This window comes from Allobosea spartocytisi (assembly GCF_014764685.1).
Lineage (GTDB): Bacteria > Pseudomonadota > Alphaproteobacteria > Rhizobiales > Beijerinckiaceae > Allobosea > Allobosea spartocytisi.
In genome coordinates this window covers 1-56,515 of sequence record NZ_JACXWY010000008.1, presented here as the reverse complement: position 1 = coordinate 56,515, position 56,515 = coordinate 1, and the positions used below count along the sequence as shown (strand labels likewise).

Here is a 56,515-nt window from a genome sequence, read left to right as displayed (position 1 = left end):
GCTGGCGTTGTCGGCCTGCGCCTCAACATCCTCTATGGCGGCGGCATCGGCTTCGACCGGCTGGACGACTATGCCGCGCTGGCCAGGGAGTTGGGCTGGCATCTGCAGTTCCTGATCGATGCCAGGGACCTGCCACCGCTGGGGCCGAAGCTCGCCCGGCTGCCCGTCCCCTTCGTCGTCGATCACTGGGGACATTTTCCGGTCTCGCGCGGTATCGCCGATCACGGCTTCCGGACGCTTCTCTCGCTCGTGCGCGACGGGGCCTGGGTCAAGCTTTCGGGTGCTTACCGCAACACGGTTGAGGGGCCGCCCTACGCCGACACGATCCCTTTCGCCCGCATGCTTCACGAGGCTGCACCCGAACGCTGCGTCTGGGGTTCCGACTGGCCGCACGTCGCGCACTGGCAGCATATGATGAATGTCGGCGACCTGCTCGACCTCCTCGCCGACTGGGTGCCCGATCCGGCCGGCCGTGACCGCGTCCTCACCGAAAACGCGCACCGCCTCTATGGCTTCGGGCAGCAAGGCTCATGACAGATTCCACCAGCACATACGACGCGCTCCTGGCGGCGCTGCACTCTGTCCTGGGTGACGCCGGTCTCGTCCTGACCGGTGAAGCCATGTCGCCTTACTGCGTGGACTGGCGTGGCGAGTTCGGTGCGCCTGCCCTCGCCGTGGCCCGGCCAAAGACCGTCGATCAAGTCTCTGCCGTGGTGCGGGTCTGCGCCGAACGGAACATCGCGATCGTGCCGCAAGGCGGCAATACCAGCCTCGCTGGCGGCGCGGTTCCGATTGCCGGACGCGCCCAGATCGTGCTCAGCCTGTCGCGGATGAAGGCGATCCGCGCCATCGACCCTGTCGGCATGACCATGACGGCCGAGGCCGGGGTCGTGCTCGAAACCGTGCAGGAGGCGGCGCGGGAGCATGAGCTGCTCTTCCCCATCAGCTTCGCGGCGCAGGGCTCCAGCCAGATCGGCGGCATCATCTCGACGAATGCCGGCGGCATCAATGTGCTGCGCTATGGGATGACGCGCCAGCGCGTGCTTGGGCTGGAAGCGGTCCTTGCCGATGGCTCGATCGTCGAGGGCCTGCGCCATTTGCACAAGGATAATGCCGGATACGACTGGAAGCAGCTCCTGATCGGAGCCGAGGGCACACTCGGGATCGTCACCGCGGCGAGCCTGCGCCTGGCACCTCGGCCGAAACATAAGATCACCGCGTTTCTCGCCGTGCCCGATCCAGAATCTGCGCTGGCCTTGCTCAGACATGCCACCGCCCAGCTCGGCGACGCGATCGCTGCTTTCGAACTGATCTCGCCGTCCGCGCTGGCTCTGGTGAAACAGCATTTCGGGTTGAAGCCGCCGATGGAGATGCAATCCTGGGCGGTGTTGATTGAGGCAGCGGCGAGCCTGTCAGGTTTGCGCGACGCGATGGAAGCGGCTTTGACGATGGCGCTGGAGGCTGGGGACGCCAGCGACGGCGTGATTGCCGAGACGGAGGCGCAGGCCGCGGCCCTGTGGGCCCTGCGAGAGCATGTAACCGAGGCCGAGCTGAAATCCGGACGCAGCGTGAAGCATGACGTATCCGTGCCGATCAACCGCATCCCCGATTTCATTCGCGATGCCACGAGCGCCCTGCACAATGCCTTCGACGGGCTACAGCTCGTCGTGTTCGGCCATGTCGGGGACGGGAACGTCCATTTCAACGTGCTTGGCGCTGCAGTCGAAGCCAAGGCGGCCATCAACCGTGTCGTCCATGACGTCGTGGCCGGACATCAGGGCAGCATTTCCGCCGAACACGGAATTGGCAGCTACCGGGTTTCCGAACTGGCGCATTACAAGCAACCGAGCCAGCTCACATTGATGCGGACGTTGAAGCGCGCGCTAGATCCCAGCAACATCTTCAATCCCGGAAAAGTCCTCAATGACGGAAGGTCGTTTTCCGAGAAGTGATGCTTGCCGTCGACCTCGATGACGATGCGCCGACGGCTGGGAAGGAGATTACCGGGCCGTGAGGCGAGCTGGCCTCACCGCAACTTCGCAATCTCCTCATCCGTCACGATCGGCTGCCGCCCGCCCCAGCGAGCCCGCATCCAGTTCGTCAGGTCGGCGAGCGCCTTGTCATCGAGCAGCTCGGTGAAGGCCGGCATCGCCTCCATGCGCTCCAGCCCAGGAAAGCGCTGGGCGGGAATGCCATGGAGCACGGCGCTGACGAAGTTCCGCGGGCTCGCGAGCCGCAGCGAGGCGTTGGTCGACAGCGGGACTGCGACATGCGGGATGCCCTGGCCGTCGGCGCCGTGGCAACCAGCGCAAAGGTTGAGATAGGTGCCGCGCCCCGCCGCAGCGACGGGTGCCGGAACCTCCACGGGCGCGGGAGCCGGCGGCGGAACCGGCGTTGCGGGCAAAGCGTCGAGGTCGAAGAGATAGGCGGCCATCGCCTGGAGATCGCCCTCGCTCATGTACTGCGTGGAGAAATGGACGACCTCGAACATCTGGTGCGTCATCGAGCCCTGTGCCGACAGGCCCGACTTCATGAAACGGGCGAGCGTCAACGGGTCGAACCCCATCCGCGCGAGGCCTTCCTTCGTGATGTCAGGCGCCTCGACCCCTTCGATCACGGCGCCCTTCAGATAGGCGCCGGATTCCATCCCCTGGAGCAGGTTGCGCGGCGTGTGGCATTCACCGCAATGACCCAGCGCATCGACGACGTAGCGGCCGCGGTTCCAGGCTTCGGATCGCGCGGCGTTCGCGGCGAAGCCCTCTCGCCGCAGGTTGAAGAGGTTCCAGAAGGTGAGGGACTGGCGGATGTTGAACGGGAAGGAGAGCTCATTCTCCCGGCTCGGCACCCGCATCGGCTCGCGGGTCATCAGATAGGCGTAGACGGCGTCGACGTCCTCCTCGCTCATCTCGCGATAGGAGGCATAGGGCATGGCCGGGTAGAGGTGCCGCCCGCCCTTGCCGACGCCGTCCCTGACCGAGCGATGGAACTCCGCCCGGGTCCAGGCGCCGATGCCGAATTCCTTGTCCGGCGAGATGTTGGTGGCGTAGAGCGTGCCGAAAGGCGTCTCGAAGGGCAGCCCGCCCGCCCAGGCGGCGCCGTCCTTGGCGGTATGGCAGGCATAGCAGTCGGCGGCGACCGCGACATAGGCGCCGCGCTCGGCGAGCCGCTTCATCTCGTCGGCGCCGAGAGGGCGCTCGACGGCCTTGGAGACCACGCTGGTCTCGAGCGCGCCGAAGAACACGCTGCCGGCGACGGCAGCCCCGGCGAGGATCACGGCTGCGGCGGCGAGCAGGAGAGTCCGTTTCTTCATCGCCGGCCCCGTCACCCGCTGACCAGGCCGGGCGTGGCGAGGATGAGGTCGCGTACGGCCGTATGGTAGCGCACATAGCCGGTACACCGGCAGATGTGCTTGTCGAGCGCTTCGGTCACGACCTGTTCCAGTTCCGCACGGGCGACCGGCTTGCGCTTCAGCCGGTCGATCAGGACGGTCGCGCCCGTGACGAAGCCCGGCGTGCAATAGCCGCACTGGAAGGCGAAGTGCTCGATGAAGGCCTGCTGGACCGGCGACAGGACGATCTCGCCCTTCGCGTCATGCCTGGCGTGCCCCTCGACGGTCACGACCGTCCTGCCGGCGAACCAGTGCGCGCCGGTGATACAGGTGCGCATCTCCCTGAGCGCGCCGCCCTCGCCTTCGACGATGACGGTGCAGGCGTGGCAGATACCTTGGCCGCAGCCCATGCGGGAGCCGGTGAGGTTCAGGTACTCGTGCAGGAAGTCCTGCATCATCAGCCCTTCCGGCACGTCGACGGGGCCGACCGGCCTGCCGTTGACGGTGAGGGCGAGCGGTTTCGTCTCGGTCGTCATGACAGGGCCTCCCGGATCTTCTCGGGCGTGATCGGCAGGTCGTGGAAGCGCTTGCCGATCGCATGCGTGACGGCATTGGCGATGGCCGGCACCACGGCGATCATCACCACCTCGGCGATGCCCTTCGGCGGGTCGCTGTCGGAAAGCGGGGGCAGCACCTCCGCCGTCTGCGACCAGAGGGCGACGTCCTTCGCGCGTGGCAGCTCGTAGCGGTTCCAGTTCCAGGTACCGTCGCCGGGACCGTCCTCGTAGAGCGGCAGATACTCCTTGAGGGCGTGCCCGATGCCCATGGCGATGCCGCCCTGGATCTGGCCGGAGACCAGCTCGGGCACGACCTGCCGGCCGCATTCGAGGATGGAGTGGTGGGAAAGCAGGGTGACGGTGCCGCTGCCGATATCGACCGAGACTTCGGCGAGGGTCGCCATCGGCGCGTAATAGGTGACGCCGGCATTGTTGCGTTGGGCAGGCGGATAGGACACTGCGGCCCGCTCGATGAAATGCCAGCCACCCGTCGTCATCGACCGCTTGTGCTCCTCCGGCGCCCCTTCGCCGTAGCGCAGGGCGAGCGCATCGATCGACAGCCGCAGGCGGCCGCGCTCGGGCACGTCGAACTCGGCTTCCGTCCATTGCCAGCGGTTGAAGGTATGAACCGTCACGCCGGTCGGCAGGCCGAGGCGATGCGCTTCCGCCGCCACCGCCTCGAAGGCGAGCGGGGGCATACCGCCTGCGTTGATCATGCCGCCCCCGAGCCGCAGATCCTCGCGGCGCACGTCGTAGGGCGCGAGCGCGCCGCCGCCGGTCCCGCGTGACCAGAGCGACCTGGCCGCCGGCCAGAGCGCGAGGTCGACCAGGATTCGGGCCGCCTCGCGCGTCGCATGGCCGAGATAGTAAACGCTGTTGGTCGCGCTCATCGGCGAGGTGATGCGGGGTGTCCAGCGCGGGTTCTGCTTGCGCCGGTCTTCCTCGTCCTGGCTCAGCGTATAGGGCTCGTCCGTCGTCTCGAGCGGCATCTGCGGCCAGCGCACGACGCCGTACTCGGTCTCGTCCGGCACGCGTCCCAGAATCTCGCCGACCATGATCGCCTGCGAGGTCGTGACGCCGGGCCCCATCTCGTGGGCGACGTGGCGGAAGCTGATCCGGCCGCGCGGGTCGAATTCGAGCGAGGCGAGCGCGGCTTCCGCGCCGGTGCCGTAGTCCTTCTGCACATGGCCATAGCCGACACCGTATTTCTTGCCCGGATTGGCCGCCTCGAACGTCTTCTTCTTCTGCGCGCGCTCGCTCCAGAGCGGATGCGCCCTGGCCTTGAGCAGGATCTCCTCATTACGCAGCGCGCCCGCCGGAATGGCGCCCTGGGTGTTCTTCATGCCGGAGCGGAAGACGTTCCTCAGCCGGAGCTCGATCGGATCGATCCCGAGCAGCTCCGCCGCCTCGTCGACCATCATTTCGGTCGCCGACATCGACTGGAGCGTGCCGTAGCCGCGCGTGGAACCGGCCTCGACCGCCCGCGACGCGAAGGCGGCGGCCGAGAAGTCGCTCTGCGGCAGATAGTAGATCGACTGTGCTGCCGTGGCGCCGACGAAGGCGACGGAGAAGGAGTAGTTCGCCCGCCCGCCGCCATCGGTCCTGAAATGCCCGGTCATGATGCGGAATTTGCCGGTGCCGCGGTCGACGACCAGCGTGTTGTCCATCCAGAAGGCATGCCGCTTGAGGCCCGTCTGGAACTGCTCGAAGCGGTCGTTGGCGAGCCGCACCGGCCGTCCCTCGCCATAGAGGCCGGCGAGCACGCAGAAGAGCGGGAAGATGTAGTGGTCCTTCGTCCCGTAGCCGACGGTGTAGCCGACCTTGAGGTCGACCTCCTTCAGCGGGAATTTCGACGTCGACACCAGCTCGGCCGAGACCTCCGCCACCTCATAGGGCGACTGCGAGGCGGCCATGACGTGGAGCACGCCGGTCGCGGCGTCGTACCAGACATTGCCGTTGTCGGCCTCCATGGCGGAGGCGTCGATCGACTGCGAGAAATAGCTCCGCTTCAGGACGAGCGCGTCGCTGCCGGCTGCGGCGATGTCCTGCTCGATCTGCGCCGCGGCGGCCATGCCGCGCGCCATGGCATCGCCCTCGCCGGGGCTCGGCCAGACGGCCTTGTCGCCGGAGAACTTGCCGAAGATGACGCTGTCCTTGAACGGCGAATAGCGGTCCTCGGCCTCGGGCGAGCCGCCGTCGATGCGCACATAGCGCGAGGCGCCGTAATGCGGCGGCTGGTTGTAGGGGGTCGCCGCGCCGTAGCGCACGACGCTGTCGTCGAAGCGGACCTTGCGCTTGGCGGCGTCGTAGCGGGCGAAATCGCGATAGATCAGCAGCGCGACCGGCTGGCCGAGCAGGCGCGGCGTCTCGCCCTTCGGCACCAGGAAGACGTCGCCGAAGAAGTCGGGGTGGGGCACTGTGATACCGTCCGCGACGAGATCCTCGTGCAGCACGATCCGGTCGGGCTTGAGCGCCTCGCCGAGAACCGTCAGGTCGATGCCCTCGAAGCTCCTGTCGGCCTGGGTCGCGTGGAGGAGGAAGGCGTGCGACTGCTCGCGCGGCCAGCCGGGAAGGTCCGCGGCGCGATAGTCGCGCGCGAAGGTCTTGGCTCCGGTGACCTTGGCGATGGCATCGAGGCGATAGCGCGGCCGGCCGGCGGGCGTGAGCCAGTCCGGGCCGGGCCGCGGCAGCGTCTCGATCAGCCGGGCCCCGGCCGGCGGCGCGAGGAAGGAGACGTTGAGCGCGACGCCCGCCGCCGCTCCAGCCCGCAGGAACCCTCTGCGTGAAATGCCGGCTCCCATTCTTCTCCTCCCGCCCTGCGTATCCGCGCTAACGCCGCCGCCCGCCGATCTGCGCCTGTCATTGGGCCGAGGGCGCAAACGCGCCCGTCACTTCCAGTCGATCTGGCTCGGGCCCTGCGCGTACTCGGTGCTCGTCTGCCACGGCCAGGCATTGCTCAGGAACGGCGCGAGAGGCGGCAGCATCACCTGTTCGCCGGCTTGGGCCGCCAGATCGGCCATCGCCTTGCGCGTGCCGTCGGTGAGCAGCTCGGAATCCATCAGGTAGTAGTCGTTGAAGAACACCTTGCCGAGCGCGCGATCCGCCACGATGCGGGCGAGCAGCTCCAGCATCTGCTGCGGCTTCGTCGTGAAGGCGGAGGTCTCCAGCAGCAGCAGGCGGGTGTTGATCGCCTCCCGTCCCATCTGCTGGGCGAGCAGCGTGAACAGGATGTTGTTGCGCCGGGTGACGTAGAGAGTGTTGGTGGCGGCATAGGTCCGCTCCCAATCGGCCCCCAGCATGCGCCGCCAGTCCTTCAGAACCGTGGTCCAGTGCTGGACCTGGGCAAGGCCGGCGATCTCGGTGGTCTTGCCGATCAGCGGGCGCAGCCCCTGCGCGAAGGCTTCCAGCTCCGGATAGGTGAAGCTGCCCTTGGAGAGGCAGGCGTCGAGGAAGGCGATGTTGCGCGTGATGAGCTCGCGCAGCACCGTGCGCTGCTCCGGCGTGAGCTCGATGGCATCGAGGCTGCCGAGCGCCTCGTTCAGGCTGGCCCGATAGGCCGTCGCCGGAGCGCGCCAGGACGTGTCCCCGGCCGGATCGCGCACGGCGGTCGCGACGAGCTGGAAGATCGCCATGGAGCTGTGCGAGACCGACTTGACCAGCCGGTAGACCGGCGCCACCGGCGGCGCGACGATCGGCGCCTTCCCCGGCGGGTACAGGATCATCGAGCCGCCATCGCCGTTGAAGAGACCGATGATGATCGGGCTCTGCTCACGCAGGTTGCGGATGAACTTCCTGAGATTGTTGTCGTAGATGCCGAACATGACGTTGTTCAGCTCTATGACCTTCCTTTCGGCGGCCGTCGCCTCCCGGCGCACCATGCCGTCACCCAGAGCCTCGTCCAGCCGGCCGACATCGCCGGCCTGTGGCTGGCTGGGAGCGCCGGCCACGACGTCCATGAATCCCGGGACCTCCTGCGCGACCGCCGCGCCGGGGGCCGTCGCGGAGAGCAGTGCCGCAAGCAGCATGGCCGGATAATGGCGCGCACGGAGCGCTTTCGCAGCGCATGTCATCTCGGTCATCCCCTCTTCGACTTGGTATCATGAAGGTTATTAAGATTCGAAATCAGCGGGCGAGCTGTTCTTCCTCCCACCAGCTGAAGAGGATGTCGCGCAACGCTGCGCCATCGTCGTCATAGAGATCGCTGCGCTTGAGCTGGTCGAGCAGGGCCTGCTCGTCTTCGTCGAGCGGCACTTCGACGGTGGTGGTCCGGATCGGAGCGTTCACGAACTCGGCGACATAGGTGGAATCGCGCCGCAATTCCCTATCGGCCTTGATCCTCTGCTGCCTGAAGTCCGCGACGGTCCGTTGCGTGCGCCAGACGGGCAGGACGGGGACCGCGTCGAGATCGGCCTCCGTCGCCTGAAGGATGCTGATCCTGGCCGGCTTCAGCGAGAAATTGCTGGTGCGCATCACGTCGGCCCCGCAAATATTGGGCACGGCCAGCACGTCCATCAGGGCGAGGAAGTCGACATGGTCACCCGGCTTCGACGTCTGCCGGGTGATGTAGGGCCGCCCAGCGTCGTCAACGCCCGTCTCCATGAAGAGGTTGAAGGAATCGTGGACGTCGTCTGGGGTCAAGCCGTATTCGCGCTGCGACTCCGCCTGGATATCCTGACAGTTGGTGTGCGTGCAGTACCCGTAGACGGACTCGTAGAGATTGGCGCTGCAGCGCGGGAAGAGCACGTCGTTGGCCCCGGCCGTGTCCGCGGCGATGAACATCATCGCCCGTTCGCGCGGCGGCGCGGACCACAGGAAGTCGCCCTTCGTCGGATGCAGCCCGTGCAGCGTGCGGGTCCGACCGGCGTGGAAATATTCCTTGTAGTCGTGCAGATTGAAGCAGTTGAAATCGAGGCATTGGCCGCCGTCGATCTGCTCCAGGCGCAGGATCTGGCCCTTGCGGACCTCGAGCGCCTTGCCCGTGCCCGGCTCAAGGACGAAGTCGAGAAGAATCTCTCGCGTCATCGGCTGCCCTCTGCTCAACCGACGGCCAGGCTCGGGCGAGTTGCCGCGCCCTGCTCCGGCAGGTGACGGGCCGCATAGCGCCTCAGCGCATGCCGGATGAGGGCGGCACGATCCTCCGCGAGGCCTTTGGCCAGGGTCCGATCGACGAGTTCGAGCTGCTGCTGGTTCAGCGCGATTGTGACAATGCGTGTTACCATCCGGGATGCTCCTGCCTGCCTCGCGTTGAGGGCCTATTCATGTATACGTGATTAAGGATCATATTGGCAATCGTGAATTCATTGCACGCGCGCTGACGGCGATGCTGCGCATACTTGCGCCTCGAGCGACTCTTGCGATATCCCCGTGACCCATGGAAATCTCGTCGCGGTCCGACATTGCCTATCAGGCGCTCAGGCGCGCCATCATCGAGCAGGCGCTCGCGCCGGGAACCAAGCTGCGCGAGGACGAGATCGGCGCGCATTTCGGGATCAGCCGGACGCTGGTCAGGGCGGCCCTGATGCGGCTCAGCCAGGAGGGGCTGGTTGAGATCAAGCGCAAGCGGACGGCAACCGTCGCCATCCCGAGCCTCGACGAAGCGCGGGAAATCTTCGAGGTCCGGCATTGCCTGGAGCAGCAGATCGTCCAGCGCCTGACCGCCCATTGGCGGCCCGAGATGGGCGAGACGCTCGAGGCCCATGTGAACGAGGAGGAGGCCGCGGCCCAGCGCGGCGACACCGCCTCGGCAAGCCGGCTCGCGGGCGAGTTCCATATCGTCCTCGCGCGCCTCGCCGGCAATGCGCTGCTTGCGCGCTATCTTTCCGAGGTGGTCTCGCGCTGCTCCCTGATCCTCGCCGTCTATGGGCGACCGCATGTCGCCGAATGCGCGACCGCCGAGCACAGGAACGTGATCGCGGCGCTGCGCGCGCGCGATGCTGCGGCGTCCATCAGCATCATGAACGAGCATCTTCACGCCGTTGAGGCGCGGGCGCTGCCCAGGCCTCAGGAGGCCGAGGACGTCAGGATCTCCGATATTCTGGCGCGCTACAGCACGGCCGGGTGAGGCGCCCTTCCCTGGCTCGACGCCGGCGAGATGACGCGTCGCCGGGCTTCTCGCCGCCTTTCAAGCCTCTCTCCTGATCTCACCGAAGCCCGGGCGGCGCATGGCGCCTCTCCGCATCCGGTCGACGATGCTCCCGGTCGCACTCCCGGCGTGTTTCGTGCATCGACGCGAAATCGGCGCCGATGCTTTTATGTGCATTTTCGGCAACGCGATGCACATATTGTATTCTTGAATATCAGAATCATGCATACGAGAATGTTCGTCATTCAACGGAAGATGTGCGCGACATCGCGGGCACCTTCCCGTCCGATCGAGGGGCAATGACCAGCTCGCACACCCTCTTCGATTTCGCGGCGCTTACCGCCCGCCAACGCTACAAGCTGCTGATCGGCACCGTCGTGCCGCGCCCGATCGCGCTCGTCACCACGGTCGACGAGGAGGGGCGGGTGAACGCCGCGCCCTACAGCTTCTTCAATTGCCTCTCGGCCGATCCCGCGATCGTCGCGCTCGGGGTCGAGAACAAGCCGGACATGGCGTTCAAGGACACGGCGCGAAATATCCGGATGACCGAGGAATTCACGGTCAACATCGTGTCTGATGCCCTGGTCGAGCGCATGAACGTCTGCGCGGTCCCATTTCCCGCGACGGTGGACGAGCTCGCGCAGGCGGGCCTCACCGCCGTTCCCGGCTCACAGATCAAATGTCCGCGGATCGGCGAGGCGCCGGCAAGCCTGGAATGCCGCCGCTACGTCACGCTCGAACTCGGCCGCTCCCGCGAGATCATTCTCGGTCAGGTGGTCGCGGCCCATATCCGCGAGGACGCCGTCGATCCCGAGAACCATTACGTGGATCAGGCGGCGATCGACGCGATCGGCCGCATGGGTGGGCACGGCTATGTACGGACCCGCGACTATTTCGACCTCCGCACGATGACGGCGGAGGATTGGGACAAGGCGCCGCCGCCGGTGCGGACGCCCGGCCCCGTCGAGGCCTGATGGATACGGCTCGCGCGGCGCATGGCCGCTTCCGGGGAGGGCCCGGCGATGCCGAAACGCAAGAATGACTCGCAAGGCGAAGAGCCAGCGAGGGCGGCGGTTTCCGGTCAGAGGGGAGTGACGAACATGACAGCAGCAGGGATCTCGCGGCGGAGCCTCGTCTTGGGGGCCACGACGGGCGCTGCGGCGCTCGCCTCGGCCGGATGGCCCGGCGCGGCCGGCGCGGCAGACAAGCTCGTCGTCGGCGTCATCTATGTCGGCACGCGCGGCGATTTCGGCTGGAACCAGTCGCACGCCACGGCGGTCGAGGCCCTGAAGACGGTTCCGGGCGTTTCCGTCGTCGAAGAGGAGAACGTGCCCGAGACGCTCGCCGTGGCGAACACCATGAAGTCGATGATCGAGCTCGACGGCGCGAAGCTGATCTTCGGCACCTCATTCGGCTATTTCAATCCGTTCATGGTCGATATCGCCAGGCAGTACCCGGATGTGCAGCTCCGCCATCCCACGACGCTCTGGTCGGCCGACAAGCATCCCGCCAATCTCGGCGGCTATTTCGCCTATATGGACCAGGCGCATTACGTGAACGGCGTCGCCGCCGGGCTGTCCTCCAAGACCGGCAAGATCGGCTACGTGGCGGCGAAGCCCATCAGTCTCGTCCTGCGGACCATCAACAGCTTCATGCTGGGCGTGCGCAAGGGAAACCCTGGCGCAACCGTCAAGCTCATCTTCACCGGCGACTGGTCCCTGCCGGTGCGGGAGGCCGAGGCCGCGAACGCGCTCGCGAGCGCGGGCTGCGACGTCGTCGCCTGCCATGTCGACAGCCCCAAGGTCATCGTCGAGACGCTGGAGCGGCGCGGCGTGAAGAGCTGCGGCCACAACACCTCGCAGGCTGCCCTCGCACCCAAGGGCTTCATCACCGGCGCCGAAACCAAGTACGAGACGATCTACAAGGGCTTCGCGGAGCTGCTCGCCAGAGGCGAACCGCTGCCGAACGTCGCGATCGGCGGGTACGACAAGGACATGGTGACCAGCACGCCCTTCGGCGCGGGCGCGAGCGAGGAGGCACGCCGGGCCGCCACGGAAGCGATCGCGGCCCTGAGGGCGGGGCAGCCGATGTTTGCCGGCCCGATCAGGGACAACAAGGGCAACGTGATCGTCGCCCCGGGCAGCGCGCTGGGCAATTACGCGCCCGAACTCGAGACCGCGAATTATCTCGTCGAGGGCATCGAGGGATCGGTCACCTGAGGTCAGCCGGACCGGAAGGCGGCCCGCTCTGCCTCCGCCCGGCTCCGCAAGGCAACGTCTGGAGCTATGGCGGCGAGATGGAAAGACCTGCGGTTTCCGGAGATCAAGCGACGCATGGCTCGGCGGGCTTCGCGATGCGGGGAGCGGACGAGCTCCGCCGGGCTGCCGAGTTCGTCGTCGTTCCCGCGCTCGCGCTCGCCATCTCGGCCGCGATCTTCTCGGCGATCCTGCTCGCCATGGGACAGTCGCCCGCCGCCTTCTTCCAGCTGCTCTGGCGGGGCGCATTCGGCACGGCCTTTTCCTGGCAGAACACGCTTCAGCGCGCAGCGCCACTGATCCTGACCGCGCTCTGCGTTGCGCTTCCCGCCCGCGCCGGTCTCATGATCATCGGTGGGGAGGGAGCTTTCGTCATGGGCGGGCTCGCCGCCGCAACCGCCGCCCTGCCGCTCCTCGGCTGGGCGCCCGCCCCTCTCGTCCTCCTGCTGATGGCGATCGCCGGAACGGCGGCCGGTGCGCTCTGGATCGGGCTGGTGGGCGTGCTCCGCCATCGGCGCGGCGTCAACGAGACCATCGCGAGCCTGCTCCTCGCCTATATCGCGGTCGCCGTGCTCTCCTTCCTGGTCGAAGGTCCGCTGCGCGATCCGGCCTCGCCCAACAAGCCGTCGACCCATCCGATTGGGGCAGAAACCATGCTCGGTCCGATCCCGGGCACCTCGGTGCACTGGGGTCTGGTGGCCGGCCTCATCGCGTGCCTGGCGGCCCATGTGCTGATCAGCCGGACGACAACCGGCTTCGCCATCCGGATCGCGGGCGGCAATCCGCACGCCGCGCTCGGCCAGGGTCTGCCGGTCGGGCGCCTGCTCGTGCTCTGCTGCCTGCTCGCGGGGGCGGCCGCCGGCCTTGCCGGCTTCTTCGACGTGGCGACGGTCCACGGTGCCGCCAATGTCTCTCTGGTGGCGGGCTACGGCTTCACCGGCATCCTCGTCTCGTTCCTCGCCCGCCACAACGCGCTCGCAATCCCGCCGGTCGCGATCCTCTTCGGCGGGCTCAGCGCCGCAGGAGGCCTGATCCAGCGGCGGCTCGGCCTCCCCGACGCGACGGTCGCGCTCCTCGAAGGCGTGATCTTCGTGACCCTCCTGACCAGCGAGACGCTCTATGGGCGCTTTGCGATCTTCCAGCCTCGCGGCGCGAGGCAGCGCCCATGACCGACGCCGGCCTTTTCGCGGTCCTCGTGGCCATGGTCGCCGGCGCGATCCGCGTGTCGACGCCCTTTCTCTTCGTCTCGCTCGGCGAATGCCTCACCGAGAAGTCGGGACGTGTGAATCTCGGGCTCGAGGGAACCCTCGTGCTCGGCGCGATGGCCGCCTTCGCCGTCTCCTACCATAGCGGCAATCCCTGGCTGGGCGTGGCTGCCGCTGCGGCGGCCGGCTTCGCCCTTGGTGCGCTCCACGGCGCGATCTGCCGCCTGCCGCGCGTCAACGATGTCGCAATCGGCATCGCGATGATGTCGTTCGGCACCGGTCTCGCCGTCTTCCTGGGCAAGCCCTACATCCAGCCGACTGCGCCCCGGCTTCCCTCACTCCCGCTTGGCGATTGGCTGGGCATCCCGTCGCTCGCTCTCGCGCTCGACGTCAGCCCGCTCTTTCTCCTGGGCATCGCGCTGGCCTTTCTGCTCGACTGGGCGTTTCGCAACACCCGCGCCGGCCTCGTCGTCAGGGTCACGGGGGACGACGCGGCCGCGGCGCGCGCGCTCGGCATCGCCGTCGACCGCGTGCGCCTCGTCGCGACTGCGCTGGGCGGGGTGAGTGCCGGCATCGGCGGGGCCTTCCTGTCGCTCTTCTATCCCGGAAGCTGGAACGAGGGGCTGTCGTCGGGACAGGGGCTGATGGCGGTCGCGCTCGTGATCTTCGCCCGCTGGCAGCCGCGACGCTGCCTCGCCGCCTCGCTTCTCTTCGGCGCGGCCGGCGCGCTCGGACCGGCGCTCCAGTCGATCGGCGTCACCGCGGGCTATTATTTCTTCAACGCGGCTCCCTACATCCTGACCCTCCTCGTCATGGCCGGCACGGGCAGTGCCCGTCGCACCGCCCGGCACGCGCCGGGCGAGCTCTCGATCACCCGGTGAGGGAGGCATGATGCCCGAGGCGTTCACCATTCCAGCCGCCGGGGGCGCAGCCCTCGAAGCCATCGGCCTTTCGAAGCGGTTCGGCGCGTTCCAAGCGCTCGACCGCGTCTCGCTCAAGGTCCCGGCCGGCGAGTTCCATGCGCTTTTGGGCGAGAACGGCGCCGGCAAGTCGACGCTCGTCAAATGCCTGATGGGCTTCCACCGCGCCGATGAAGGGGAGGTGCTGCTCGACGGCCGCGAGGCCCGGATCCGCAATCCGCGCGAGGCGCAGGCGCTCGGCCTCGGCATGGTCTACCAGCACTTCACGCTGGTGCCCTCGCTGACGGGTGCCGAGAATCTCGTCATCGCGCGGCGCAACGCGCCCGCCGTCATCGACTGGGCAGCGGAGAGGCGACGGCTCGATGCTTTTCTCGACCGCACGCCGTTCAGCGTGCCGCTCGATCGGAACGTGGGCGCACTCTCGGCCGGGGAACGGCAGAAGCTCGAAATCCTGAAGCTGCTCTACCTCGACCAGCGCTTCATGATCCTGGACGAACCGACATCGGTGCTGACCCCGGCCGAGGCCGACGAGATGCTCGGGCATCTCAAGGCGATGGCCGAGCGCGGCGAGATCACCGTGCTGATGATCACCCACAAGTTTCGCGAGGTGAAGGCGTTCGCCGACGCCGTCACGATATTGCGGCATGGGCGGATCGCCGGCTCGGGGCGCGGGCTGACGACCCGGGAAATGGCCGCGATGATGGTCGGCGAAGCGCCCGGGCCGGACAAGGGCAAGGCGGTGCAGCCGCTCAGGCGCGAGATGCCGCGGTCGCACGAGCCTGCGCTGGAGCTCGCCGGGCTCTTCGCCGAGGACGGGGACGGCAGACCAGCCTTGCGCGGCGTGAGCCTTAAAGTCGCTGCGGGCGAGATCGTGGGCTTGGCCGGGGTCTCCGGGAACGGACAGAACGCGTTGGTCGAGGCCTGCTGCGGACAGAGGCCGCTGACGGATGGGCAGATCTTCGTGAACGGGCGCGATTTCGTGCCGATGCGGCGCGCCTTCGACGAAGCCGGCATGTTCGTCGTGCCGGAGGAGCCGCTGCGGAACGCTGCCGTCTTCGGAATGTCGATCGCCGACAACATCGCCTTTCGGCGTTTCGAGAAGCCGCCCCTGAGCCGGCGCGGCTGGTGGCTCGATCGTCGCGCGATCAGCGCGGCCGGCCGCGAGCTGATGGCGCGCTTCCGTGTCGCCGGCCCCTCGCCCGACGCTCCGATCGGAGCGCTGTCGGGCGGCAATGTGCAGAGAGCGGTGCTCGCGCGCGAACTCTCCTCCGAGCGGATCTCCGTGCTCGTCGTCGCCAATCCCTGCTTCGGCCTCGACTTCGCCTCGGCCGCGGACATCCGTGCGCGCATCGTCGAGGCACGGAACAACGGTGCGGCGGTCCTCCTCGTCTCCGAGGATCTCGACGAGGTGCTCGAGCTTGCCGACACGGTCGCAGTGATCTCGAACGGCCGGATCACCTACAAGGCGCCGATCGCCCATGTCGATCGCGGCAGCCTGGGAGTGTATTTGGCCGGTGGATCCGACGGCTAGGCTCGCTCTCGGGATCGCCGGAAAATCACCGGCGTGTCGGGGTCGCGCCAGAAGCGGTCATTGAGCCACGGTCGGAAAGCGGACGCTCAAACCGATTCGTTCGAAAGAATTTTGCGGTCCAGATCAAGAATTGCGGCGGATGGGCTTTCTCATGCCGTTTCGCGCTCGAGCGTCTCGGTCGAAGACAATTCAGTTACGTAATGCTGTTGTGACCGCGGCGAAAAACGCGTCGCCCCGGCCATTCTTCACGCGCGCGGGAGTGCCGGTTTCCAAAGCTGCGGATGGCCGCCGCAATGTCACTCAGCCCTGGGAATACACCGATGTCGACGACCACAGCGGCTTGCTCCGCATGGAATACGACGTCGCTGACGGCCTCACCGTCTTCGGCAGCGCGGGCGCCTCGCACAGCAATGTTGAGCGATACTTCGCTTCTGCGACGACGATAACCAGCGTCCTGGAGACGACCAGCACCTCGCCGCAATTCTACCATCTACAATCCCGCGCGCGTGCCGGAAATCACGCCTCTGCGCATAGGGCGGCAAGTGCCGCTTTCAACGACGTCGTGCAGATGCCCGAGGAGAGGCCGAACTCGGTGTCGTTGGCCACAGTCAGCGCCTCTTCGTAATCCTTGACGCGAACGATGTTGGCGACCGGGCCGAAGACCTCCTCGCGCGAGATGCGCATGGCGTTGGTGGTCTCGGTGAACAGCGCCGGCTGAAGGTAGAAGCCGGGTGTCGCGCTTCAGGAACTCGCCGCCGTCGAGCACGACGAGCGGGTTCTTGTGGAGTCCAGACAAGCGGCACACCTTGCTACTCGACCTGGCCGTCGGGCGACCCTGGGTTCGAAAAGCCTTGACGCCGGCTTGATTGATGCGTGGAGCCGACTGGCGCCCCCTTCGGCGGAGTGGACGCGAAGAACGTACACTCTCAATGCGCGCGGCGAGCAAAATCCGGTACTATTCGGAAAAGCGCACGGAAATCCGGCCGAGCTGCGAAATACGAGCGTCCAACAGCCCAGCGACACGGACCGGCAGGACGCCGCAAAGGCTCCCCGTGGTCACGAGCTGTCCCGCCTTCAATCCTCCGAGATTGTCGCTTTGCGCATTTGCATAAGCCAGCAATGGCAATAACGGATCTCCCGCGGGATGGGATGCAGGGGCCTCATAGAGAGGCTGTCCGTTCAGCGTCACGTCGCATGCGAGGCCATTGACCTCGCTGAGGGCGGAGAGCGGGACGCTTTCGCCAACGACATACCCCCTATTTCCGAGATTATCCGCGAGAAAGGATAGGAATGGCACGCTGGCCGCACTGTCGAACCGCCCGCCGATGACCTCGATTCCAAGCACGACGTTTTCGATCGCGTCGAGAATATCGCAGCGCTGATAAGCCCCGGGCTCACGCCTTGGAAGATCTTGACGGAGGTGAACCGCGAGCTCGACCTCTATGGTGCAGTCGGGGAATAGGGAAATCTCCGCCGCGTCGGGATATAGATACAAGAGCGGGGCGGCGACCGGCAGTTGCTGCGGCCCTATCGCCACTTTCCAGCCACCGACGGGTCGAGCAAGTCGCTCCTGCACCAAGGCCTGTACCTGCATGGCACTCGCTGGACTGTGCGGCACCGGCATCGAGGGGGAAGCAACCCTCTTTCCAGTCAGATGGGCGCGGACCAGCTCATCTGCGAAGGATTGGCTTTCGGAAGGGCGCGAATGCTCAAGAGCCATTCTGACCTCTTTGCCTATGGCCTATCCAGGCCGATGACGACACGGAGAATTGACGGCTCGCGCGGTGCTCCGATCGGTGAGCGATCGCACTGACACTGCAGCAGGAGGGATCGCTCACCGCGGAGATGCGATCAGGCTGAGTCAGCGATGACGGTCTGCCTCTGTTCGCCCAGTCCCTCGATGCCGAGCGTGATGACTTGCCCGGGGCGCAGATAGGCGGGAGGCTTCATTCCCTGCGCGACGCCAGCCGGCGTTCCCGTGATGATCACGTCGCCGGGGTGAAGCGTCATGAGCCCGCTGAGATAGCTCACGATTTGAGCGACGCTGAAGATCATGTTCGCGGTCGTGCCGTCCTGGCGCCGGACGCCATCGACATCGAGCCAAAGCCGCAGCGCCTGAGGGTTCGGGACCTCGTCAGCGGTGACGAACCAAGGCCCGATCGGCCCGAAGGTGTCGCAGCTCTTGCCCTTGGTCCACTGACCAGTGCCCTCGCTCTGCAGCGCCCGTTCAGACACGTCATTGGCGAGGAAGTAGCCCGCGACATGTTCGAGGGCACGCGCCTCCGACACGTATTTTGCCTTCGTTCCGATCACGACCCCCAACTCGACCTCCCAGTCGAGCTTGGTGGACCCGCGGGGCTGGACGATGTTGTCGTTGGGGCCGACGATCGCGCTCGTCGCCTTCATGAACACGACCGGCTCGACGGGCGCCTGGTTGCCCGTCTCTCGCGCGTGATCGATGTAATTGAGCCCGATGCAGATGAACTTGCCCACGCCGCTGAGGCAGGGGCCGATCCGATCGACCTGCTCAATGACAGGCAGCGTTTTGGGGTCGCGCGCTGCAATCCGTCGAAGTCCATCGGGGGTCACGGACGCGCCGTTGACGTCCTGAACGACCCCGCTGAGATCCCGGATCGTGCCGTCGCTTTCGAGAAGAGCAGGCCGCTCCCCGCCCGCCGGTCCGTAGCGAAACAACTTCATATGTGACTCTCCATGAACCGCGGGTGGGCAGGAATGCCCGTCCCACCCGCCTGGCCTTGTGGTGCGATCACTGCGCCTTGGTCAGCGCCTCGTCGTAGCGCTTGACGACTTCCGCATAGGCGTTTTCGGGCGTCTCATCCTTCAGCACCATCCTCTGGAAAGCTTCGCCAAGGATGGTGTGGAAGGTCGACAGAATGGGCGAATAAGAGACCGCCTGGCCGCGCTGACTGACCAGTTCGGCCCAGCGCTTCTGGTTCGCGGCGGCTTCGCTCTGCAGATAGGGCGCGGTATAGGTCGACTTCCTGGAAACCACCTCGCCGCCCTCGGCCGCGATTGCCTGCGCCTCTGGGGAGATGACGAACTTCATGAAGGTCCAGGCGGCATCCTGCTTCTTGGAATTCTTGTTCAGGGCGATCGAATAGCTGTAGACGGTCTGCTTGTCCGACGGCGTGTAGGACGGGGCTGGGGCCCAGGCCAGATCGTCTCCCGCTCCTTGCGTCTGGACCGTCTTGAAGCGGTACAAGCCGAAATTCGTCATGGCAATCGTGCCGGATCGCAGGCCGTCATGGACCTCGTTGATCCCCATCTGCGCGCTGCGCAGCGACGTCACCTTGCATTTGGTGAACAGGTCCTTGATGGTCGTTCCGGCGCGAATGAAGTTCTCTTTCGAGAACGCGATCTTGCCGTCCGGCGCGAAGTAACGCCCGTCCGAGCCCACGAGCATCGTGCTGAGAAAGAACTCCGCGAGGCTTTGGGCACCACCAATGCCGCCGGTCGCGCCGAGCGGGACGGCGAAACCGTTGATGTTCGGCTGCTTGAACTTTGGTCCAGCCGCGCAGACCTCCTCCCACGTCGTCGGCGGCGTCACGCCCGCTTCCTGGAGGGCGCCCTTGCGGTAGACCAGGATCGGGATGCGGAAGTCCTGGGGTAGGCCGTAGAGCTTGCCGTCGATCTGGGCCGTCGAGAGCGGCAACAACCAGTCGTCATCCGGAATCCCATCCTTTTTGACGAGGTCGTTCAGCGCCAGGAGATTGCCCGTGGCCGCGTATTCGGGAAGACCGAAGCTCACGACACGAATAACATCGGGCGTTTCGCTGCGGGATTTGACCGCCCTCGTTACCGTCTGGCCCGTGGGATCGACCAGAAGACGAATTTTGATGTCCGGGTGCTTGCTCTCGAAAGCCTGGATCATCTTCGTCTGGGCTGCAGACCGAGGATCATTGGCATTATTGGGGTCGAGGAACGTCGAGTAGACGATTTCCGTCGCCTGGGCGGCGGCCCGCTCCGTGAAGGAAGCGGATACGCCGGCGCAGACGGTCAATGCGACGGCGGCCTTGATCAATGTGCGTCGTGACGTAGCACTCATGAGTGTTTCCCCTCTCTCTCGTTGGTAATTCTGACGTGCGGGCAAGAATTCCTGCCGATCAGCCTTTCACAGCCCCTGCCGTAAGGCCGGATATGAACCACTTCTGAACAAGACCGAACATGAGAATGACCGGCATGGATGCGATGACGACGAAGGCCATCATGTAAGACCAGGAGATGCCGACCGCGTCGAAGACCTGGTTGACCAGCGCAACCTGAAGAGTCCGCTTGGCGACCTCGGGCGCAAAGACGGCAACCGTGATGTAGTCGTTCCAGGTCGTGACGATGCCGATGGTTGCGACTGCGGCGATGCCCGGCCGGATCAGCGGAAGGATGAGGTGCCAGATGATCTGAAAGCGGTTTGCGCCATCCATGAAGGCGGAGTCTTCGATCTCCACGGGAACGGCTTCGACGAAGTTCGCAATGAACCACACCGTCTGGGGAATGATCCTCGCCGATAGGATGATCGTCACGACGATCCCGCTGTTGAGCAGCCCGATCGAGTCGAGCAGGTAGAACGTCGGGACCAAGAGCGCGACGCCCGGCACCATCGAGGTTGCCAGAATCGTCAGCATCAGAGTGCGCTTGCCTTTGAAGGAGAAGCGCGCGGCTGCGTAGCCCGCGGGGATCCCGACCAGCAGGGCGAGAGCCACGGCGCCAACGGAATAGGCGACGGAATTCCAGAAATCCCGAAGGAACGACTGGTCGCGAAACACTTTGAGGTAGTTTTCCAATGTCGCAGTGCTGGGCCAGAGCGTCGGCGGCACGGCCACGGCTTCGACTTCGGTCTTGAACGAAGTCGCCAGGGCCCACGCCACAGGCCCGAGCACAATGACCGCAAAGATGAAGGACAGGAGGATTGCGGGGATTCGCCCATTCGGGCGACCGGAGGATATGGCGGCGCTCATATGACAGATCCTATCCGGTGACGCGGCCAGTAAGCCGGGTGTAGACCACACCGAGCGCAACGTTGATCAACAGAACAACGATGGAGACGACAGCCGTGGGCCCAATATTGACGGCCTGAACGGTTCCGCGGAACGCCTCGAAGCTTAATGTCGTCGTTGAACCCAATGGACCGCCGCCAGTCATGACGATAATCAGCGTCATGAGGGTCAGGTACATGATCGACAGGGTCAGTGCAGTGCTGCCCAATGTCGGGAGGATGTGCGTCAGAGTGACATAGCGAAACTTGACGAGCGCCCCGCCGCCGTCAATTTCCACGGCTTCGTAAAGCTCCTTGGGAATTGACTGCATAGCAGCGGTGGCCATGACCATCACATAGGGAAAGGACCACCATGCGGTGACGATGATAATCAGGGGCAATGCGAGGCCCGGATCACCCAACATGAGACCAGGCTCGATCCCCACGGCCTGCATCAGATAGGGAATAGGTCCGAATGACGGGTTCAGCAGCCAAAGCCATATGCTGCCCACGACCGACATCGACAGCGTCCAGGGGAACAGAATGAACACCCGCAGGACCGAACCGGTCGCGCCGGCGTTGTTCAGCACGAGGGCTGCGGCCATCCCGAGAACCACCGCGCCGGCGAGCGATCCGACGACGTAGGCCAGCGAGACAAACACCGTGTTCCAGAACGCCGACGAGCCGAAGACCTCGTAAAAATTCGCCAGGCCTACGAACCCTGTGAGCTCGTAGTACCGCGTTTTCTGGAAGCTCAACCAACCAACGAAGAACGTCGGATAGAGCGTAACCAGAAACAGGACGACGATCGCTGGTGCGAACCAGAGATAGGGGATCCACGAAAAGCGAGCTCGGCTCTGCGTGTCCGACGTGTCGCCAAGAAGACCAGCCCCGGAAGTGGCGGTCGCGGCCTGTGTGTGGCTTGCTGACATTTCAGTTCCGTATGAGTTCTCTCGACCACGGCTGCATTCGCGATGCAGCCAGGGAGCAAAGTCTTCGGTACTTAGGAAAGGCGGCGGCCATCCTGTTCGCTGAACACGTGAACCCGCGAAACATCCGGCCTGACCCGAATGATTTCGCCCGGCTGCGGCAGATCTGAATCCCGAAAAATGCAAACGATGCTCTGGGACCCGTGACGCGCAATGACCTGCGTCTCAGCCCCCGTCGGTTCGACGACGGCCACCGTGAGAGCCAGTCCGTCGTCGCTCCTGACGAGATGCTCGGGCCGGACGCCGTAGACAGCGCCGGACGACAGATGCTCCAAGCCGGCCGGCAGGGTCAGAACCGACCCATCTTCCAGAAGGAACCGACCTCGCTCGCAGCGGCCCTTCAGGAAGTTCATCGCGGGCGATCCGATGAATCCAGCCACAAACATGTTGGCGGGGTTGTTGTAGAGCTCAAGCGGAGCGCCGACCTGCTCGACAATTCCATCATGCATGACGACGATCTTGTCAGCCATGGTCATGGCCTCGACCTGATCGTGGGTTACGTAAACGGTCGTGGTCTTGAGGCGCTGATGCAGCTCCTTGATCTCGGTGCGCATCTGCACGCGGAGCTTGGCATCGAGGTTCGATAGCGGTTCGTCGAAGAGGAAGACCTGCGGATTTCTAACGATGGCGCGGCCCATCGCGACGCGCTGCCGCTGGCCACCCGAAAGCTCGCGCGGATAGCGATCAAGCAGCTTGGTCAGGCTGAGGATTTCCGCGGCGCGCTTGACGCCCGCTTCACGCACGTCCTTCGGAGCCTTTTTGAGCTTCAGCGAGAAGCCCATATTCTCCGCGACGGTCATGTGGGGGTACAGCGCGTAGTTCTGGAACACCATCGCGATGTCGCGCTCCTTCGGTGGAACGCTGTTCACCGTCCTGCCGCCGATCCGGATCTCCCCGCCTGAGATATCCTCGAGGCCGGCGATCATGCGCAGCAAGGTCGACTTTCCGCATCCGGACGGCCCGACCAACGTCACGAACTCACCGTCGCGAATGTCGACCGTTACGCCGTGGATGACAGCCGCGGTGCCGTAGGCCTTCCGGACCGCGTTGAGCTCAACATTAGCCACTCGTTTCCTCCCTCGGCCTCTGAGCGGCCATTTTTTTGGTTGGCCAGGATCTGGCTGTTAATGGAACGATATTCCGTTAGCATGCTGAATGTCAATTCGAACCTCTCGCGCCGCGCATTTCTGCGGCACGAAGCAGAAAATATATAATATTATCAATATTTTATGGCGATTACGCCGTGGTCGCCTGCCTGACGGAGGAGGCAATTCGGTACGGCCAGAGGGCAGAAAGCTCCTGCGCAGCGGCCTTTACCTGCTCCCCCACTCGTGGAACGACGAGGGGGGAAAAGCGATGGATCGGGCCGGCAACACTTACGGTGCCCACGACCTGCTCGCCGACGCGGATTGCAGCCGCCACGGCGGCAACGCCCGGCTCGGCCTCTTCGATCGCAGTGGCCCAGCCTCGCTCCTGCGTCTCGTCCAGGGCAGCCGAGAAAGTCTGCTTCGTCGTGATGACCCGAGGACCTCCTTTGTCCGATGTCCCCAGCCCGCTGGCGACGGCCCGGGCGAGGGCCTCGTCGCGATCGAGCGTCGCCAGCCAAGCTTTACCATTGGCCGTCATATGAAGCGGAACTTTTGCGACAAGCTCCGGCTGGTATATCAATCCTGTTCTGGCGCCTTGCGAATGAGCAATCCAAGTTAGTCCGTCAGGATCGACGATAGCGATCCTGCCAAGACCTTCCGTTGTGCTTGCCAATCGATCGAGAATGGGCTGGCAGATGTCCGGAATACGCGTCCCGACCAGAAGGCGTTGACCAACCACGGCCAAGCGCAACGACAGGCGGTAGAAGCCGCTATCGGCGTCCTGCTCGGCCCATCCAAGGTCGCACAGGGTGGTGACAAGCCGATGCGCCGCACTTTTCGGCACATCCAGGCGGCGGCTGATCTCTCCGAGCGGCATCGCGCCGGCATTCTCGCTCAGCAGGGTGATGAGGTCGAAGCAACGTTCGACGAGGGATTTGACAAGCCGCATGGCACCACTGTAGCAAGAGGTTGTTGGAACGACATTCCATTAGCATGATCCGCTGGTTTTCGCAAACTTCGCGGCCCGATAACCCGCCAAGGAAGCCTGGGAGCCACCATGAGGTCAATTCAGCAGGACCTGTCGGGAAAGATCGCCGTGGTCACCGGCGCCGGCCGCGGATTGGGAAAAGCCATCGCCGACGTTCTCGCCGGCCGTGGCGCCCATGTGGTCGTCAACGATCTCACGCTCGAACTGGCCGAAGAGGCAGCCGCCTCCGCGCGGGCTCGAGGCGAGAGTGCCAGTGCGATCGCTTTTGACGTATCCGACCCGCACCAGGTCGAGATTGCCTTCCGAAGGATCCGGGGGGATCACGGCCGGGTCGACATCCTGATCAATAACGCCGGCATCGGCGATTTTGTGAGCTTCCCGGAGATAACCCCCGAAAAATGGGACCGGATGCTCAACATCCATCTGAAAGGCTCGTTCAATTGCTGCCAGGCCGTGCTCGCCGGCATGAAGGAGCAGAAGTACGGGAAGATCGTCAACATCAGTTCCGTGGCCGGAAAGCGCGGCGATTTTATCGGCAATGCGCATTACACCGCTGCCAAGGCTGGGATTATCGGCCTGACGAAGTCCCTCGCGCTCTACGCCGCCCCGTTTGGCATCAACGTCAATGCCATCGCGCCGGGATTGGTTGCCACGGAGCTCAGCGATGAGATGAGCAGTGAGATGAAGGCGACGACCATCTCGCGCATTCCCGCCGGCCGCCTTGGTCGCCCAGAGGAGATCGCGCGGGCCACGGCTTTCCTCGTGTCTGACGACGCGAGCTACGTCTTCGGAGAGACCTTAAGCGTCAATGGCGGCTCCTACATGGATTGAGTGCCTCGACACCCGGGTTGTCACGGAGCTTCCGATGAAGATCGCCATATTTGACGTCAGCCACTGGCATTTCCCACTGTATCTCTCGCCGCTGGGAGACCCTGGCATCGAGGTCGTGGGGATCTCGGATAGTGAAGCGTTTGCCGGCACTCGTTTCGCGCAACAACTGAACTGCAAGCTCTTCGACTCCAATGAAGAGCTTCTCGAAGAGGAATTCGACTTTGCCCTGGTGTTCAGCCGTCATTCCAGGATGGCGGGACTGGCCGAGCGGCTCATCGAGCGTGGTATTCCGTTTCTGATCGAGAAGCCCTGCGGGCTCGATCTGCAGGAAGTTCGTCGAATCCGGCAATTGGCGGAGCAGCGCGGCGTCTATGTCAGCGTTCCCTTCATCAATCGTGTGAGCGACTGGGCCGCGCGGCTGTCGCCCGCCGAAGGCTTTACGCCGGAGGGCTTTCAGCACCTCTCGTTCCGGTTCGTCGTTGGGCCGGTCGAGCGCTATGAGCGAAATGGGTGCGGCTGGATGCTGGATAAGCAGCAGGCTGGCGGTGGGTCACTGCTGAATGTCGGCATCCATTTCATCGACCTGATCGCGACTCTGACGGGCGCCCCGATCACTCACGTTTCAGCCCAGGCACGCACATATCGACCCGACGTCACGGTCGACGAGCAGGCTGTGCTCACCTGTCAGAATGCGGCAGGCCAGATCGGAGTGATCGAGACGGGCTACCTGTATCCGTCGACGGCAGAGGATCAGCGCGACTTCGCGTTCTCCATCTCGCACAGCACCTCCTACATACGGGGTTATGCCGACCAACTTTATCTGAAGGCACGCGATCAGGCGGCGGGACAGTCCATAACGGTCGAGTACAACACCGACGCTTATTACCCGGTGTTCCTGAGGCGCAGCTGGGCCGATCTGGCCGAGGGGCGACCGCCTTTCGCAGGTCTGCGCGAAGCCGAACACGCGATGGCTGTCCTTGAGGCAGCATACCGTTCCGCAGCCAATGGCGGCGCCCCCCAAACAGTCGAGCATGCCCCGTAGGGCCCCTCCCCCCGAGCGGCTCGAACCCGCCGCGATGCCGAGCGCGTTCGTCGACCTCTGAGATCGATCGAGCCGAACGGGAAACAGACGAAAGAGGAAACACCCATGTCGTTGTCAGGATCCGGCGTCATCGCGATTTGGAACGATATCACTGACGAGGGACGCGCCAATTTCTACGAATGGCACGACCGCGAGCATATTCCGGAGCGGGTCGGCATACCCGGCTTTCTGCGCGGACGCCGCTATATCGCCTTGTCGGGAACGCCGGAGTATTTCACGCTCTACGAGGTTGAAGACAAGTCCGTGCTCACCGGAGCGGACTATCTGGCGCGATTGAACAGCCCGACCGAGTGGACCACACGTTCGGTCCAGCACTTCAGGAATACCGCTCGCTCGCTGTGCGATGTCGAGGTCTCGCTGGGCGCGGGGTCGGGTGGTTTCATCGGGACGATCCGCTTCGATTGCGAACCAGGCCAGGATCCGAAAATTCTCAAGACGGTCTCCGAAGCGATCCTGCCCGAGGTGGCGAAAACAGCCGCGATCTCCGCAGCGCATATCTGCCGGGCCGATGAGAGCGCGAGCAACGTCAAGACAGCCGAGCAGCGCGGGCGCGCCGCAAACATGGTTCCTCGTTGGGTCCTGATCGTGGAAGGAGCCACGCAGGAGGCGGTCGAGCATGTCCTGTCCACTCATCTGAGCCACGCGGTGCTGGCTGATCTGGGCGCTCAGGAAGCCCTGCAGGGAGTCTACCGCCTGCAATTCGACCTTCTCGGCAACCGATGAGGCCAAATCGCCGCCCTTAGGGCGCCAGGGCCGGCTCCCAACGACACGGCCCGACCAGCAAGAACGGCGCGCCCTGCCACGGTCGACGCGCGGTTTCACACACAGGAAGCCGGGACGATGCACCCAGTGATACGCCTTCACACCGACGATAATGTCGTTATCGCGCGCACGGCGTTGCCGGCTGATACGCCCATTGCGGACGGGGTCGTAACCTCCGTTCGCATTCCTGCAGGACACAAGGCCGCTGCGCGTCCGATCGCTCAAGGCGAGCCGGTTCGCCGCTACAATCAGGTGATCGGCTTTGCGACCACCGCTATCGCCCCTGGAGACCATGTCCATGTTCACAACATGGGAATGGGCGATTTCGCGAAGGACTATGCCTACGGCCGAGACGCAAAGCCCACGGATTATGTCGAAGTCCCCGCCACCTTCGAGGGCATTCGCCGCCCGGACGGCCGCGTCGCGACCCGCAACTACATCGGCATCCTCACCTCGGTGAATTGCAGCGCCCATGTCGCAGGGCTCGTGGCCGACGCATTCAAGCGGCATCCCCTTCTCGGGATCGAGCCGCTCGCCGACTATCCGCATGTCGATGGCGTCGTTGCGCTCACGCACAAGACGGGCTGCGGCATGGCCGAAGGAGAGCCCCTGCAGCTTCTGCGGCGCACGCTCGCCGGCTATGCGCGCCACCCCAATTTCTCTCACATCGTGGTGCTCGGGCTCGGCTGCGAGGTGAATCAGATCAGCGGGATGCTGAAGGAGCACAATCTGACCGACCGCATCCGCAACATGGATATCCAGGCCATGGGCGGCAGCCGCAAGACGGTGGAGGCTGGCATGGATTTCGTGCGGGAGGTTCTCGCCGATGCGAACCATGTGCATCGGGAGACCGTTCCCGCAAGCGAGCTCAAGATCGCCCTGCAATGCGGCGGCTCGGACGGTTACTCCGGCGTCTCGGCCAATCCTGCCCTTGGCGTCGCAAGCGATCTCGTCGTGCGCAATGGCGGCACGGTGATCCTGTCGGAAACGACGGAAACATACGGCGCCGAACATCTCTTCACCCGTCGTGCCGTCAGCCGGGAGGTCGGTGAGAAGCTGGTGAGCCTCATGTCCTGGTGGGAGGACTACACCCGCAAGCACGGGGCGGAGATCAATGCGAACCCGTCTCCTGGCAACAAGGCCGGGGGGCTGACGACGATTCTCGAAAAGTCGCTCGGCGCGATGGCCAAGGCCGGCAGCACCAACCTCGTGGACGTGATCCAATACGCGGAAGCCGTGACCGCGAAGGGGTTCGTGTTCATGGACACGCCGGGCTTCGATCCGGTCGCGGCGACCGGTCAGGTGGCCGGCGGCGCAAACGTGGTGTGCTTCACCACCGGGCGCGGCAGCGTGTTTGGCTGCAAGCCGGCGCCGTCGATCAAGATCGCCACCAACACTCCTCTCTACCGGCGCATGGAGGAGGACATGGACGTCAATTGCGGCACGATCCTCGAGGGCGAGGAGACCGTACCGGAATCCGGGCAGCGGATCTTCGACCTCATTCTGCGGGTCGCCTCCGGCGAGCGCACAAAGAGCGAGCTGTTCGATTTCGGATCGGCCGAGTTCGCTCCGTGGCCGCTCGGCGTCACTGTCTGAACGGCGGCATGACGGATGTCGAGAGAGATCGCCACGACGTGATCTGGACCCTGCACCAAACGCCACAAGCCCCGGGATTGGATGGGCTTCGCGGCGACGAGACCCGATTTTAACAGGAGGAACGATCGATGAGAGCCTTGGTGAGCGGTGGAAGCCGCGGGATCGGAGCGGCGGTTTGCCTGCGCATCGCTGAAGCCGCCCTTGCGAGAGGCGAGCGTCCGAAGATCGCAGTCTGCGGTCGAGAGGATTCTGAACCGCAGGAGGAGGTTGCCCGTGCGGTGCGGGAGATGGGGGGCGAGGCCGTCGCTTTGTCCGGAGATCTCAGCGGTGTCGACGCTGCCGCAAAGCTTGTGGAAGCGACGGTGGCAGCCTTCGGCGGGCTCGACGCGCTCGTCTGCAATGCCGGCGTCGCGAGCCCCGGGAAAATCTGTGACCTGTCGGTTGCCGAATGGGACAGGATGTTCGACATCAACCTTCGCGGCGCCTGGCTGCTCGCCAAGAGTTCCTACCCTCATCTGAAAGCAAGCCGCGGCGCAGCCTGCTTCACGTCTTCGATGTCAGGGCAGGTACCGCACGAGGGATCGGGCGCCTACAGCCCGACCAAGGCTGCGCTCAGGATGCTTGCGCAAACGCTCGCCCTGGAGTGGGCGCCAGACGGAATTCGCGTCAACGTCGTTTCCCCCGGCATGACGCACACCCCCATGTCAGCGAAGATGTACGCCGATCCCGAGATCAAGAAGGCAAGAGAGGCGCTGATCCCGCTTTCCCGGATCGGTGACCCGAAAGATATCGCCAATGCGATCGAATTCATGATCAGCCCGCTATCGAGTTACATCACGGGTCAGGATCTGTGCGTCGACGGCGGTTTTACCAAGTCGATTCTCAGCCACATTCCTGGGCGCCCGAGCTCAACGCCTCAAGGCGCTTGACCGAGGATTTATTGGCTCAATCGCCTCAAGAGACTGAGATCAACTGTTGTTGTCAGCCTCTTGAGATCGGATCGGTCCAGTCCGTCCTTGAAAAAACAACGAGCGTCTAGGGAGTTCTTATAAAATGATCATCAATACGTTTTCATACATCTGGTCCGCCACGGCGGTGGATGCGATGTGCGATCTCACCCGGCACGGCTACCATGTGTTCGAGGTGCCGATCAGTTCGCCGCATTGTTGGCCGGACGAGATGACGCGGGCGGTGCGTTCGGACGGAAAGAAGCGTTTGCAGGATTGCGGCGCAAGCGTGCGGTGTCTCAACGCCGGTGGATTCGATATCAATCTGGCGAGTCCCGCAGCCAATATGAGACGCAAGAGCACGGATCACATCAAGGCTGTGATCGAGCTGGCTTACGATTGGGGCGCAGCCGAGGTGGTCATCTCGCCGGGCACAAGGCGCCCGATGATTTCTCCATCGCTTCCGAAGACATTTGGCTGGCTGTACGAAAGCTTGGACGTTCTGTTGCCGCGGGCCGAGCAGGCTGGCGTCCGCCTCTTGTTCGAAAACACGCCCTATTGCTTCAGGCCAACATTCGATGAAATGCTCGGGCTCGTAAAAGACGTTAACAGTGAAAATCTGAAGATTGTCTATGACGTCGCGAACGCGGCGTACATCAAGGAAGATCCCGTCTCGACCCTGCTGTCCGGGCATTCGGCAATCGGGCTCGTCCATATCTCCGACACGGGCCTCGAGGAATGGGGCCATGATCCGATCGGCACGGGTGTGGTCGATTTTGTGGAGCTGGCAAAAGCCGTCGACGCTACCTGCAAAGTCGAAAACGTGGTCCTCGAAATCATTCGCGAGGATGAACCCTTGGGATCGATCAACACCGGCATCGCGGAGCTGAAGAAGCGGGGCTGGAATCTGCAATCCCTCGGCCGGTAACGTTCGAGGCGTTCGCCACAGCGAAAGCGATCCAGCCGCGCACTTGCCATGGCGTCGAGGCCGAATGCGCTGCGAATTGACAGCATGTTGCCTTGGGCAGCGCCGACGACATCGCGGTCGCGGTATTCGCGCCCGGAAACGCCAGCGGGAAGCTGCAGGTCGCACTGGTCAACGAGGTGCTCGCTGCCGGTGATCACCTTCTTCAGTTTCGCCCGGCACGGGTTCTCTGGCGGGCTGCCGCCGGTCCCGTGAAGGGATAGCGATGCCCATGCCGACCACCGCCAACGAGAAACCAGACCGAAAGAGGGGGAACCATGACGACATCGATCCAGACAAAAAATTCGCGTGCCAGCCGCCGCCAATTCGCGCTGCTTGCCTCATCGATCGTGCTCACGCTGGGCGCTCTTGCCCCTGCACCCGCCCATGCCCAACAGGTCGAGATTGCTTACGCAACCTTCCTCGACCCCAACAACAAGGCCGATCCGCGCGCCGCGGCACAGACGCGGATGATCGAGGCCTTCGAGAAGGCCAATCCGAACATCAAGGTCAAGGTTGTCATCGACCCCACCCAAAGCGCGTCGGCGCGGGCGCTTCGCAGCAAGTCGGATTCGCCAGATATTGCCCGCTTCGCCAACTGGTCGATTTCGGAAATCGTGGCCACGGGCTCGGTGCTGCAGCTCGACGACCTGCTGAAGCGCGACAACGTCAGCGAGACCGATTGGCTGATTCCGCTCGCCCAGACCAAGGTCGGCGGCAAGATCTACGGGATGCAGCAGGATTACCGTATCCCTGTGCTGCTCTATCGCAAGAGCCTGCTCGATAAAGCCGCTGTCACGCCGCCGAAGACTTGGGACGAGGCGTGCGTAGCCGGCGGCAAGCTGAACAAGGACGGCGTCACAGGCTATGCCATTCCGCTCGGATCGAGCGGCGGTGTCGGGGGCGCCCAGGCGTTGGCCGAGAACCTTTTCAGCTCGATGGTGACGGAATCCGGCGGTGACTATTTCGCGGATGACGGCCGCGCCTTCCAGGCGCCGCGCGAGGCCGTGATCCGGACTCTCCAGACCATTCGAGACATGTACGGCAAGTGCAAGGCGACGCCGCCGACAAACGCGCAGTTCGGGTACAGCGAAACCCATGACGGCCTGCGAGCCGGCACGATCGCGCAGGGAACCTTCGGCCTGTTCCGCTTCCGCGCCATCCAGTCCGGCGGAGCCGGCAACGACCTCGCCTGGGCGCCGCCGCCCGCCTTCGCGCCCGCCGGAAAGATGGTGACCTATGGCTTCCAGATTGTCGTCAACGCCAATTCTCCTCGGCGTGAGGCGGCGTGGGCCTTCACGAAGTTCATGACCAGCCCCGAAGCGCAGGCGATCGCAGCCGAAGGTGGCGAGGTGGTATCGCGCGCCTCTGCCTATCAGGCGCCCTATTTCAAGCAGCCGGAGGCGGCCAACCAACTCGCTTGGGCCGAATTGATCAAGGCGCGCGGCAAGATGGTCAACTATTCCGTGATCAGCTCAACCTTCAACCAGATCATCGGCGACGCCACGGTGCGAATGATTCTGCGCAATGGCACAGCCGAGGACGCCTACACCGAAATCGTCGCCAAATACGACGAGGCTCTGAAGAAGGCGCGGTAGCGATCACAGGCGGGATCCGGTGTGCTCGCGCTCCGGTTCCCGCAGCCAGCCCACCCAGGCCAGGTCAATGGGAGCTTCAAGGTCATGACAACCGAATTCGCTGGCCAGACCGCGATCGTCACTGGCGGCGCGCGCGGCATCGGTCTCGCCATCGTCAAGGAATTGCTGAATCGCGGCTGCCGTGTCTCGATCTGGGATCGCTCCTTCGAAGGCTTCGACATAGCGGCGGTAGACCGACGCGTCGTCGACGTGGCCGATACGGCAGCGGTCGCGGCCGCCTTCAGCGAGACGCTGGTTGCGCTCGGGCGCGTCGACATTCTGATCAACAATGCCGGGATCAACGGCCCCATCCACCGGGTCGAGGACTATCCGCCGGAGCATTGGGACAATGTGATCCGCATCGATCTCACCACTTCGGGCTTCACCTTCGACGCGACCGGCGGCCGGGCGACCTACTGAGATGGAACGGCCTCCAGTCCAGATCGCGGTCATCGGCGCGGGAGCGATCGGCCAGCGCCATGCCCGGTTATGCGCCAGCCATCCCGAATCCACGCTCCGTGCGATCGTTGATCCTGCGCCTGCCGCGATTGCTCTGGCCGACGAACTTGACGTGCCCGTCTTTGCCGACATCGAGAGCATGATCGCCGCAATCCGGCCCGAGGCCGTGATCGTCGCGACGCCGACTCCGCTGCACGAGTCAATCTGCGTGGCCGCTGCTGAGGCAGGGCTGCATCTCCTGGTCGAAAAGCCAATCTCTGCGGATATCCCGTCGGCACGCAGGATTATCGACGTCGCAGAGGCGAACGGAGTCTCACTCCTCGTCGGCCACCACCGAAGGCACAATCCGATTGTGGCGGCGGCCCGCGAAATCATCGGCGGCGGCGAGCTGGGGCGTCTGCTCGCCGTGAACATGCTCTGGGCCGTGCGGAAGCCGGACGCCTATTTCACGGTGCCTTGGCGCACACAACCCGGTGCCGGCCCGGTGCTGACCAATCTCATCCACGACATCGATCTGCTGCGCCATCTCTGCGGCGAGATTTCGGCTGTCACTGCCCATGTTGGGAACATGGGTCGCGGCTTGGCGATCGAGGACACGACCGCTGTCCTGATCCGTTTCGAGACCGGAGCGCTGGCGACGGTCACGGCCAGCGACGCAGCGCCTTCGCCCTGGTCTTGGGACGCAAACTCCGGTGAAAACCCGGCGATCCGAATGAGCCGAGCCAACTCGACGCGGTTTCTCGGCACCCAGGCGGCGCTTGAGTTCCCCGACCTGAGGATCTGGCGCCATGCCACGGGCGAGGAACCGAGTTGGAATGCCACATCGATCTCCGAGGAACGCCTCGTCACGCCGGCGGATGCCTATCATTCCCAATTGACGCATTTCTGCGCTGTGGTCCGCGACGGTGCCGCACCCGTCTGCTCGGGCGAAGACGGTCTCCGCACGCTCGCGGCGACCTCTGCGATCCTCCTGTCCGCGTCCGAGAATCGCACGATCGTTCCTGAGCAGGGCTGAGCCGTGCGTATCGCTCTGAGGCCTAACCTGACAAAGGCGCGCTTTGAGCGAACCACGCGATCTCGATGCCGTGACAGTACGGCGCTTCCTGGGAACGAAGCGGCTCTCCGCTCGGGAGTTGCTGCAGAACCGCGCGCCGGATGGACTCAGTCGATCCTGCCGTCAATGCCATGCGGGCGGAGATGAATCTCACCTCCGCCCGCGGCAACCATTATACCAGTTCGGCCAGGGACGCGGCATCGAACCCCTTCAAGGCCCCGTGATCGCCTCGTTCGACCTTCGCCACCCACTGGGGATCGCTCAGCAGTGCCCGGCCTACAGCGATCAAGTCGAACTCGTCCCGCTCCAGTCGCTCGACAAGGCGATCCAGGCTGGCCGAAGTCGATCCCTTGCCGGCGAAGGCGCTGTTCACAACATCGTTGTCGAGGCCTACCGATCCGACACCGATCGTCGCGGCGCCGGTCACCTTCTTGGCCCAGCCTGCGCCATTGAGCCCGTTCTCGCCGTCAATCTCCGGGAATTCCGGCTCCCAGAAGCGGCGCTGCGAAACGTGCAGGACATCGACCCCCGCCTCGACCAGCGGCCGCAGCCAGTTTTCCATCTCCGTCGGGGAGGCGGCGAGGCGCACGCTGAGATCCTGCTGCTTCCATTGGCTGACACGCAGGATAATCGGGAAATCGGGCCCCACCGCTTCGCGCACCGCGCCGACGATATCCACCGCGAAGCGTGAGCGGTCCTTTATCGTGAGCCCGCCATAGCGGTCGGTGCGCAGATTGGTGCCCGCCCAAAAGAACTGATCGATGAGATACCCATGGGCGCCGTGGATCTCGACCGTGTCAAACCCCATCCGTTTCGCGTCCGCCGCAGCCTTGGCAAAGGCTGCAACCGTGTCGGCGATGTCCTCCTCGCTCATAGAGACGCCGCGCGGGTCGCCCGGGGAATCAAGACCGGAAGGGCTCTCCACCGGCGCATCGGGCTCCCAGCCGTTGATGTAGCGGGTTGCGCCAGTGTGCCAAATTTGCGGGCCCATGCGACCACCCGCATCGTGGACAGCATCGATTACATTCTTCCACCCCGCCAGCGCCTTGTCGCCGTGAAAGAAAGGAATTCCGGCATCGTTACGCGATGCCGGGCGGTCCACCACCGTTCCTTCGGACAAGATCAATCCGACATCGCCTTCCGCGCGCCGGCGATAATAGGCAGCGCTCGCCGGCCCCGGAATGCCTTCAGGGGAAAAAAGCCGTGTCATCGGCGCCATGACGATGCGGTTCTTCAGTTCGAGCGACCGGACGCTGAAAGGACGAAACAAGCTGCTGGTATCACGATGAGGCATGTCAGGGACTCCATTTCCAACTATGAAGCGCCTAAGTATAACTCGTATACCTAGCGTCAATTAGGCACTTGAAGTCGCCCTGGTATATCGAAGGAAACCTGGATGCTCGAATTGGAACCCCTCTGCTTCTCGTCGGCATGTCCTAGCCGGGCCTTGTTCGATCAGATCGCGGACAAGTGGTCGATGATGGTGTTGGTTGTGCTCGACGATGGACCGCAGCGGTTCAACGCCATCCGTCGCCGGCTGCAAGGCGTCACCCAGAAGGCGCTTACCCAGTGCCTTCGCCGGATGGAGCGCAACGGCTTGATCTCGCGGGAGGTCATCTCGCTGTCCCCAGTGGCGGTGCAGTATCAGATCACGCCGCTTGGTCGCACATTGCAGCAGCCGTTCCGGGCGCTGCACGAATGGACGCTCGAAAAGCTGCCGGAGGTCGATGCCGCGCGACAGGCGTTCGATGCCATGAACGGCCGACCGGCGCCGCACGAAGGAGCGTCGGCTTCCCGATCTGTCTGATCTTCCAACCTCGGCGTTTATACCCCCGACCGCGACCGGCGGCATGGCAATCAGGGCTTTCGAAAAGCCGCGATGTTCTCACGCAGCCACGCGCCGACCGATCGTGGAGCCTTGCCCGTCAGGTCTCGAAACGTCGCCGTCGTCTCGGCAAGCACCGACGCCAATGTCGCGCTCGTGCTTTTGGCCTGCGCGACACTCGCGCCAACTGTGGAGGCAGCTTGCCTGCGCGCGGTGGCTGGCGTTGGTTGTGGTGATCAGTGCGCCGCAGCCGAGCTGCCCTGCCCTTTTCGGGCGAACAGGATCGCAACCGCCGCGATGACCAGGATGACGCCGATGATCGCGAAGGTGTCGCTGAAGCCCATGACCAACGCCTGCCGCTTCACCGTTTTGCCCAGCGTGATGACCGCCTGACGCTGGGCCGCCGCATGATCGGAAACGCCGTGCGACATGAAGTAGCCCGTCATCTGGTCGAGGCGGCCCCGGACCTCGTCGCGGAAGGGGGTGACGGCCTGTCCGATGATGTTTGAATGGAACTGCTCCCGCTTGGTGATGATCGTCCCAAGCACGGCCGTGCCGACCGCGCCGCCAAGATTGCGGAGCATGTTGAACAGGCCCGATGCATTTGCCGCGTCCCTGGGCTGGATGCTCATCATCGCGATCGCCGTCAACGGCGTGATCACCATCGACTGGCCGACGGCACGGACGACATTGGGCCAGAACAGCTGGTCACCGGAATAGTTCAGCGACATATGCGTGTTCATGAAACATGAGCCGGCAAACATGGCGATGCCGACGAAGGTGATGTAGCGGATGTCGAAGCGTTTCATCAGCATCGGGACGAGCGGAATGAGGAGAAGCTGCGGGAGCCCGGTCCACGCCAGGACCATGCCGATCTGCTCGGCGTTATAGCCCTGCACCTGGCCGAGATATTGCGGCAGGACATAGACCGAGCCGAACAGGCCGAACCCGACCAGGACGTTCGACAGCGTGCCGACCGTAAAGTTGCGGTTCTTCAGCAGCGAGAGATCGACAAGCGGCTTCTTGACCGTCAGCTCGATCCAGACGAAGGCCGCCAAAAACGCGGCGGCGATCGCGGCGAGACGGACGATGAAGGTCGACTGGAACCAGTCCTCCTTGTTGCCTTCCTCGAGCAGGGTCTGCAGCGCCGAGAGGCCGATCGCCATCGTCGCGATGCCAGCCCAGTCGCCCTCCTTGAGAAGGCCCAGCTGTAACGGCTGCTTTTCGAGCGTCAGCGAGAGCGCAACCACCATCGCGACGCTGGGCAGCGTGTTGATGAAGAAGATCGTCTGCCAGCCGTAGTTCTCTGTGAGGTAGCCACCAATCGTCGGCCCGATCGCCGGAGCGAATGTCACCGCCAGCGCGAACATGGCCAGGCCCATCGGCTGCTGCGATTTCGGCAGGCGGGTCGCGACCATGGTGAAGGCCATCGGGATGAGCACGCCGCCGGCAAAGCCCTGAAGGCCGCGCATGGCGATCATCTCGCCGAGATTGCTGGCGAAGGCGCAGGCCATCGAGAACAGAGCGAACGCGATCGTGCTCCAGATCATGTAGAGCTTGAACGAGAAGACGCGGCTGAGAAAACTCGTCAGCGGAATGACGATGATCTCGCCGATCAGGTAGGAGGTCGAAATCCAGGCGCCGTTGTCGATGCCGGTGCCGATGCCTCCCTCGATATCGAGCAGCGAGGCATTGGTGATCTGAATGTTGAGGATCGCCATGAAGGCGCCGATGGCGCCCGCCGTGATCGCGATCCAGGTCGACAAGCTCGCCCTGTCCCCGGTTGACGGGGTCGATGGGGCAACGGCCGGCGTTTGCGTAGACATGGCCCAGCTCCTCGCAAGCCGGGCGCGCGGATTACCGCGCGTCCGCCACTGAATTGTTCTTGGAAACCTTGGTGTCGATCGTCGGAACGACCGACATGCCAGGTCGCAGGCTGCCGGCAAGGCTGTGGTCGGGATCGAGCACGATCTTGACCGGAACGCGCTGGACGACCTTGGTGAAATTGCCGGTCGCATTGTCGGGCGGAAGCAGGGCGAATTCCTGGCCGCTGGCCGGAGCGATGCTGTCGACATGCCCCTCCACCGTGACGCCCGGGAACATGTCGACCTCAATCTCGACCTTTTGACCGGGCTTCACATTGGTCAGCTGTGTTTCCTTGAAATTCGCGACGACATAGGCGTTCGCGACCGGAACAACGGCCATCAACTGTGTGCCTGCCTGGACATACTGGCCGACCCGAAGCGTCCGGTTCCCGACAATGCCGTCCACGGGAGCCAGAACGGCGGTATAGGACAAGTTGAGTTCGGCCTGGCGCTGAACGGCTTCGTCATGGGAGACCGTGGCCCTCGCCTGCGCCAGGTCGGCCTTGATCAGATCAACCTGCTTCTGGGCCTGGGCGAGCGAAGCGACATCGCGGTCGATCGCGGCGCGTGCCGCCGAAATCTTGGCGACCGCCGCCTGGGCGTTCTGCACGGAGCCATAGCCCGTCCTGGCGAGGTTGGCGTAGCGCTCGTTGTCCTGCTCGGCGAAATTCGCATTTGCCTTGTCGACCTCGACCGTCGCCTTGGCCGTATCGATCGCAGATTGCTGGGCCTCGAGCTGGGCCAGCTTGCTGACGACGGCGGCTCGGGCCGCTTCGACATCGGCCTTTGCCTGATCGAGCGCGACGCGGAAGTCTCGATCGTCGATCCGGGCAAGGGCCTGGCCGGCCTTGACCGGCTCGTTGTCGCGAACCAGCACCTCGGCGATATAGCCGGAGACCTTTGGAGCAATCGTGGTGCTGTCGGCCTTCACATAGGCATCGTCCGTCGAGATCTGAAAGCGACCGACGGTCCAATACCCGTGCCCCCAATAGCCGATGCCCACGAGCGCGATCAGTGCGACACCTCCCAGCGCCAGGCGGCGCAGGCCGTGCTTACCGTGAGCTTTTTCCCCTGGCGCCGATGACAAAGCAGAATCGGCCGGCTTTTCAACCGTGGTTGCCGGGACAACCCGCTCGCCAGGCACGGCCCGCTCGGCCTTGACGCGATCTTCATGTGTGCTCATCGATCCAGCTCCTACTGGGCGTCGCGATCGGGCGCTTCGTCATTTAGAAAATTGCTATTTTCCAAATAATCCTTACATTGCACGTGTCAACGAAATTTTGGAAAATAGTCATGCGCCAAAATCACGAGACGGTGAAGCGGTCCCGCGGACGCCCCCAGAAGCGGTGCGATGCCGACACGCTCCATCTCATCGTTGAAGCGGCCGATCGCGAATTTCAGTCGAAGGGCTATGCCGGCACGAGCATCATGACGGTGGCGCAGCGCGCCGGCGTCTCGACCAAGACGCTCTACAAGCTCGTCGCCACAAAGGCGGAATTGTTCGAGCGCACGATCCAAGATCGCATTGGCCGCTTCCTGCTCGACGTGGTCGACGACGTCAGTGACGATCCGCGGGCCGCGCTCGAGCACATCCTGTTTGCATTCGGCGTCCTGACGCTGAGCCCGGAGACCATCGCGATCACGCGGCTCGTCATCAGCGAGTGCGAGCGGTTTCCCGAGGTCGCACGGGCTTTCTACCAATCAGCCATCATGCCCGTGAACGGGATCATTGAAGCCTGGCTGACGCGGCAGAAGGACAAAGGTCTCCTGCGCTTTGACGATGTCCATATCACCTCGGGCCTGCTGCGCGGCATGATGATCATGGAGCCGCAGCGCACTGCGATGATGGGGCAGCGAAGCGCTCCGCATCGCGATGAGATTGCACTGCGGGCGAGACAATGTGCGGATGTCTTTTACAATGGCTGCAAGGGGCCAACTGCAGACATCCGATAGCTGCCATCTGGCGGACGTAGCACGCCAGCTACATTATGATCTCTGAGCGCCACGCGCAATGGCTGCTTATCACGGCAGGTTCTCGCGCAGCACGATCTCGATATTGGGCCGTGCCGTCCCCTCCGGCGGGTGGCGGCCCGCCCGGATGTTGGCGAAGATGGAGACGCAATCCATCAGCGCCGCCTGCGGATTCTGGTTGATGACGGCATCCATCACCCCGTCGATCAGGAGGCTACGCGTCTCCGGCGTCAGCCCGTGGCCGACGAAGACCACGTCGTTCTGCCGGCCAGCCTCCTTCAGGGCGCGTGCAATTCCCTCCGGCCCGCCACCGATGTTGTAGATGCCCGCCAGATCGGGATGCCGGGCGAGCAGCATCTTGGTCTGACGGTAGTTGCGCGCCTCCTCGTCATGGCCCTCGCGCAGCCCGACGACCTCTATCGCTGGGTAACGTTCCCGAAAGAGGTAGAGAAAGCCCATTTCGCGCTCTTCATGGGCGCGGTAGCTCAGGCTGCCGGCGATCATCGCCACCTTCGCGGGCCGTGATCCGATGAAGCGCGCGATGAGCTGCCCGGCCGTCCGCCCGGCTGCGCGATTGTCCAGCCCGACATAGGCGACGCGGCGCGTATTGGCGATATCGGAGATCAACGTCACAGTTGGCACGCCGCGCTCCGCGAGCCAGTCGACGGCCTCGCGCACCATGGGATGCTCGATCGCCATGAAGGCGATGCCTTCAACCTCGCGACCGACCGTCCGAAGATGCTGTGCGAGCAGCTCGGGATTGAAGCTGTCGATGTGGTCAAGCCGCGCGCGGATATTGAAGGACGCGAGTCGCTCGCGCGATTCCACCACGAGCCGGCCGAGCCCGGCGAGAAAGCGGTTACTGCCAGCCGGCAACAGGAAGGCGAGGCGCAGCGGTTTCAGCGCACCGGCAGGCAAGGCCGCATCCAGTACATAACCGAGATCGGCGGCCGCCCTGAGGACCCTCTCGGTCGTGACCGGCCGGACGCCCGGACGCCGGTTCAGCACACGGTCCACGGTCGCGGTCGAGACGCCAGCGAGCCGCGCCACATCGACGACCGTGGCCAGCTGACGCCGCCGATGCGGATCGACCACGGTCACAGTCGGTTCGGGTGGATGCTTAGCGACATCCGAATCCATCAAAAACCATCAGTATTTGAGTTTGACGACGATCATTCTGCCTTTCTATCGTTCCCCCCAAGATCAAGACAAGGCTCATCGAGGGCCATTCGGGAGGATGACATGACCAAAGTGACTCGTCGGACGATTCTGCGCGGCGCCACCATCGGCGCGGCTTTGCCGCTGATTGGAGCGCCCCTCGTCGCCCGGGCCGCCGAGATCGAGCTGAAGTATGGCAACAACCTGCCCCTGAGCCACCCGCTCAACATCCGCTCGCAGGAAGCCGCTGACCGCATCGCCAAGGAGACGAACGGGCGCGTCGAGATCAAGATCTTCCCGAACAATCAGCTGGGTGGCGACACCGACATGCTGAGCCAGGTCCGCAGTGGCGGCATCACCTTCTTCACCCCCTCGGCGCTTGTCATCGCGACGCTGGTGCCGGTCGCGGCGATCAATGCCGTGGGCTTCGCTTTCTCCGACTATGATCAGGTCTGGAAGGCGATGGACGGCCCCGTCGGCGCTCATGTCCGGCAGGCGATCGAGAAGGTGAACCTCTACGCTTTCGAGAAGATGTGGGATAACGGCTTCCGCCAGATGACGACCTCGGGTCGGCCGATCGAGAGCGCCAAGGACATGGCCGGCCTCAAGATCCGCGTGCCTGTCAGCCCGCTGTCGATCGCGATGTTCAAGGCGCTCGATGCGTCGCCGGCGAGCCTCCAGTTTTCCGAGGTTTATTCCTCGCTTCAGACGAAGATCGTCGATGCGCAGGAAAACCCGCTGCCGATCATTCAGGTCGCCAAGCTCTACGAGGTGCAGAAGAGCTGCGCGGTCTCCAACCACATCTGGGACGGCTTCTGGTTCATCGCCAATGGCCGCGCCTGGCGCGGCCTGCCGCCGGACGTGCAGAAGATCGTGGCCGCCGCGATCAACGATGCCGGCGTGGCCCAACGCAACGACATCAAGAAGCTCAACGAGACCGTCCAGGCCGATCTGCAGTCGAAGGGTCTCACGTTCAACAAGACCGACCCAAACTCCTTCCGTGCCAAGCTGCGCGACTCTGGCTTCTACAAGGATTGGCAGGAGCGCTTCGGCAAGGAGGCCTGGGACCTGCTTGAAGGCTCCGTCGGCAAGCTCGCCTGAGCACCGCGACCCGATCGAGAGGCTGACGAATGGATGTGCACAGCGCAACGCTGCAGGAGCCTGCGCGCCTGCCCCTGACGGGACTGGCGCGAGCGGCCGACAGGTTCGAGCGCGGCCTCGGCGGACTGGTCGAGCTCGTCGCGGCGGTGATCGTGCTCGCCGAGATCGTCATTCTTGGTGCCGGCGTGACCGCCCGCTACGTCTTCCACGCGCCGCTGGTCTGGGCGGACGAGCTCGCCTCGATCCTGTTCCTGTGGCTGTCGATGCTCGGCGCGGTGATCGCATTGCGCCGTGGCGAGCATATGCGCATGACCGGCCTCGTCAGCCGCGTCTCGCCCGGCACCCGCGCGGTGCTCGAGGCGCTCGCCGTCACCGCCGCGATCGCTTTCCTGCTGATGATCCTGCCGCATGCGCTGGAATATGCCGAGGAAGAGCATTTCATTGTCACGCCGGCGCTTGAGGTGAGCAATGCCTGGCGCGCCGCCGCCTTGCCGCTCGGCACGAGTTTGATGCTGATCGTCGCCTGCCTGCGCCTGATGCGCCTAGGCGCGCTCAAGCCCATTCTTCTGGCCATTGCGGTCACGGCGGCGTTCGTCGCCCTGTTCTGGCTCGCCGGCCCAATGCTGAAGCCGCTCGGCAAGCTCAACCTGATCGTCTTCTTCGTCGGCGTCGTCGCCCTCAACGTCTTCTCCGGCGTGCCGATCGCCTTTTCCTTCGCCCTCGCCACCTTCGGCTATCTCGCCTGCACGACCTCGACACCGATGCTCGTCATGGTCGGACGGCTCGACGAGGGCATGAGCCATCTCATCCTGCTCGCCGTCCCGCTCTTCATCTTCCTCGGCGCCCTGATCGAGATGACCGGCATGGCGCGCGCCATGATCCAGTTCCTCGCCTCGCTGCTCGGCCATGTCCGCGGCGGGCTGTCCTATGTGCTGATCGGCGCGATGTATCTGGTCTCCGGCATCTCCGGCTCGAAGATCGCCGACATGGCCGCGATCGCCCCGGTGCTCTTCCCGGAAATGCAGAAGCGCGGCGCCAAGCCCGGCGACCTCGTCGCGCTGCTCTCCGCCACCGGCGCCCAGACCGAGACCATCCCACCCTCGATCGTGCTGATCACCATCGGCTCGGTCACCGGCGTCTCGATCGCCGCGCTGTTCACCGGCGGCATGCTGCCGGCGCTGATACTGGGCATCGCGCTCTGCTTCGTCGTCTGGTGGCGCTATCGTGGAGAAGATCTGAGCCATGTGGTCCGGCATTCGAGCCGCGAGATCGCCAAGCTCTGCCTCATCGCGCTCCCCGCGATTGCCTTGCCCTTCGTCATCCGCGCCGCGGTCGTCGAAGGCGTTGCCACCGCGACCGAGGTTTCGACCATCGGTATCGCTTATGCCGTGCTGGCGGGGCTCCTGATCTATCGGCAGTTCGATGTCCGCCGCCTCGGCAAGATGCTGGTCGACACGGCCTCGCTCACCGGCGCGATCATCTTCATCGTCGGCTGCGCCACCGCGATGGCCTGGGGGCTGACGCAATCGGGCTTCTCGCAGGATCTGGCCCGCGCCATGTCGTCGGTGCCCGGCGGAGGCTGGGGCTTCCTGGCGATCTCGATCCTGGCCTTCATCATTCTCGGGAGCGTGCTGGAAGGCATCCCGGCGATCGTGCTGTTCGGGCCTCTGCTCTTCCCTATCGCCAAGCAAGTTGGCGTGCACGAGGTCCATTATGCCATGGTCGTGGTCTTCGCGATGGGCATCGGCCTGTTCGCCCCGCCTTTCGGCGTCGGCTATTACGGCGCCTGCGCCATCTCCAAGGTCAATCCCGACGACGGCCTCAAATACATCTGGGGCTACATGCTGGCCTTGCTGATCGGCCTTGTCGTGGTCGCCGCCTTCCCTTGGCTCTCCACCGGCTTCCTGAAATTCTGAACTGCTTGCATCGAGGTCATCACCATGAGCCGCTTTTTCGGCCAGATCCGCCAGGCCGGCTATGTCGTGCCTGATATCGAGGCCGCGATGGATTACTGGAGCCGCGTACTCGGCGTCGGCCCCTTCTTCTACAATCCCAAGGTTCCGATCCGGAATTACCGCTACAAGGGCGAGACCCATGAGCCGCACAATTCCGTGGCACTCGCCAATTCAGGGCCGCTCCAAATCGAACTGATCCAGTGCCGCAACGACGTGCCGTCGATGTACAAGGACTTCACCGATGCCGGCCATAGCGGCCTGCAGCACGTCGCCTACTGGACGTCGGATTACGACGCGGATCTTGAGCGGCTGCTGGCGGAAGGCTTCAAGCCGGTGATGAGCGGCGAGGTCGGCGAGCGCGGCCGCTTCATCTATTTCGATACGCATTATCACCCGGGCACCGTGATCGAGCTGTCGGAAGTGGCGGGGCCCAAGGGCGAGATGTTCCGGTTGATCCGCGAGGCGTCTGAAGGCTGGGACGGCAAGGATCCGGTACGGCCCTTCCCCGATCTCACGAAGCTTGCCGCAGCAAACCGGTGACGCGGGCATGATGAACCATGACCGTTTCGAAGCCAGCTACCTGATCGAGACGCCGCTCGATCCCGCGCGCGTCGCCGAGATTATGGCCGGCGAGCAGTCAAGCGGTACCTTCACCCGTGTCGCTGGCGAAACCGACGAATTGCGCAATCGTACGCGGGCCGTTGTCACACAGGTGGAGGAGTTCGCGCCCGCCGCGACGCCGAGCCTTCCCAATGCCTGGCTCGCCCGCAAAGGCGTCTCTGGCCCTTATCGGCGGGCTCAGGTCTCCATTTCGTTCCCGGTCTCGAATGTCGGCGCCAATCTGGCCACGCTCGCCTCGATCGTCGCCGGCAATCTCTTCGACCTCGGCGAGACCACCGGGCTGCGTTTGGACAGCATCCGTCTTCCTGAGAGCTATCGCCGGCGCTTCGCGCTGCCTGCGCAGGGCATCGCCGGCACCCGCAGGCTCACCGGCGTGGACGCGGGCCCGCTGGTCGGCTCGATCATCAAGCCCAATGTCGGATTGAGCCCGGATGAGACCGCCGAGCTCGTGTCGAAGCTCTGCGCCGCCGGCCTCGACTTCATCAAGGATGACGAGATTTCAGCCAACCCGGACCATGCGCCACTCGCCGAACGCATCCCGGCGGTGATGGCGGCGGTCCGCCGCCATGCTGACCGAACCGGCAAGCAGGTCATGATCGCGTTCAACATCACGGACGAGACCGACGCGATGAGGCGCCATGCCGATCTCGTGGCGCGCGAAGGTGGCACCTGCGTGATGGCGAGCCTGAACTGGTGCGGCTTCTCCGGCATAGAGACCTTGCGCCGCTCGACCGATCTTGTCTTGCACGGCCATCGCAATGGCTATGGCGCGGTCTCACGCCATCCCTGGCTCGGCATCTCCTTTCAGGCTTATCAGACGCTCTGGCGACTGGCTGGCGTCGACCACATGCATGTCCATGGCGTGCAGGGTAAATTTGCGCAGGAGGACGAAGAAGTCGTCTCCTCAGCACGCGACTGCGTGACGCCGCTGACCGAAGACCTAGATGACCGGGTCCTGCCCGCCTTCTCCTCCGGCCAATGGGCCGGAACGGCGCAGCCGACCTGGGATGCGATCGGCCATGCCGATCTCCTGTTCATGGCAGGCGGCGGCATCCTGGCGCATCCGGGCGGGCCGGCCGCCGGCGTCGCCAGCATCCGCCAGGCCTGGGCGGCGGTGGCCGCGGGCGTGTCATTATCCGAGGCAGCGCAAAGGCAGCCGGAACTGAAGCAGGCACTCGATACTTTCGGCGCCAAACTGTGCTGACCCCGAGATGACAATCCCGCCCTTCTACGGTTGGTTCGGTGACGACTTCACCGGCGCAACGGACACCCTCGCCATGCTCGCCGAGCGCGGCTTTCGGGCGCTACTCTTTCTCGGCATTCCCACCCCGGAGCAACTGGCCTCTGCCGGACCTCTCGACGCGGTTGGAATCGCGGGTGCCACCCGCTCGATGCCTCCAACCGAGATGGGGCCCGTGCTCGACACCGCCGGCCGCTTCTTCGCGCAGCTCGGCGTGCGGATCATGCACTACAAGTGCTGCTCCACCTTCGATAGCGCCCCTCACGTCGGCAACATCGGTGCCGCCGTCGCGGCGTTGAGGCCGCATTTTCCGGAAGGGCCTATCTCGATCATCGGCGGGCAACCCAATCTCGGCCGCTACTGCCTTTTCGGTCATCTCTTTGCTGCGGCCGGCGATGGTGAAGTCTACCGGATCGACCGGCACCCGACGATGAGCCGTCACCCCGTCACGCCGATGGTTGAGTCCGATCTGAGGCGGCATCTCGGGCTTCAAGGCTTCGGATCGATCAGCCTCGTGGACTACAGGGCCCTGGAAGGCGCAGGACCAGCGAATATTCTGGATCGGGACATCATCCTCTTCGATGTGTCACGCGAGAGCGACCTCACAGTGATCGCCCATCGGCATCGGAAGTCTCTCGATGCCGCGCCTGGACTGTTCGTAGGTGCGAGTTCGGTTGCGCGGATGGCGGCGCAACTCTTGGGGGGGGCGGGGGAGCCGGCTGCGTCGCAGCCTGTTGCGCGATCGTACGGCCCTGTGCTTGCGCTGGTCGGTTCCCTCTCGCCCGTCACGCGAGCCCAGGTCGAAACCGCGAGCGGCTTCGCGCATCTGCCTGTCGATGCCGACCGGCTGCGCGACGAGCCATCCTATGGGCAGACGCTCTCTGAGCAAGCCCTGGAACTCCTCGCCGTCGGCGACACCATGCTCGTCACGGGGCCACCTGACGGCGCTCCGGGCGATCCGCGCTCCGTCGCACGGGAGACCGGCCGTCTGATGCGCAGAATCATGGACCGTGCCCGAATCTCACGCCTCGTCGTCGCCGGCGGAGACACCTCCACTCTCGCAATCAAAGCGCTCGACATCTGGGGCCTATCTTACCGGGCCCCGCTGGTTGATGGAGCACCGCTTTGCCGCGCCCATAGCGCAGTTCAACAGTTGGATGGTTTGGAAGTTGTCTTGAAGGGTGGTCAGATGGGTCCAGTCGATTTCTTCCAGTTGGCTTCAAATTGAACGCCCATCTGCATCAGTCGCCTTCACACGGCGCTTCACGAGCAACTCCAGGACTGTTTTTGGTTTGATTTGGCTGGCGAAGTCACAGTGCCACAAGCTGACGTTGAAGGACCGCCCGGCAGCAGACGGTCTCAGCTTCAAGTCACCGGCGATGTTTTCCGAACGTGATCGATGAAGCGTGTAGCGGGCTCGGCACCAGCCGGCGGCCTGGACAATAGAGAAACGAGCGCTCTCCGATCGACCGCAATTCAGGCGGGGATCGGCGGCGGTTAAGTAGTGAAAGTGGAGTTTGGCATGCCGTCTCGGGCGATGATGAGAACTATGTCTGCTCCATAGTCCTCTACATTGAGAGCGGGGACATCGGCACCGCAGGAACGAGATCACTTCCGTCTGTCCAGACTATTGGATGCGAGGCCGAGGTTCGCGCAAAGCCCGGCATGGAAGACGAGCTGCGCAAGGCTACGCTCCCGCTCGTGGCGCAGGTTCGCAACGAGCCCCACAACCTGATCTACACGAGGATCGTACCGCGCCCGGCCATTTCATCTTCTACGAGATCTTCGCCACCGAGGCGGATTTCCAGGCGCGCAACGCGACGCCGCACGTGCAAGCCTGAGTTCGCGCGCCTGCCCGAACTCGCAGAAGGCGGTGTCGCGGTCACGCATATGCAGATGCTCTCCGAAGCAAAGCGAGACCAGAACGACAAAGCATCGATTGGCAGGAGAACGGGGCCCGCTCTCCTGCCCACAGAGCAGATTTGGCGCAGACTCACTGTCTGTTTCCCATTCGGCGCGGTCATTCGAAAAGGTGGAATCCTCAGGGCCGCCTCGCGCCACAACGCGGCCTGCGTCCTCTCAGCAGGCGCGCGCTGAGGGACTTTGGCGCATTGAGCTCAACTGGCGTGGGGCGACCGTTCCATCGATCGCCAAGCTTGCAGCCGGTCGCCTGGAATGCTAGTGCACTTGTATACAAGAAGACGTTATCAAAATGATCTAGGGTGGAAATGGAGCCTATTGCCGTCAGCGTCGCGCGGCCGCACGCGCTCAGCCTGATTTCAGGCTCGCGGCCGGATCCCGGACCGGGTGAAGTGAAGCTGCGTGTCCGTCGCGCCGGAATCTGCGGCTCCGACATGCATATTCTCCACGGCTCCAATCCCTTTGCCCGCTATCCCCGCATCATCGGCCATGAATTCGCCGGCGAGATCACCGCGATCGGCGAAGGCGTCTCGGCGCTCGCGATCGGCGATCATGTCGTTGCCGATCCGGTCGTCTCCTGCGGCCATTGCTATCCCTGCCGCCGCGGCCGGCCCAATGTTTGCGCCACACTCGAGGTCATCGGCGTCCATCGCGACGGCGGCTTCAGCAGCGAGGCGATCCTGCCGGCGAAGAACGCAGTGAAGGTTTCGCGCGACCTGTCATTTGCCGTGGCAGCCCTGGCCGAGCCGCTTTCGGTCGCCGCCAACGTGCTGACCGCGACGGGCTGCGATGCCGAGGATACCGTGCTGGTCTATGGTGCCGGAACCGTCGGCGTCACGGTGCTGCAGGTCGCCAGGCTGAAAGGCGCCCGCTGTATCGTCGTCGATATCGACGAAGCGCGGCTGGAGCGTGCCAAGGAATTCGGCGCCGATCACACCATCCACTCCCCTTCCCGCTCCGTTCCCGAAGCCGTGAAAGCGGAAATGGACGGCCTCGGCCCTTCGGTGGTGATCGATGGCGCCGGCATCCCGGCCTTGCTGGAGGAAGCCTGCAGGGTCGCCAGCCCCGCCGGCCGCATCGGACTGCTCGGCTTCTCGCCGGCACCCTGCAATGTCAGCCAGCAGGACATCGTTCGGAAGGAGCTGTCGCTCTTCGGCTCGCGCCTGAACCGGCGGCTCATTCCCGAGGTCGTGAGCTGGCTTGAAAGCGGCCGCCTCGATCCGGCAGCCATGATCACGCAGACCTTCGCCGCACGCGATGCGCGCGCGGCCTTCGATTTCGTCGAGACGCATCCCGATCGCCTGCTCAAGGTCCAGCTCGCCTTCGACGAATAAACCCGGCCTGACCGGGCCCCGCTTACAGGAAAGGGAGAGAAACAATGTTGTCCAAGCGCGGAATCATGAAATCGCTTTGCGGTATCGCGGCGGTGGGGCTGTTCGGCATGGCCACGCTCGCCTCCGCACAGGCGCAGAACGCCCCCGGCATTCTCCAGAGCATCCTCCAGCGCGGCACGATCCGCATCGCCGTTCTCGGCAGCCTGCCGCCCTATAGCCGCGTGATGCCCAATGGCGAGCCCGAAGGCTACGATATCGACATCGCCAAGCGGCTCGCCGAGGCGCTGAAGGTCAAGCCGGAATTCATCATCTCGGACATCCCGGCGCGCGTCACCGCCCTGCAGACCCGCAAGGCGGACGTCACGATCGCGGACTTCACCCGCAACGTCGAGCGCTCGACCTCGATCGCCTTCACCAACCCCTATCTCGTCACCACGATGCGCCTGCTCTTGCCGGCGAACAGCCCGTACAAGACCATCGCCGAGGCCAACGAGGCCGGCATCCGCGTCGCGATCTCGCGCGGCGGCACCGCCGAGCGCGCCGTCCCGGCCAATATGCCCAAGGCCCAGATCATCCGCTTCAACACCCAGGCGGACGAGCTCAACGCCGTGTTGACCGGCCAGGCCGACGCGATGGCCGAGGACAATTTCTACAACGGCAACGCGATCAAGGAGAATCCGGGCAAGCTGCGCGAGGCCGAGGGCGACCTGGCCCGCGCCGAAATCGCCATCGGCCTGCCGGCCGGCGACGCGGACTGGCTGCGCGTGCTCAACCTCTTCGTCGATCAGTTCAATGCGTCGGGCGACAACAAGAAGCTGTTCCAGAAGTGGTTCGGCTTCGAGCAGCCGCCGATCCAGGCGAAGTACTGAGTTCGCACATGCGGCGACGCCCTCGCGGGCGTCGCTCTTCCGCCGCGGAGTGCATCGGCGCCAGTTGAGCCGATGCCGGACAGGAAGGCCTGATCGGTGCCCTATTATTTCTCGTTTCGCAGCATCTATCCGTATCTCGGCGATCTCGCTGCCGCAGCTCAGGCGACGCTGCTGCTGTCCGTGCTCGCGATCGTGCTGAGCGTCGCCATCGGCTCCGGCGTCGCGCTGATGCGCCGCTCGGATTCGCGGCTCCTGCGCTTTACAGGCGGGCTCTATGTCGAGGTGATGCGCAACACGCCGCTGCTGGTCATCCTTTACATCGTCTATTTCGCGCTGCCGCAGCTCGGCCTGCGCATGTCGCCCTTCAATTCCGCGCTGATCGGGCTGACGCTGAACAGCGCCGGCTATATGGCCGAGATCATTCGCGCCGGCCTCGTCGCCGTGCCGCCCGGCCAGTTCGAGGCCGCAGCCTCGCAAGGCTTCACGCGCGTTCAGCTCTACCGCCACATCGTGCTGCCGCAGGTCTTCCGCACCATCTACGCCCCGCTCGGAAACCAGTTCATCGCCGTCATCCTCGCGTCGTCGCTGGCCTCGGCCGTCGCGGTCGAAGAGGTCGCGTCCTGGATGCAGACGGTCGGCTCCTCCTCCTTCCGCTTCTTCGAGACCTTCGTCATCGCGGCAGTGGTCTATCTCGTGCTCTGCCAGATCGTGAACCTCGGACGCATCGCCATCGGGCGCTGGCTGTTCCGCCAGCCGGAGGCCTATCGATGAGCGCGCAACTGCTCACCTACATGCCGCTGCTGCTGAAGGCGGCGCTCGTCACCATCTGGCTGTCCTGGCTCGCCCTGCTGATCGGCGCGGTCGGCGGCACGTTGATCGCGCTTGCCAGGATGTCCACGCTTCTGCCGCTGCGGCTGCTGGCTCTGCTGTTCACGGAGTTCTTCCGCTCGATCCCGATCCTGATCGTGCTGTTCTTCGTGTTCTTCGGCATGCCGCTGGTCTTCGGGATCGATCTGTCTCCGTTCACCGCAACGACGGTCGCGCTAGCGCTCCATGCCAGCTCGACCATGTCCGAGGTCATCCGGGCCGGTCTCGAAAGCGTCGGCAAAGGCCAGTGGGAAGCGGCCCGCGCGGCCGGCATGACCTATTGGCAGATGATGCGCCACGTCATCGTGCCTCAGGCGCTGCGTGTCATCCTGCCGCCCTCGGTCGGCGTCTATATCGCGACGCTGAAGGAATCCTCGCTCGCCTCGATCATCGGCTATGTCGAGCTGACCAAGACCGGCCTCCTGATCCGCGAGACCATGGGCTCGAGCTTCGTGCCGCTGCTCCTGCTGGCGCTGATCTACTTCCTCATCAATTACGGCATCTCGCTCGGCGGGGCTGCGCTCGAACGGCGCTTCCACGTCAACACCCGCCTCATGACGGCCGGAGCAGGAAAATGACCGACACCGTTCTCAAGTTCGACCATGTCGTGAAGCGCTTCGGGGACAGGACGATCCTCGACGGCGTCTCGACCACCGTGCAGGCCGGCGAGATCGTCTGCTTCATCGGCCCCTCCGGCACCGGCAAGTCGACGCTCCTGCGCTGCGTCAACGGGCTCGAGACCATCGAGGGCGGCAACATCCTCTTCGAGGGCAAGGCCGTGCAAGCCAAGCAGCGCAGCATCATCGACGTGCGCCGCCGCATCGGCATGATCTTCCAGCACTTCAATCTCTACCCGCATCTGACGGCGCTGGAGAACGTCATGCTGGCTCCGGTCGTCGTCCATGGCGAGGACCGCAAGACCGTCGAGGAACGGGCGCGAGGCCTGTTCGAGAAGGTCCGGCTGTCGCACCGCATCAACGCCTATCCGGCGCAGATGTCCGGCGGCGAGCAGCAGCGCGTCGCCATCGCCCGCGCGCTCGCGACCAATCCGCATATCCTGCTGTTCGACGAGCCGACCTCGGCGCTGGACCCGGAGACCGTCGGCGAAGTGCTGGCCGTGATGCGCGACCTTGCCGTGGAAGGCCGGACCATGCTGGTCGTGACGCACGAGATCCGCTTTGCGGCCGATGTCGGCACGCGCATGGTCTTCCTGGACGGCGGCAAGATCGTCGAGGAGGGCAACCCGCGCGAGATGCTGGCGGCCCCAAAGAGCGAGCGCGCCAAGCGCTTCCTCAGCACCATCAGCAACGCCGCGCATTGACGCCCAATGGTCGTGGTCCCGAAAGCCGAGAGCCGCTGGACCGTCACCCAGGTCTATGACGACCTGAGCGGGCGCATTCTCACGGGCCAGTTGCGGCCGGGAGAGGCGCTGTCCGAGATCAAGATGGCGGCGCATTACGGCCTGAGCCGGACACCGGTCCGCCAGGCCTTTCACCGCCTTTCCGTCGAGGGCTTGCTCTCCATCGTCCCTCAGGTCGGCAGCTTCGTCGCGCCGATTCAGCTATCGGCCGTTCGCGATGCGCAATTCGTGCGGCAAACCGTGGAATGCCGCGCCGTGCGCAGCGCCGCCCTCGCCACGGGCCACGAGAAGGAGCGTGTGCTGAATGGCCTGCTGAAGGAGCAGGCCAGGATCATCACCCGCCGCGACCATTACGGCTTCTTCAGCTCCGATGAGGATCTGCATCGAGCGCTCATGCTGATCGCCGGGCATCCGCATGTCTGGGATTTCATTCTCTCGATGAAAACCCAGCTCGACCGCCTGCGCTATCTCTCGCTGGAGAGCCAGGAATGGCTCGAAATGATCTTCCACCAGCATGAGCAGCTGGTGAAATGCGTGCTCGCGCATGATGCCGATGGTGCCGTGGCGCTGATGGAGACCCATCTGCACAGCGCCTCGCTGGCGCTCGAGAAGATCGCCGTCGATCACGCCGAATTCTTCGAGGATTCGCCTCCCCAGCCCGGCGGCACGCCGCCGAAATCCCCTTGAACATGCCTATCTGAGAAAGCGCGAGACCATGGAACAGACCTGGCGGTGGTGGGGCCCCAACGACATCATCCCCCTCGATCACATCCGGCAGACGGGCGCGACCGGGCTGGTGACGGCACTGCATGAGGTGCCGGCGGGCGAAGTCTGGACACGCGAGCAGATCCGCGATCGGTTCGATGCCATTGCCGCCAGGCCCGAGCTTGGCCTGCGCTGGAGCGTCGTCGAGAGCCTCTGGATCCATGAGAAGATCAAGCTGGCGGCTGATGATGTCGAGCCGCTCTACGAGCGCTTCCGCCAGTCGATGGTGAACCTCGCCGAGGCCGGCGTGCACATCATCTGCTATAATTTCATGCCGGTGCTCGACTGGGCCCGGACCGTGCTGCGGCACAAGCTGCCGAGCGGCGCCATGGCCCTGCGCTTCAACGCGCATGAATTCGCGGCCTTCGATTGCTTCATGCTCCGGCGCGAGGGTGCGGAGGCCGACGTCTCGCCCGAAGTGATGGCCCGCGCCAAGGAATGGTACGACGCCTCGACGCAAGCCGACCGCGACCGCCTTCTCGCCACGATCATGGCCGGCTTGCCGGGCGCCTATGACCGCTACGACATCGAGGGTCTGCGCGTCATGTTGAAACGCTATCACGGCGTCGGCCGCGAGCAGCTCCGCGACAACCTGATCCGCTTCCTCAAGGCGATCATCCCGACCGCCGAAAAGGTCGGCATCCGCATGGCGATCCACCCGGACGATCCGCCTCGTTCTCTGCTGGGCCTGCCCCGCATCGCCGGCTCGATGGAGGATTTCGAGGCGATCCTCAGTGCGGTCGACAGCCCCTCCAACGGCCTGACCTTCTGCACCGGTTCGCTCGGGGCCAATCCGAAGAACGATCCCGTCGCGATCGCCGAGCGCTTCGCCGATCGGATCCATTTCGCCCATCTGCGCAACGTCGCCAACGATCCCGACGGCTCCTTCATGGAAGCCGACCATCTCGGCGGCGATACCAACATGGTCGCGGTCATCCGCGTCCTGCTGCGCGAGCAGGCCAGGCGCAAGGCCGCCGGACAGGCCGACTGGCGCATCCCCTTCCGCTCCGACCACGGCCATGAATTGCTCGACGATATTGGCAAGCCGACCTTCCCGGGCTACCCGGCGATCGGCCGCATGCGCGGCCTCGCCGAATTGCGCGGCGTGATGACGGCGCTGGCCGACGAGCACGGGTGGCCGCTATGAGCGCGACCGGGAAGATCCTTGCCGGCAAGACCGCCTGGGTGACGGGGGCCGCCAGCGGCATCGGGGAGGCCACGGCGCTCGCCTTGAGCCGAGCCGGCGCGACCGTCGCGCTGACCGGCCGGCGTCTGGAGCCGCTAGAGCAGCTTGCCGCGCGCATCGCGAGCGAAGGCGGCGAAGCGATCGTCGCCCCCGCCGACGTAGCCGATGTCGCGGCTATCGAGCGCGCGCTCGCGCTCCTCGTCGGCCGCTCGCTGGACATCGTCGTCAGCAATGCCGGCACGAACATTCCCGACCGCTCCTGGTCCAAGCTGACGCCGGATTCGGTCGACCTGCTGCTCGATGCCAATCTGCGCGGCGCGCTCCAGCTCTCGCGGGCGGTGCTGCCGGTGATGCAGGCGCAGGGCGGCGGCGTCCTCATCCATATCGGCTCGCTGGCGGCGCATGTCCTCAGCGCCGGCCCCGGTCCGGTCTATACGGCCGCCAAGAGCGGTGTCGTCGCCATGAGCCATGCGATCAATATCGAGCACGGGGTGCACGGCATCCGCTCCTGCGTACTCTCGCCGGGCGATACGCTGACGCCGTTGATGGACAAGCGGCCAGTCAAGATGAGCGACGAGGTGCGGGCCCGGATGCTTCGCCCCGAGGATATCGCCGGCCTCGTGCTGCACGTCGCGACACTGCCGCCGCATGTCTGCGTCAACGAGATCATCGTGACGCCGACATCGCTCGTCTGACATCCGCCGAGCGCGGAGGGGCCGATATGGCCCGCTACAAAGCAGGTAGCTTGCGCCACTTCTGGACATTGGCTTCCTGTCCGAAACCGGACGTTCACAAGCCCTGCGTTCTGCCGAGAGGGGCCATGCCGGCTGGATGTCCGACGCGGAACGAGACGATCAGCTATTCCGGCCGCCCGGACTTCGCCAACGCCGCCAACTGCACCTAGGTGATGCCAGTGCGGGGTTAGCCTGCACGGACCTGTAGGCGGCGTTGCAGGCTTCGTCATGGCGACCGCGCGCAGCAGATGGCTCATGGCCTGGTGCTCAAGGGTCTCTTCGGGCCTCGATATCGCAAGATCGGTCGAGCATGGGCTGACTCGATTTGATGAGATGGTGTCGCCACGGAGCGAGGGAGCGATGACGGCGGCGCTTCAAAGCTACCATGCCCGGATGCGAAGGGTACTGGATCATATCGACCAGCACGTCGACGGCGATCTGGACTTGGACGCGCTCAACTCCGTCGCAGCCTTCTCCAAACTCCACTTCCACCGGCAGTTCACGACAACCTTCGGGCTGTCCCTGCATCGCTATTCCAGCTCGTCCGCATGAAGCGCGCTTCCTTTCGGCTCACCGACGGAGTTCGCCGGGCTGATGACGACCTATGAGGAACGGGCGTTCAAGGCGTTGTTGACGCGGGAAGAATGGAGCCGCGAAGCATTGCGGGCAGTCATCTATCAGGAGCCGAACGAACGCGACCTTCCCAAAATCAGCATGGTCGACGTCCTCATTTGCAAGATGCGGCGGAAGCTCAAGCCCCTTGGCATCGAGATTGGGACGCTAGTGGGCAAAGGCTTCTTCATCGGGGCAGCAGGTCGGCGGCGAACGAACGAAATCATCGCCGCCGAGCGCAATCGAGAAATCGCCAAGGCCAATGAGGTTCTCCGCGGCCAAACCGCGGCCTAACGTTCAGGCGGCGCCCTCACGTCGCTGTGCGGCTTCGTACGCCTCGATATCCCGCAGAGCGTAGACGACCCGCCCGCCGAACTTCGTCCATGCCGGCCCGGTCTTACGCGACCGCCACTGTGCGAGAGCCGCCGGCGTTACGCGCCAGCGGCGGCTTACCTCGGCGGCTGTGAGGTAAATGTTTGGCTCAGCTTCGGCCATGGCGAACCGTATCCCACACACCATCGCAGAATGTGGTCAGCCATTGCGAAACGGCCTCATGAGAAAAGCCCTGCGTCGCCTGATAGCAAAGTTCTGCGATTGACGCCTGGAAACCCTCAGCCGTCGTCGGCACCGTTCTCGTGACCGCCTCCAAATCGCTTTCAAATCGGTCGTGCCACACCTTATCTGCGTCGTCGGACGGTCCGTCTCGGCGAAGATATTGTTCAAATGCATCGCGCGTTTCGTGGAGCCTCGCGAGAGCAATCAGCGCTGGATCGGCGCGCTCAATGATATGCTGCATTTCTGAGCCTCGTATTTTAAGAACGAAACCAGTCTTGATCGGAAAATAAATTCTGTCAAATCAATGTGTTATCTTTGCTATATGCAAATTATTGTTTGCATTAACCGTCGCTCGGATCAATGACTTAGATTTCGGCGGATTGAATTTACGAAATGCTTTGGTGTAAGGGACGCGCCAGCCCACCAAGGTCCTCAAATGTCCGCGACGTCGTGCATCGTTAAAATCGACGGCCAGGATAGCACTGATCGTAGCAGCGGCGGCGGCTCAGCGGTCGCGTGAAACGCTAAGCGCTCATCTTCTCATACTCGGATATATCCACGTCAAAGGGCTCCCCACGATGGACGCCACCGAGGCTATCTTCAGCCACCGGAGTGATCTTCACATTGTTGCCACTTCCAATGCCGCGCAACGCTGCGGCGATGTCACCGTAAGACATCACAGTGATTGCCGTTGCACCGTCTGAAAGAACGGCGGGCAAGGAAGTGGATTTGTAGCCGGGGAATCCCCCCCTCATGCATAGGGAACATCCGGCGACCATCCGATAGCATGAACGTTAGGACATTCACGGTAACCGGCCGGGCTCCGCTATTGGTCGCCTCGATGCATGCAGACGGCGGGCCGAGACGAGATCCGTAGGTCGGCATCACAGTTTTCACCCGGATATTCAGTGATCGCCTGTCCCGCTTCACCGCCTGCCGCCAATTGAACGTTGATAGGGCCGCGCCGTACACAGCTATCGCGAAAAGCCCAACGTCTTTTGCGATGCCCCAATCCCAAAGCTGCGGCACAATCAGTATCCTCCGAACGACGAAAGTGCGCGAGGATCATAGCTGACGCTGCAATTTGATGGCAGCAGCCTTCATCCACTCGGGAATAGATTTAACGACCTGCGCACCGTAGCGACAAGGTTTGCCCCAAAGCCTTCTAGGCTTCGTGGACAAAGGGTAGCCAGAGTTTGACTGCGGCAATGGCGACGAATCCGAGGTAAGATTCCTTGCTCTTGTCGTAGCGTGTGGCGACGCGCCGCCAGTTCTTGAGCTTGCTGAACAGA

General features: G+C 64.2%; 52 protein-coding genes and 3 pseudogenes (1 of these 55 cut by a window edge). 35 read left to right on the top strand and 20 right to left on the bottom strand.

Features of this window, described 5'->3' with window-relative positions; genetic code table 11:
• Nucleotides 1–534, top strand: partial view of an amidohydrolase family protein gene (locus tag IED13_RS14595; RefSeq protein ID WP_404801891.1) — the 3' portion only. 360 nt of this gene lie to the left of the window's left edge; the window shows 534 of its 894 coding nt (coding positions 361–894); the start codon falls outside the window, past its left edge; it ends in the stop codon at nt 532–534.
• Entirely contained in the window at nt 531–1,952 is a 1,422-nt protein-coding gene (locus IED13_RS14590) for an FAD-binding oxidoreductase (RefSeq protein ID WP_191124594.1), read from the top strand. The genes IED13_RS14595 and IED13_RS14590 overlap by 4 nt, the downstream gene beginning before the upstream one ends.
• Nucleotides 1,953–2,026: 74 nt before the next feature.
• Here the strand turns inward: IED13_RS14590 and IED13_RS14585 are convergent, their stop codons facing one another.
• From IED13_RS14585 to IED13_RS14560, 6 genes are all read right to left on the bottom strand, one after another.
• On the bottom strand, nt 2,027–3,310 hold the full coding sequence (locus IED13_RS14585) for a cytochrome c (protein WP_191124593.1): 1,284 nt from the start codon (nt 3,308–3,310) through the stop codon (nt 2,027–2,029).
• Nucleotides 3,311–3,321: 11 nt separating this feature from the next.
• Nucleotides 3,322–3,864: a (2Fe-2S)-binding protein gene (locus IED13_RS14580; RefSeq protein WP_038363401.1), complete on the bottom strand. Its 543-nt coding sequence runs from the start codon at nt 3,862–3,864 to the stop codon at nt 3,322–3,324.
• Nucleotides 3,861–6,686, bottom strand: a complete 2,826-nt coding sequence (locus tag IED13_RS14575; protein ID WP_191124592.1) for a xanthine dehydrogenase family protein molybdopterin-binding subunit — start codon at nt 6,684–6,686, stop codon at nt 3,861–3,863. Before IED13_RS14575 ends, IED13_RS14580 begins: the two co-directional genes overlap by 4 nt.
• Before the next feature lie 87 nt (nt 6,687–6,773).
• On the bottom strand, nt 6,774–7,964 hold the full coding sequence (locus IED13_RS14570) for a hypothetical protein (protein ID WP_133560773.1): 1,191 nt from the start codon (nt 7,962–7,964) through the stop codon (nt 6,774–6,776).
• Nucleotides 7,965–8,007: 43 nt separating this feature from the next.
• Nucleotides 8,008–8,907, bottom strand: a complete 900-nt coding sequence (locus IED13_RS14565) for a DUF1989 domain-containing protein (protein ID WP_191124591.1) — start codon at nt 8,905–8,907, stop codon at nt 8,008–8,010.
• Between the two features lie 14 nt (nt 8,908–8,921).
• A complete protein-coding gene (locus tag IED13_RS14560; RefSeq protein WP_191124590.1) occupies nt 8,922–9,104 on the bottom strand; it encodes a ribbon-helix-helix domain-containing protein in 183 nt (60 codons plus the stop codon).
• 152 nt (nt 9,105–9,256) lie between these two features.
• Here IED13_RS14560 and IED13_RS14555 point away from each other — a divergent pair, with 152 nt between their 5' ends.
• From IED13_RS14555 to IED13_RS14530, 6 genes are all read left to right on the top strand, one after another.
• Nucleotides 9,257–9,946, top strand: a complete 690-nt coding sequence (locus IED13_RS14555) for a GntR family transcriptional regulator (RefSeq protein ID WP_038363394.1) — start codon at nt 9,257–9,259, stop codon at nt 9,944–9,946.
• Nucleotides 9,947–10,266: 320 nt separating this feature from the next.
• A complete protein-coding gene (locus IED13_RS14550) occupies nt 10,267–10,941 on the top strand; it encodes a flavin reductase family protein (protein WP_051988062.1) in 675 nt (224 codons plus the stop codon).
• A gap of 126 nt (nt 10,942–11,067) precedes the next feature.
• Nucleotides 11,068–12,186: a BMP family ABC transporter substrate-binding protein gene (locus tag IED13_RS14545; protein ID WP_191124589.1), complete on the top strand. Its 1,119-nt coding sequence runs from the start codon at nt 11,068–11,070 to the stop codon at nt 12,184–12,186.
• Nucleotides 12,187–12,320: 134 nt separating this feature from the next.
• Complete coding sequence (locus tag IED13_RS14540; RefSeq protein WP_248311171.1) at nt 12,321–13,391, top strand: ABC transporter permease; 1,071 nt, start codon at nt 12,321–12,323, stop codon at nt 13,389–13,391.
• Complete coding sequence (locus IED13_RS14535) at nt 13,388–14,308, top strand: ABC transporter permease (RefSeq protein ID WP_191124588.1); 921 nt, start codon at nt 13,388–13,390, stop codon at nt 14,306–14,308. Before IED13_RS14540 ends, IED13_RS14535 begins: the two co-directional genes overlap by 4 nt.
• Nucleotides 14,309–14,315: 7 nt before the next feature.
• Nucleotides 14,316–15,878: an ABC transporter ATP-binding protein gene (locus IED13_RS14530; protein WP_248312592.1), complete on the top strand. Its 1,563-nt coding sequence runs from the start codon at nt 14,316–14,318 to the stop codon at nt 15,876–15,878.
• A 543-nt stretch (nt 15,879–16,421) separates the two neighbouring features.
• Here IED13_RS14530 and IED13_RS14525 read toward each other — a convergent pair.
• The 8 genes and pseudogenes from IED13_RS14525 to IED13_RS14490 all read right to left on the bottom strand — a co-directional run.
• Nucleotides 16,422–16,613, bottom strand: a pseudogene (locus IED13_RS14525) (aldehyde dehydrogenase family protein); the annotation flags it as partial.
• A 220-nt stretch (nt 16,614–16,833) separates the two neighbouring features.
• The gene (locus tag IED13_RS14520; protein ID WP_191124586.1) at nt 16,834–17,598 is read right to left on the bottom strand and encodes a fumarylacetoacetate hydrolase family protein; all 765 of its coding nucleotides are present in this window, start codon (nt 17,596–17,598) and stop codon (nt 16,834–16,836) included.
• 131 nt (nt 17,599–17,729) lie between these two features.
• Nucleotides 17,730–18,578, bottom strand: a complete 849-nt coding sequence (locus tag IED13_RS14515; RefSeq protein ID WP_191124585.1) for a fumarylacetoacetate hydrolase family protein — start codon at nt 18,576–18,578, stop codon at nt 17,730–17,732.
• A gap of 67 nt (nt 18,579–18,645) precedes the next feature.
• The gene (locus IED13_RS14510; RefSeq protein ID WP_112764887.1) at nt 18,646–19,944 is read right to left on the bottom strand and encodes an ABC transporter substrate-binding protein; all 1,299 of its coding nucleotides are present in this window, start codon (nt 19,942–19,944) and stop codon (nt 18,646–18,648) included.
• 58 nt (nt 19,945–20,002) lie between these two features.
• The gene (locus IED13_RS14505; RefSeq protein ID WP_038367040.1) at nt 20,003–20,851 is read right to left on the bottom strand and encodes a carbohydrate ABC transporter permease; all 849 of its coding nucleotides are present in this window, start codon (nt 20,849–20,851) and stop codon (nt 20,003–20,005) included.
• A 10-nt stretch (nt 20,852–20,861) separates the two neighbouring features.
• Nucleotides 20,862–21,800, bottom strand: coding sequence for a carbohydrate ABC transporter permease (locus IED13_RS14500; protein WP_112764888.1), 939 nt, complete (start codon nt 21,798–21,800; stop codon nt 20,862–20,864).
• A gap of 71 nt (nt 21,801–21,871) precedes the next feature.
• Complete coding sequence (locus IED13_RS14495) at nt 21,872–22,924, bottom strand: ABC transporter ATP-binding protein (protein WP_133565734.1); 1,053 nt, start codon at nt 22,922–22,924, stop codon at nt 21,872–21,874.
• A 169-nt stretch (nt 22,925–23,093) separates the two neighbouring features.
• Nucleotides 23,094–23,894: an IclR family transcriptional regulator gene (locus IED13_RS14490; RefSeq protein WP_038367033.1), complete on the bottom strand. Its 801-nt coding sequence runs from the start codon at nt 23,892–23,894 to the stop codon at nt 23,094–23,096.
• Nucleotides 23,895–24,002: 108 nt separating this feature from the next.
• Between IED13_RS14490 and IED13_RS14485 the strand changes: the two genes are divergently transcribed.
• The 9 genes from IED13_RS14485 (at nt 24,003) to IED13_RS14445 (ending at nt 33,246) form a co-directional block, all read left to right on the top strand.
• Nucleotides 24,003–24,764, top strand: coding sequence for an SDR family NAD(P)-dependent oxidoreductase (locus tag IED13_RS14485; protein ID WP_191124584.1), 762 nt, complete (start codon nt 24,003–24,005; stop codon nt 24,762–24,764).
• Between the two features lie 34 nt (nt 24,765–24,798).
• The gene (locus tag IED13_RS14480) at nt 24,799–25,806 is read left to right on the top strand and encodes a Gfo/Idh/MocA family protein (protein ID WP_162720251.1); all 1,008 of its coding nucleotides are present in this window, start codon (nt 24,799–24,801) and stop codon (nt 25,804–25,806) included.
• Between the two features lie 105 nt (nt 25,807–25,911).
• Complete coding sequence (locus IED13_RS14475; RefSeq protein ID WP_191124583.1) at nt 25,912–26,589, top strand: DUF4286 family protein; 678 nt, start codon at nt 25,912–25,914, stop codon at nt 26,587–26,589.
• A gap of 117 nt (nt 26,590–26,706) precedes the next feature.
• On the top strand, nt 26,707–28,224 hold the full coding sequence (locus IED13_RS14470; protein WP_191124582.1) for a UxaA family hydrolase: 1,518 nt from the start codon (nt 26,707–26,709) through the stop codon (nt 28,222–28,224).
• A gap of 128 nt (nt 28,225–28,352) precedes the next feature.
• Complete coding sequence (locus IED13_RS14465) at nt 28,353–29,153, top strand: SDR family NAD(P)-dependent oxidoreductase (protein WP_038367025.1); 801 nt, start codon at nt 28,353–28,355, stop codon at nt 29,151–29,153.
• 124 nt (nt 29,154–29,277) lie between these two features.
• Nucleotides 29,278–30,099, top strand: coding sequence for a sugar phosphate isomerase/epimerase family protein (locus IED13_RS14460; protein WP_133565728.1), 822 nt, complete (start codon nt 29,278–29,280; stop codon nt 30,097–30,099).
• A gap of 314 nt (nt 30,100–30,413) precedes the next feature.
• Nucleotides 30,414–31,733 carry an ABC transporter substrate-binding protein gene (locus IED13_RS14455; protein WP_191124581.1) on the top strand — a complete coding sequence of 440 codons (1,320 nt, stop codon included), beginning with the start codon at nt 30,414–30,416 and terminating at the stop codon, nt 31,731–31,733.
• An 84-nt stretch (nt 31,734–31,817) separates the two neighbouring features.
• Nucleotides 31,818–32,192, top strand: coding sequence for an SDR family oxidoreductase (locus IED13_RS14450; protein ID WP_191124580.1), 375 nt, complete (start codon nt 31,818–31,820; stop codon nt 32,190–32,192).
• 1 nt (nt 32,193) lies between these two features.
• Nucleotides 32,194–33,246: a Gfo/Idh/MocA family protein gene (locus IED13_RS14445; RefSeq protein ID WP_191124579.1), complete on the top strand. Its 1,053-nt coding sequence runs from the start codon at nt 32,194–32,196 to the stop codon at nt 33,244–33,246.
• 211 nt (nt 33,247–33,457) lie between these two features.
• Here the strand turns inward: IED13_RS14445 and IED13_RS14440 are convergent, their stop codons facing one another.
• Complete coding sequence (locus tag IED13_RS14440; protein WP_191124578.1) at nt 33,458–34,579, bottom strand: NADH:flavin oxidoreductase; 1,122 nt, start codon at nt 34,577–34,579, stop codon at nt 33,458–33,460.
• A 102-nt stretch (nt 34,580–34,681) separates the two neighbouring features.
• Here IED13_RS14440 and IED13_RS14435 point away from each other — a divergent pair, with 102 nt between their 5' ends.
• Nucleotides 34,682–35,092: a winged helix-turn-helix transcriptional regulator gene (locus IED13_RS14435; protein WP_142023236.1), complete on the top strand. Its 411-nt coding sequence runs from the start codon at nt 34,682–34,684 to the stop codon at nt 35,090–35,092.
• A gap of 254 nt (nt 35,093–35,346) precedes the next feature.
• On the opposite strand, the gene IED13_RS14430 is transcribed toward IED13_RS14435, so the two are convergent.
• Nucleotides 35,347–36,936: an MDR family MFS transporter gene (locus IED13_RS14430; RefSeq protein ID WP_191124577.1), complete on the bottom strand. Its 1,590-nt coding sequence runs from the start codon at nt 36,934–36,936 to the stop codon at nt 35,347–35,349.
• A 31-nt stretch (nt 36,937–36,967) separates the two neighbouring features.
• Nucleotides 36,968–38,158: an HlyD family secretion protein gene (locus IED13_RS14425; protein WP_191124576.1), complete on the bottom strand. Its 1,191-nt coding sequence runs from the start codon at nt 38,156–38,158 to the stop codon at nt 36,968–36,970.
• Between the two features lie 110 nt (nt 38,159–38,268).
• On the opposite strand from IED13_RS14425, the gene IED13_RS14420 reads away from it, so the two are divergent.
• Nucleotides 38,269–38,928, top strand: a complete 660-nt coding sequence (locus IED13_RS14420) for a TetR/AcrR family transcriptional regulator (RefSeq protein ID WP_191124670.1) — start codon at nt 38,269–38,271, stop codon at nt 38,926–38,928.
• A gap of 69 nt (nt 38,929–38,997) precedes the next feature.
• On the opposite strand, the gene IED13_RS14415 is transcribed toward IED13_RS14420, so the two are convergent.
• Nucleotides 38,998–40,047 (bottom strand): LacI family DNA-binding transcriptional regulator, encoded by a 1,050-nt coding sequence (locus tag IED13_RS14415; protein ID WP_260368438.1) that lies wholly within the window; start codon nt 40,045–40,047, stop codon nt 38,998–39,000.
• Between the two features lie 141 nt (nt 40,048–40,188).
• Between IED13_RS14415 and IED13_RS14410 the strand changes: the two genes are divergently transcribed.
• The 16 genes and pseudogenes from IED13_RS14410 to IED13_RS14340 all read left to right on the top strand — a co-directional run bounded on the left by IED13_RS14410 (nt 40,189) and on the right by IED13_RS14340 (nt 54,962).
• The gene (locus IED13_RS14410; protein ID WP_112763743.1) at nt 40,189–41,205 is read left to right on the top strand and encodes a TRAP transporter substrate-binding protein; all 1,017 of its coding nucleotides are present in this window, start codon (nt 40,189–40,191) and stop codon (nt 41,203–41,205) included.
• Between the two features lie 29 nt (nt 41,206–41,234).
• Nucleotides 41,235–43,121 (top strand): TRAP transporter large permease, encoded by a 1,887-nt coding sequence (locus tag IED13_RS14405; RefSeq protein ID WP_191124575.1) that lies wholly within the window; start codon nt 41,235–41,237, stop codon nt 43,119–43,121.
• Nucleotides 43,122–43,145: 24 nt separating this feature from the next.
• The gene (locus IED13_RS14400) at nt 43,146–43,700 is read left to right on the top strand and encodes a VOC family protein (RefSeq protein WP_112764287.1); all 555 of its coding nucleotides are present in this window, start codon (nt 43,146–43,148) and stop codon (nt 43,698–43,700) included.
• 7 nt (nt 43,701–43,707) lie between these two features.
• Nucleotides 43,708–44,985, top strand: a complete 1,278-nt coding sequence (locus tag IED13_RS14395; protein WP_210323619.1) for a ribulose-bisphosphate carboxylase large subunit family protein — start codon at nt 43,708–43,710, stop codon at nt 44,983–44,985.
• A gap of 7 nt (nt 44,986–44,992) precedes the next feature.
• Nucleotides 44,993–46,249 carry a four-carbon acid sugar kinase family protein gene (locus tag IED13_RS14390; RefSeq protein WP_191124574.1) on the top strand — a complete coding sequence of 419 codons (1,257 nt, stop codon included), beginning with the start codon at nt 44,993–44,995 and terminating at the stop codon, nt 46,247–46,249.
• A 406-nt stretch (nt 46,250–46,655) separates the two neighbouring features.
• Nucleotides 46,656–46,862, top strand: coding sequence for a putative quinol monooxygenase (locus tag IED13_RS29340; RefSeq protein ID WP_404801890.1), 207 nt, complete (start codon nt 46,656–46,658; stop codon nt 46,860–46,862).
• Between the two features lie 387 nt (nt 46,863–47,249).
• Nucleotides 47,250–48,275, top strand: coding sequence for a Zn-dependent oxidoreductase (locus IED13_RS14385; protein ID WP_191124573.1), 1,026 nt, complete (start codon nt 47,250–47,252; stop codon nt 48,273–48,275).
• Nucleotides 48,276–48,319: 44 nt separating this feature from the next.
• Nucleotides 48,320–49,144, top strand: coding sequence for a transporter substrate-binding domain-containing protein (locus tag IED13_RS14380; protein ID WP_038363331.1), 825 nt, complete (start codon nt 48,320–48,322; stop codon nt 49,142–49,144).
• 96 nt (nt 49,145–49,240) lie between these two features.
• Nucleotides 49,241–49,915, top strand: a complete 675-nt coding sequence (locus tag IED13_RS14375; RefSeq protein WP_038363328.1) for an amino acid ABC transporter permease — start codon at nt 49,241–49,243, stop codon at nt 49,913–49,915.
• Complete coding sequence (locus IED13_RS14370) at nt 49,912–50,589, top strand: amino acid ABC transporter permease (protein ID WP_191124572.1); 678 nt, start codon at nt 49,912–49,914, stop codon at nt 50,587–50,589. The genes IED13_RS14375 and IED13_RS14370 overlap by 4 nt, the downstream gene beginning before the upstream one ends.
• Nucleotides 50,586–51,332 carry an amino acid ABC transporter ATP-binding protein gene (locus IED13_RS14365; RefSeq protein WP_038363322.1) on the top strand — a complete coding sequence of 249 codons (747 nt, stop codon included), beginning with the start codon at nt 50,586–50,588 and terminating at the stop codon, nt 51,330–51,332. The genes IED13_RS14370 and IED13_RS14365 overlap by 4 nt, the downstream gene beginning before the upstream one ends.
• A gap of 6 nt (nt 51,333–51,338) precedes the next feature.
• On the top strand, nt 51,339–52,058 hold the full coding sequence (locus tag IED13_RS14360) for a GntR family transcriptional regulator (RefSeq protein WP_191124571.1): 720 nt from the start codon (nt 51,339–51,341) through the stop codon (nt 52,056–52,058).
• Between the two features lie 28 nt (nt 52,059–52,086).
• Nucleotides 52,087–53,283: a mannonate dehydratase gene (gene uxuA, locus IED13_RS14355; RefSeq protein WP_191124570.1), complete on the top strand. Its 1,197-nt coding sequence runs from the start codon at nt 52,087–52,089 to the stop codon at nt 53,281–53,283.
• Nucleotides 53,280–54,017, top strand: coding sequence for an SDR family oxidoreductase (locus IED13_RS14350; protein WP_191124569.1), 738 nt, complete (start codon nt 53,280–53,282; stop codon nt 54,015–54,017). The genes uxuA and IED13_RS14350 overlap by 4 nt, the downstream gene beginning before the upstream one ends.
• Before the next feature lie 399 nt (nt 54,018–54,416).
• Nucleotides 54,417–54,628 (top strand): annotated as a pseudogene (locus IED13_RS14345) (AraC family transcriptional regulator); the annotation flags it as partial.
• Nucleotides 54,629–54,650: 22 nt separating this feature from the next.
• On the top strand, nt 54,651–54,962 hold the full coding sequence (locus tag IED13_RS14340; protein ID WP_191124568.1) for a hypothetical protein: 312 nt from the start codon (nt 54,651–54,653) through the stop codon (nt 54,960–54,962).
• Nucleotides 54,963–55,149: 187 nt separating this feature from the next.
• Here the strand turns inward: IED13_RS14340 and IED13_RS14335 are convergent, their stop codons facing one another.
• Together IED13_RS14335 and IED13_RS14330 are read right to left on the bottom strand one after the other, a co-directional pair.
• On the bottom strand, nt 55,150–55,464 hold the full coding sequence (locus tag IED13_RS14335; RefSeq protein ID WP_191124567.1) for a hypothetical protein: 315 nt from the start codon (nt 55,462–55,464) through the stop codon (nt 55,150–55,152).
• A 924-nt stretch (nt 55,465–56,388) separates the two neighbouring features.
• A pseudogene (locus tag IED13_RS14330) lies at nt 56,389–56,515 on the bottom strand (IS5 family transposase); the annotation flags it as partial.

What these genes read in the sequence shown, in the direction of transcription:
- IED13_RS14520 (WP_191124586.1), bottom strand. Translation starts at nt 17,598, where the DNA reads ATGGCTCTTGAGCATTCGCGCCCTTCCGAAAGCCAATCCTTCGCAGAT.
- uxuA (WP_191124570.1), top strand. Translation starts at nt 52,087, where the DNA reads ATGGAACAGACCTGGCGGTGGTGGGGCCCCAACGACATCATCCCCCTC.
- IED13_RS14455 (WP_191124581.1), top strand. Translation starts at nt 30,414, where the DNA reads ATGACGACATCGATCCAGACAAAAAATTCGCGTGCCAGCCGCCGCCAA.
- IED13_RS14490 (WP_038367033.1), bottom strand. Translation starts at nt 23,894, where the DNA reads ATGCGGCTTGTCAAATCCCTCGTCGAACGTTGCTTCGACCTCATCACC.
- IED13_RS14480 (WP_162720251.1), top strand. Translation starts at nt 24,799, where the DNA reads ATGAAGATCGCCATATTTGACGTCAGCCACTGGCATTTCCCACTGTAT.
- IED13_RS14400 (WP_112764287.1), top strand. Translation starts at nt 43,146, where the DNA reads ATGAGCCGCTTTTTCGGCCAGATCCGCCAGGCCGGCTATGTCGTGCCT.
- IED13_RS14425 (WP_191124576.1), bottom strand. Translation starts at nt 38,158, where the DNA reads ATGAGCACACATGAAGATCGCGTCAAGGCCGAGCGGGCCGTGCCTGGC.
- IED13_RS14395 (WP_210323619.1), top strand. Translation starts at nt 43,708, where the DNA reads ATGATGAACCATGACCGTTTCGAAGCCAGCTACCTGATCGAGACGCCG.
- IED13_RS14365 (WP_038363322.1), top strand. Translation starts at nt 50,586, where the DNA reads ATGACCGACACCGTTCTCAAGTTCGACCATGTCGTGAAGCGCTTCGGG.
- IED13_RS14460 (WP_133565728.1), top strand. Translation starts at nt 29,278, where the DNA reads ATGATCATCAATACGTTTTCATACATCTGGTCCGCCACGGCGGTGGAT.
- IED13_RS14570 (WP_133560773.1), bottom strand. Translation starts at nt 7,964, where the DNA reads ATGACCGAGATGACATGCGCTGCGAAAGCGCTCCGTGCGCGCCATTAT.
- IED13_RS14445 (WP_191124579.1), top strand. Translation starts at nt 32,194, where the DNA reads ATGGAACGGCCTCCAGTCCAGATCGCGGTCATCGGCGCGGGAGCGATC.
- IED13_RS14500 (WP_112764888.1), bottom strand. Translation starts at nt 21,800, where the DNA reads ATGTCAGCAAGCCACACACAGGCCGCGACCGCCACTTCCGGGGCTGGT.
- IED13_RS14550 (WP_051988062.1), top strand. Translation starts at nt 10,267, where the DNA reads ATGACCAGCTCGCACACCCTCTTCGATTTCGCGGCGCTTACCGCCCGC.
- IED13_RS14430 (WP_191124577.1), bottom strand. Translation starts at nt 36,936, where the DNA reads ATGTCTACGCAAACGCCGGCCGTTGCCCCATCGACCCCGTCAACCGGG.
- IED13_RS14535 (WP_191124588.1), top strand. Translation starts at nt 13,388, where the DNA reads ATGACCGACGCCGGCCTTTTCGCGGTCCTCGTGGCCATGGTCGCCGGC.
- IED13_RS14515 (WP_191124585.1), bottom strand. Translation starts at nt 18,578, where the DNA reads ATGAAGTTGTTTCGCTACGGACCGGCGGGCGGGGAGCGGCCTGCTCTT.
- IED13_RS14350 (WP_191124569.1), top strand. Translation starts at nt 53,280, where the DNA reads ATGAGCGCGACCGGGAAGATCCTTGCCGGCAAGACCGCCTGGGTGACG.
- IED13_RS14440 (WP_191124578.1), bottom strand. Translation starts at nt 34,579, where the DNA reads ATGCCTCATCGTGATACCAGCAGCTTGTTTCGTCCTTTCAGCGTCCGG.
- IED13_RS29340 (WP_404801890.1), top strand. Translation starts at nt 46,656, where the DNA reads ATGCGAGGCCGAGGTTCGCGCAAAGCCCGGCATGGAAGACGAGCTGCG.
- IED13_RS14575 (WP_191124592.1), bottom strand. Translation starts at nt 6,686, where the DNA reads ATGGGAGCCGGCATTTCACGCAGAGGGTTCCTGCGGGCTGGAGCGGCG.
- IED13_RS14510 (WP_112764887.1), bottom strand. Translation starts at nt 19,944, where the DNA reads ATGAGTGCTACGTCACGACGCACATTGATCAAGGCCGCCGTCGCATTG.
- IED13_RS14545 (WP_191124589.1), top strand. Translation starts at nt 11,068, where the DNA reads ATGACAGCAGCAGGGATCTCGCGGCGGAGCCTCGTCTTGGGGGCCACG.
- IED13_RS14335 (WP_191124567.1), bottom strand. Translation starts at nt 55,464, where the DNA reads ATGCAGCATATCATTGAGCGCGCCGATCCAGCGCTGATTGCTCTCGCG.
- IED13_RS14360 (WP_191124571.1), top strand. Translation starts at nt 51,339, where the DNA reads ATGGTCGTGGTCCCGAAAGCCGAGAGCCGCTGGACCGTCACCCAGGTC.
- IED13_RS14540 (WP_248311171.1), top strand. Translation starts at nt 12,321, where the DNA reads ATGCGGGGAGCGGACGAGCTCCGCCGGGCTGCCGAGTTCGTCGTCGTT.
- IED13_RS14475 (WP_191124583.1), top strand. Translation starts at nt 25,912, where the DNA reads ATGTCGTTGTCAGGATCCGGCGTCATCGCGATTTGGAACGATATCACT.
- IED13_RS14340 (WP_191124568.1), top strand. Translation starts at nt 54,651, where the DNA reads ATGACGACCTATGAGGAACGGGCGTTCAAGGCGTTGTTGACGCGGGAA.
- IED13_RS14450 (WP_191124580.1), top strand. Translation starts at nt 31,818, where the DNA reads ATGACAACCGAATTCGCTGGCCAGACCGCGATCGTCACTGGCGGCGCG.
- IED13_RS14555 (WP_038363394.1), top strand. Translation starts at nt 9,257, where the DNA reads ATGGAAATCTCGTCGCGGTCCGACATTGCCTATCAGGCGCTCAGGCGC.
- IED13_RS14590 (WP_191124594.1), top strand. Translation starts at nt 531, where the DNA reads ATGACAGATTCCACCAGCACATACGACGCGCTCCTGGCGGCGCTGCAC.
- IED13_RS14580 (WP_038363401.1), bottom strand. Translation starts at nt 3,864, where the DNA reads ATGACGACCGAGACGAAACCGCTCGCCCTCACCGTCAACGGCAGGCCG.
- IED13_RS14530 (WP_248312592.1), top strand. Translation starts at nt 14,316, where the DNA reads ATGATGCCCGAGGCGTTCACCATTCCAGCCGCCGGGGGCGCAGCCCTC.
- IED13_RS14435 (WP_142023236.1), top strand. Translation starts at nt 34,682, where the DNA reads ATGCTCGAATTGGAACCCCTCTGCTTCTCGTCGGCATGTCCTAGCCGG.
- IED13_RS14470 (WP_191124582.1), top strand. Translation starts at nt 26,707, where the DNA reads ATGCACCCAGTGATACGCCTTCACACCGACGATAATGTCGTTATCGCG.
- IED13_RS14505 (WP_038367040.1), bottom strand. Translation starts at nt 20,851, where the DNA reads ATGAGCGCCGCCATATCCTCCGGTCGCCCGAATGGGCGAATCCCCGCA.
- IED13_RS14410 (WP_112763743.1), top strand. Translation starts at nt 40,189, where the DNA reads ATGACCAAAGTGACTCGTCGGACGATTCTGCGCGGCGCCACCATCGGC.
- IED13_RS14390 (WP_191124574.1), top strand. Translation starts at nt 44,993, where the DNA reads ATGACAATCCCGCCCTTCTACGGTTGGTTCGGTGACGACTTCACCGGC.
- IED13_RS14585 (WP_191124593.1), bottom strand. Translation starts at nt 3,310, where the DNA reads ATGAAGAAACGGACTCTCCTGCTCGCCGCCGCAGCCGTGATCCTCGCC.
- IED13_RS14370 (WP_191124572.1), top strand. Translation starts at nt 49,912, where the DNA reads ATGAGCGCGCAACTGCTCACCTACATGCCGCTGCTGCTGAAGGCGGCG.
- IED13_RS14465 (WP_038367025.1), top strand. Translation starts at nt 28,353, where the DNA reads ATGAGAGCCTTGGTGAGCGGTGGAAGCCGCGGGATCGGAGCGGCGGTT.
- IED13_RS14560 (WP_191124590.1), bottom strand. Translation starts at nt 9,104, where the DNA reads ATGGTAACACGCATTGTCACAATCGCGCTGAACCAGCAGCAGCTCGAA.
- IED13_RS14565 (WP_191124591.1), bottom strand. Translation starts at nt 8,907, where the DNA reads ATGACGCGAGAGATTCTTCTCGACTTCGTCCTTGAGCCGGGCACGGGC.
- IED13_RS14405 (WP_191124575.1), top strand. Translation starts at nt 41,235, where the DNA reads ATGGATGTGCACAGCGCAACGCTGCAGGAGCCTGCGCGCCTGCCCCTG.
- IED13_RS14420 (WP_191124670.1), top strand. Translation starts at nt 38,269, where the DNA reads ATGCGCCAAAATCACGAGACGGTGAAGCGGTCCCGCGGACGCCCCCAG.
- IED13_RS14385 (WP_191124573.1), top strand. Translation starts at nt 47,250, where the DNA reads ATGGAGCCTATTGCCGTCAGCGTCGCGCGGCCGCACGCGCTCAGCCTG.
- IED13_RS14380 (WP_038363331.1), top strand. Translation starts at nt 48,320, where the DNA reads ATGTTGTCCAAGCGCGGAATCATGAAATCGCTTTGCGGTATCGCGGCG.
- IED13_RS14485 (WP_191124584.1), top strand. Translation starts at nt 24,003, where the DNA reads ATGAGGTCAATTCAGCAGGACCTGTCGGGAAAGATCGCCGTGGTCACC.